At 36.2% G+C, this 57,473-nt stretch carries 62 protein-coding genes, 20 tRNA genes, 1 rRNA gene and 5 riboswitches (1 of these 88 running past the window's edge); of the genes, 21 read left to right on the top strand and 62 right to left on the bottom strand.

What is annotated here, in order from left to right; translation table 11 throughout:
- The 9 genes from DN410_RS28820 to DN410_RS20565 all read right to left on the bottom strand — a co-directional run.
- Positions 1-135: the start of a sulfurtransferase gene (locus DN410_RS28820; protein ID WP_071711562.1), read on the bottom strand. It extends 210 nt beyond the left edge of the window; 135 of the gene's 345 nt are visible here — the first part of the coding sequence; the start codon lies at positions 133-135; its stop codon lies off the left edge, out of view.
- Between the two features lie 66 nt (positions 136-201).
- Complete coding sequence (locus DN410_RS20600; protein ID WP_071711561.1) at positions 202-429, bottom strand: sulfurtransferase TusA family protein; 228 nt, start codon at positions 427-429, stop codon at positions 202-204.
- A 24-nt stretch (positions 430-453) separates the two neighbouring features.
- Positions 454-681: a sulfurtransferase TusA family protein gene (locus DN410_RS20595; protein ID WP_071711560.1), complete on the bottom strand. Its 228-nt coding sequence runs from the start codon at positions 679-681 to the stop codon at positions 454-456.
- Between the two features lie 38 nt (positions 682-719).
- Positions 720-1,850 (bottom strand): MBL fold metallo-hydrolase, encoded by a 1,131-nt coding sequence (locus DN410_RS20590; protein WP_149177844.1) that lies wholly within the window; start codon positions 1,848-1,850, stop codon positions 720-722.
- A gap of 38 nt (positions 1,851-1,888) precedes the next feature.
- Entirely contained in the window at positions 1,889-2,449 is a 561-nt protein-coding gene (locus tag DN410_RS20585; protein ID WP_149177843.1) for a sulfurtransferase TusA family protein, read from the bottom strand.
- A gap of 94 nt (positions 2,450-2,543) precedes the next feature.
- Positions 2,544-2,807, bottom strand: coding sequence for a metal-sensitive transcriptional regulator (locus DN410_RS20580; RefSeq protein ID WP_000456206.1), 264 nt, complete (start codon positions 2,805-2,807; stop codon positions 2,544-2,546).
- A gap of 185 nt (positions 2,808-2,992) precedes the next feature.
- On the bottom strand, positions 2,993-4,657 hold the full coding sequence (gene cdr / locus DN410_RS20575) for a CoA-disulfide reductase (RefSeq protein WP_149177842.1): 1,665 nt from the start codon (positions 4,655-4,657) through the stop codon (positions 2,993-2,995).
- Positions 4,658-4,857: 200 nt separating this feature from the next.
- Complete coding sequence (locus tag DN410_RS20570; protein WP_149177841.1) at positions 4,858-5,442, bottom strand: DUF3238 domain-containing protein; 585 nt, start codon at positions 5,440-5,442, stop codon at positions 4,858-4,860.
- Between the two features lie 134 nt (positions 5,443-5,576).
- Positions 5,577-6,161 carry a DUF3238 domain-containing protein gene (locus DN410_RS20565; protein WP_149177840.1) on the bottom strand — a complete coding sequence of 195 codons (585 nt, stop codon included), beginning with the start codon at positions 6,159-6,161 and terminating at the stop codon, positions 5,577-5,579.
- A gap of 146 nt (positions 6,162-6,307) precedes the next feature.
- On the opposite strand from DN410_RS20565, the gene DN410_RS20560 reads away from it, so the two are divergent.
- Positions 6,308-6,778: a MarR family winged helix-turn-helix transcriptional regulator gene (locus tag DN410_RS20560; RefSeq protein WP_149177839.1), complete on the top strand. Its 471-nt coding sequence runs from the start codon at positions 6,308-6,310 to the stop codon at positions 6,776-6,778.
- 109 nt (positions 6,779-6,887) lie between these two features.
- Here DN410_RS20560 and DN410_RS20555 read toward each other — a convergent pair whose 3' ends face one another.
- Positions 6,888-8,150 (bottom strand): neutral/alkaline non-lysosomal ceramidase N-terminal domain-containing protein, encoded by a 1,263-nt coding sequence (locus tag DN410_RS20555; RefSeq protein WP_149177838.1) that lies wholly within the window; start codon positions 8,148-8,150, stop codon positions 6,888-6,890.
- Positions 8,151-8,472: 322 nt separating this feature from the next.
- Between DN410_RS20555 and DN410_RS20550 the strand changes: the two genes are divergently transcribed.
- Positions 8,473-9,189: a DUF4652 domain-containing protein gene (locus DN410_RS20550; RefSeq protein ID WP_149177837.1), complete on the top strand. Its 717-nt coding sequence runs from the start codon at positions 8,473-8,475 to the stop codon at positions 9,187-9,189.
- Positions 9,190-9,330: 141 nt separating this feature from the next.
- On the opposite strand, the gene spoVR is transcribed toward DN410_RS20550, so the two are convergent.
- Together spoVR and DN410_RS20540 are read right to left on the bottom strand one after the other, a co-directional pair.
- The gene (gene spoVR / locus DN410_RS20545; RefSeq protein WP_149177836.1) at positions 9,331-10,749 is read right to left on the bottom strand and encodes a stage V sporulation protein SpoVR; all 1,419 of its coding nucleotides are present in this window, start codon (positions 10,747-10,749) and stop codon (positions 9,331-9,333) included.
- 114 nt (positions 10,750-10,863) lie between these two features.
- On the bottom strand, positions 10,864-11,424 hold the full coding sequence (locus DN410_RS20540) for a nitroreductase family protein (protein WP_071711553.1): 561 nt from the start codon (positions 11,422-11,424) through the stop codon (positions 10,864-10,866).
- A gap of 234 nt (positions 11,425-11,658) precedes the next feature.
- Between DN410_RS20540 and DN410_RS20535 the strand changes: the two genes are divergently transcribed.
- The 13 genes from DN410_RS20535 (at position 11,659) to DN410_RS20475 (ending at position 23,364) form a co-directional block, all read left to right on the top strand.
- Entirely contained in the window at positions 11,659-12,255 is a 597-nt protein-coding gene (locus DN410_RS20535; RefSeq protein WP_149177835.1) for a hypothetical protein, read from the top strand.
- A 124-nt stretch (positions 12,256-12,379) separates the two neighbouring features.
- Positions 12,380-13,885 carry a spore germination protein gene (locus DN410_RS20530; RefSeq protein ID WP_149177834.1) on the top strand — a complete coding sequence of 502 codons (1,506 nt, stop codon included), beginning with the start codon at positions 12,380-12,382 and terminating at the stop codon, positions 13,883-13,885.
- Positions 13,882-14,964 carry a spore germination protein GerYC gene (gerYC, locus tag DN410_RS20525; RefSeq protein ID WP_149177833.1) on the top strand — a complete coding sequence of 361 codons (1,083 nt, stop codon included), beginning with the start codon at positions 13,882-13,884 and terminating at the stop codon, positions 14,962-14,964. The genes DN410_RS20530 and gerYC overlap by 4 nt, the downstream gene beginning before the upstream one ends.
- Positions 14,965-14,976: 12 nt before the next feature.
- Complete coding sequence (locus DN410_RS20520) at positions 14,977-16,086, top strand: GerAB/ArcD/ProY family transporter (RefSeq protein WP_149177832.1); 1,110 nt, start codon at positions 14,977-14,979, stop codon at positions 16,084-16,086.
- A 45-nt stretch (positions 16,087-16,131) separates the two neighbouring features.
- Positions 16,132-16,641 carry a PCYCGC domain-containing protein gene (locus DN410_RS20515; protein WP_000761019.1) on the top strand — a complete coding sequence of 170 codons (510 nt, stop codon included), beginning with the start codon at positions 16,132-16,134 and terminating at the stop codon, positions 16,639-16,641.
- 123 nt (positions 16,642-16,764) lie between these two features.
- Entirely contained in the window at positions 16,765-17,013 is a 249-nt protein-coding gene (locus DN410_RS20510; protein ID WP_048526289.1) for a YhdB family protein, read from the top strand.
- Between the two features lie 165 nt (positions 17,014-17,178).
- Positions 17,179-17,598 carry a disulfide formation protein C gene (locus tag DN410_RS20505; RefSeq protein WP_000532256.1) on the top strand — a complete coding sequence of 140 codons (420 nt, stop codon included), beginning with the start codon at positions 17,179-17,181 and terminating at the stop codon, positions 17,596-17,598.
- A gap of 12 nt (positions 17,599-17,610) precedes the next feature.
- The gene (locus DN410_RS20500; protein WP_149177831.1) at positions 17,611-18,030 is read left to right on the top strand and encodes a thioredoxin family protein; all 420 of its coding nucleotides are present in this window, start codon (positions 17,611-17,613) and stop codon (positions 18,028-18,030) included.
- Positions 18,031-18,102: 72 nt separating this feature from the next.
- Positions 18,103-18,318 (top strand): DUF1540 domain-containing protein, encoded by a 216-nt coding sequence (locus DN410_RS20495; protein WP_029437527.1) that lies wholly within the window; start codon positions 18,103-18,105, stop codon positions 18,316-18,318.
- A gap of 116 nt (positions 18,319-18,434) precedes the next feature.
- The gene (locus tag DN410_RS20490) at positions 18,435-19,421 is read left to right on the top strand and encodes a LacI family DNA-binding transcriptional regulator (protein WP_149177830.1); all 987 of its coding nucleotides are present in this window, start codon (positions 18,435-18,437) and stop codon (positions 19,419-19,421) included.
- Positions 19,422-19,556: 135 nt separating this feature from the next.
- Positions 19,557-20,933 (top strand): sucrose-specific PTS transporter subunit IIBC, encoded by a 1,377-nt coding sequence (locus tag DN410_RS20485; RefSeq protein WP_149177829.1) that lies wholly within the window; start codon positions 19,557-19,559, stop codon positions 20,931-20,933.
- A gap of 17 nt (positions 20,934-20,950) precedes the next feature.
- The gene (gene scrB / locus DN410_RS20480; RefSeq protein ID WP_149177828.1) at positions 20,951-22,426 is read left to right on the top strand and encodes a beta-fructofuranosidase; all 1,476 of its coding nucleotides are present in this window, start codon (positions 20,951-20,953) and stop codon (positions 22,424-22,426) included.
- On the top strand, positions 22,423-23,364 hold the full coding sequence (locus DN410_RS20475) for a carbohydrate kinase family protein (RefSeq protein WP_149177827.1): 942 nt from the start codon (positions 22,423-22,425) through the stop codon (positions 23,362-23,364). The genes scrB and DN410_RS20475 overlap by 4 nt, the downstream gene beginning before the upstream one ends.
- A 12-nt stretch (positions 23,365-23,376) precedes the next feature.
- On the opposite strand, the gene DN410_RS20470 is transcribed toward DN410_RS20475, so the two are convergent.
- The 3 genes from DN410_RS20470 to DN410_RS20460 all read right to left on the bottom strand — a co-directional run bounded on the left by DN410_RS20470 (position 23,377) and on the right by DN410_RS20460 (position 25,494).
- Complete coding sequence (locus DN410_RS20470; RefSeq protein ID WP_000834197.1) at positions 23,377-23,628, bottom strand: hypothetical protein; 252 nt, start codon at positions 23,626-23,628, stop codon at positions 23,377-23,379.
- 169 nt (positions 23,629-23,797) lie between these two features.
- Positions 23,798-24,559 carry a L,D-transpeptidase gene (locus DN410_RS20465; RefSeq protein ID WP_149177826.1) on the bottom strand — a complete coding sequence of 254 codons (762 nt, stop codon included), beginning with the start codon at positions 24,557-24,559 and terminating at the stop codon, positions 23,798-23,800.
- A gap of 68 nt (positions 24,560-24,627) precedes the next feature.
- Positions 24,628-25,494 (bottom strand): SDR family oxidoreductase, encoded by an 867-nt coding sequence (locus DN410_RS20460; RefSeq protein WP_149177825.1) that lies wholly within the window; start codon positions 25,492-25,494, stop codon positions 24,628-24,630.
- Between the two features lie 220 nt (positions 25,495-25,714).
- Between DN410_RS20460 and DN410_RS20455 the strand changes: the two genes are divergently transcribed.
- From DN410_RS20455 to DN410_RS20440, 4 genes are all read left to right on the top strand, one after another.
- Entirely contained in the window at positions 25,715-27,016 is a 1,302-nt protein-coding gene (locus tag DN410_RS20455; RefSeq protein ID WP_149177824.1) for an NCS2 family permease, read from the top strand.
- Positions 27,017-27,106: 90 nt separating this feature from the next.
- A riboswitch (SAM riboswitch) is annotated at positions 27,107-27,212 on the top strand.
- A gap of 87 nt (positions 27,213-27,299) precedes the next feature.
- Positions 27,300-28,412, top strand: coding sequence for a sugar ABC transporter substrate-binding protein (locus DN410_RS20450; RefSeq protein ID WP_149177823.1), 1,113 nt, complete (start codon positions 27,300-27,302; stop codon positions 28,410-28,412).
- Complete coding sequence (locus DN410_RS20445; RefSeq protein WP_149177822.1) at positions 28,409-29,896, top strand: sugar ABC transporter ATP-binding protein; 1,488 nt, start codon at positions 28,409-28,411, stop codon at positions 29,894-29,896. The genes DN410_RS20450 and DN410_RS20445 overlap by 4 nt, the downstream gene beginning before the upstream one ends.
- Positions 29,880-30,869 carry an ABC transporter permease gene (locus tag DN410_RS20440; RefSeq protein WP_149177821.1) on the top strand — a complete coding sequence of 330 codons (990 nt, stop codon included), beginning with the start codon at positions 29,880-29,882 and terminating at the stop codon, positions 30,867-30,869. The genes DN410_RS20445 and DN410_RS20440 overlap by 17 nt, the downstream gene beginning before the upstream one ends.
- A gap of 106 nt (positions 30,870-30,975) precedes the next feature.
- On the opposite strand, the gene DN410_RS20435 is transcribed toward DN410_RS20440, so the two are convergent.
- From DN410_RS20435 to tenA, 24 genes are all read right to left on the bottom strand, one after another.
- The gene (locus DN410_RS20435) at positions 30,976-31,179 is read right to left on the bottom strand and encodes a hypothetical protein (RefSeq protein WP_149177820.1); all 204 of its coding nucleotides are present in this window, start codon (positions 31,177-31,179) and stop codon (positions 30,976-30,978) included.
- A 46-nt stretch (positions 31,180-31,225) separates the two neighbouring features.
- Positions 31,226-31,876, bottom strand: coding sequence for an ABC transporter ATP-binding protein (locus tag DN410_RS20430; protein WP_149177819.1), 651 nt, complete (start codon positions 31,874-31,876; stop codon positions 31,226-31,228).
- Positions 31,877-33,109, bottom strand: coding sequence for an ABC transporter permease (locus DN410_RS20425; protein ID WP_149177818.1), 1,233 nt, complete (start codon positions 33,107-33,109; stop codon positions 31,877-31,879).
- Positions 33,110-33,118: 9 nt separating this feature from the next.
- On the bottom strand, positions 33,119-34,192 hold the full coding sequence (locus DN410_RS20420; protein ID WP_149177817.1) for an ABC transporter permease: 1,074 nt from the start codon (positions 34,190-34,192) through the stop codon (positions 33,119-33,121).
- An 87-nt stretch (positions 34,193-34,279) separates the two neighbouring features.
- Positions 34,280-34,675, bottom strand: a complete 396-nt coding sequence (locus DN410_RS20415) for a hypothetical protein (RefSeq protein ID WP_149177816.1) — start codon at positions 34,673-34,675, stop codon at positions 34,280-34,282.
- A gap of 198 nt (positions 34,676-34,873) precedes the next feature.
- The gene (locus DN410_RS20410) at positions 34,874-35,728 is read right to left on the bottom strand and encodes a patatin-like phospholipase family protein (protein WP_000892681.1); all 855 of its coding nucleotides are present in this window, start codon (positions 35,726-35,728) and stop codon (positions 34,874-34,876) included.
- A gap of 202 nt (positions 35,729-35,930) precedes the next feature.
- Complete coding sequence (gene kdpDN / locus DN410_RS20405; protein WP_149177815.1) at positions 35,931-37,085, bottom strand: KdpD-like non-kinase potassium sensor; 1,155 nt, start codon at positions 37,083-37,085, stop codon at positions 35,931-35,933.
- 56 nt (positions 37,086-37,141) lie between these two features.
- The gene (gene kdpC, locus DN410_RS20400; protein ID WP_149177814.1) at positions 37,142-37,723 is read right to left on the bottom strand and encodes a K(+)-transporting ATPase subunit C; all 582 of its coding nucleotides are present in this window, start codon (positions 37,721-37,723) and stop codon (positions 37,142-37,144) included.
- Positions 37,724-37,739: 16 nt separating this feature from the next.
- On the bottom strand, positions 37,740-39,830 hold the full coding sequence (gene kdpB, locus DN410_RS20395; RefSeq protein WP_149177813.1) for a potassium-transporting ATPase subunit KdpB: 2,091 nt from the start codon (positions 39,828-39,830) through the stop codon (positions 37,740-37,742).
- A 13-nt stretch (positions 39,831-39,843) separates the two neighbouring features.
- Positions 39,844-41,511: a potassium-transporting ATPase subunit KdpA gene (kdpA, locus tag DN410_RS20390; RefSeq protein WP_149177812.1), complete on the bottom strand. Its 1,668-nt coding sequence runs from the start codon at positions 41,509-41,511 to the stop codon at positions 39,844-39,846.
- Positions 41,512-41,530: 19 nt separating this feature from the next.
- Entirely contained in the window at positions 41,531-41,611 is an 81-nt protein-coding gene (gene kdpF / locus DN410_RS20385; RefSeq protein WP_000972376.1) for a K(+)-transporting ATPase subunit F, read from the bottom strand.
- On the bottom strand, positions 41,608-41,712 hold the full coding sequence (locus DN410_RS20380; RefSeq protein ID WP_000887889.1) for a SipW-dependent-type signal peptide-containing protein: 105 nt from the start codon (positions 41,710-41,712) through the stop codon (positions 41,608-41,610). The genes kdpF and DN410_RS20380 overlap by 4 nt, the downstream gene beginning before the upstream one ends.
- A gap of 98 nt (positions 41,713-41,810) precedes the next feature.
- A riboswitch (cyclic di-AMP (ydaO/yuaA leader) is annotated at positions 41,811-41,956 on the bottom strand.
- A 261-nt stretch (positions 41,957-42,217) separates the two neighbouring features.
- The gene (locus DN410_RS20375) at positions 42,218-42,448 is read right to left on the bottom strand and encodes a hypothetical protein (protein ID WP_048526269.1); all 231 of its coding nucleotides are present in this window, start codon (positions 42,446-42,448) and stop codon (positions 42,218-42,220) included.
- Between the two features lie 16 nt (positions 42,449-42,464).
- Positions 42,465-42,851: a hypothetical protein gene (locus DN410_RS20370; protein WP_149177811.1), complete on the bottom strand. Its 387-nt coding sequence runs from the start codon at positions 42,849-42,851 to the stop codon at positions 42,465-42,467.
- A gap of 93 nt (positions 42,852-42,944) precedes the next feature.
- Positions 42,945-43,092, bottom strand: a riboswitch (cyclic di-AMP (ydaO/yuaA leader).
- Positions 43,093-43,177: 85 nt separating this feature from the next.
- Positions 43,178-43,999 carry a bifunctional hydroxymethylpyrimidine kinase/phosphomethylpyrimidine kinase gene (gene thiD / locus DN410_RS20365; protein ID WP_149177810.1) on the bottom strand — a complete coding sequence of 274 codons (822 nt, stop codon included), beginning with the start codon at positions 43,997-43,999 and terminating at the stop codon, positions 43,178-43,180.
- Positions 44,000-44,005: 6 nt separating this feature from the next.
- A complete protein-coding gene (thiF, locus tag DN410_RS20360) occupies positions 44,006-45,025 on the bottom strand; it encodes a thiazole biosynthesis adenylyltransferase ThiF (protein WP_149177809.1) in 1,020 nt (339 codons plus the stop codon).
- Positions 45,018-45,788 (bottom strand): thiazole synthase, encoded by a 771-nt coding sequence (gene thiG, locus DN410_RS20355; RefSeq protein ID WP_000931995.1) that lies wholly within the window; start codon positions 45,786-45,788, stop codon positions 45,018-45,020. Before thiG ends, thiF begins: the two co-directional genes overlap by 8 nt.
- A 2-nt stretch (positions 45,789-45,790) precedes the next feature.
- Positions 45,791-45,994 carry a sulfur carrier protein ThiS gene (gene thiS / locus DN410_RS20350; protein WP_088232358.1) on the bottom strand — a complete coding sequence of 68 codons (204 nt, stop codon included), beginning with the start codon at positions 45,992-45,994 and terminating at the stop codon, positions 45,791-45,793.
- Between the two features lie 15 nt (positions 45,995-46,009).
- A complete protein-coding gene (gene thiO, locus DN410_RS20345; protein ID WP_149177808.1) occupies positions 46,010-47,119 on the bottom strand; it encodes a glycine oxidase ThiO in 1,110 nt (369 codons plus the stop codon).
- A complete protein-coding gene (tenI, locus tag DN410_RS20340; RefSeq protein WP_149177807.1) occupies positions 47,112-47,732 on the bottom strand; it encodes a thiazole tautomerase TenI in 621 nt (206 codons plus the stop codon). The genes thiO and tenI overlap by 8 nt, the downstream gene beginning before the upstream one ends.
- 10 nt (positions 47,733-47,742) lie before the next feature.
- On the bottom strand, positions 47,743-48,744 hold the full coding sequence (locus tag DN410_RS20335; RefSeq protein WP_149177806.1) for an ABC transporter substrate-binding protein: 1,002 nt from the start codon (positions 48,742-48,744) through the stop codon (positions 47,743-47,745).
- Positions 48,741-49,493, bottom strand: a complete 753-nt coding sequence (locus DN410_RS20330; RefSeq protein WP_149177919.1) for an ABC transporter permease — start codon at positions 49,491-49,493, stop codon at positions 48,741-48,743. The genes DN410_RS20335 and DN410_RS20330 overlap by 4 nt, the downstream gene beginning before the upstream one ends.
- Positions 49,493-50,242 carry an ABC transporter ATP-binding protein gene (locus DN410_RS20325; protein ID WP_149177805.1) on the bottom strand — a complete coding sequence of 250 codons (750 nt, stop codon included), beginning with the start codon at positions 50,240-50,242 and terminating at the stop codon, positions 49,493-49,495. Before DN410_RS20325 ends, DN410_RS20330 begins: the two co-directional genes overlap by 1 nt.
- Positions 50,211-50,906, bottom strand: a complete 696-nt coding sequence (tenA, locus tag DN410_RS20320; protein ID WP_149177804.1) for a thiaminase II — start codon at positions 50,904-50,906, stop codon at positions 50,211-50,213. The genes DN410_RS20325 and tenA overlap by 32 nt, the downstream gene beginning before the upstream one ends.
- 85 nt (positions 50,907-50,991) lie before the next feature.
- A riboswitch (TPP riboswitch) is annotated at positions 50,992-51,094 on the bottom strand.
- Between the two features lie 59 nt (positions 51,095-51,153).
- Positions 51,154-51,265: riboswitch (TPP riboswitch) on the bottom strand.
- Between the two features lie 269 nt (positions 51,266-51,534).
- Between tenA and DN410_RS20315 the strand changes: the two genes are divergently transcribed.
- Positions 51,535-52,695 carry an SH3 domain-containing protein gene (locus tag DN410_RS20315; protein WP_149177803.1) on the top strand — a complete coding sequence of 387 codons (1,161 nt, stop codon included), beginning with the start codon at positions 51,535-51,537 and terminating at the stop codon, positions 52,693-52,695.
- Positions 52,696-52,700: 5 nt separating this feature from the next.
- A complete protein-coding gene (locus DN410_RS20310; protein WP_149177802.1) occupies positions 52,701-53,033 on the top strand; it encodes a hypothetical protein in 333 nt (110 codons plus the stop codon).
- A 240-nt stretch (positions 53,034-53,273) separates the two neighbouring features.
- Here the strand turns inward: DN410_RS20310 and DN410_RS20305 are convergent, their stop codons facing one another.
- From DN410_RS20305 to rrf, 23 genes are all read right to left on the bottom strand, one after another.
- A complete protein-coding gene (locus DN410_RS20305; protein ID WP_149177801.1) occupies positions 53,274-54,425 on the bottom strand; it encodes a DUF3965 domain-containing protein in 1,152 nt (383 codons plus the stop codon).
- 469 nt (positions 54,426-54,894) lie between these two features.
- Complete coding sequence (locus tag DN410_RS20300) at positions 54,895-55,314, bottom strand: CBS domain-containing protein (protein WP_149177800.1); 420 nt, start codon at positions 55,312-55,314, stop codon at positions 54,895-54,897.
- Between the two features lie 131 nt (positions 55,315-55,445).
- Positions 55,446-55,517 (bottom strand) — tRNA-Glu (locus DN410_RS20295).
- A gap of 1 nt (position 55,518) precedes the next feature.
- A tRNA-Asn gene (locus DN410_RS20290) sits at positions 55,519-55,593 on the bottom strand.
- Positions 55,594-55,601: 8 nt separating this feature from the next.
- Positions 55,602-55,678, bottom strand: a tRNA-Ile gene (locus DN410_RS20285).
- Between the two features lie 10 nt (positions 55,679-55,688).
- Positions 55,689-55,759, bottom strand: a tRNA-Trp gene (locus DN410_RS20280).
- A 6-nt stretch (positions 55,760-55,765) separates the two neighbouring features.
- Positions 55,766-55,838, bottom strand: a tRNA-Thr gene (locus tag DN410_RS20275).
- Between the two features lie 9 nt (positions 55,839-55,847).
- A tRNA-Phe gene (locus DN410_RS20270) sits at positions 55,848-55,923 on the bottom strand.
- A gap of 8 nt (positions 55,924-55,931) precedes the next feature.
- Positions 55,932-56,007 (bottom strand) — tRNA-Asp (locus DN410_RS20265).
- A 3-nt stretch (positions 56,008-56,010) separates the two neighbouring features.
- Positions 56,011-56,087 (bottom strand) — tRNA-Met (locus DN410_RS20260).
- 21 nt (positions 56,088-56,108) lie between these two features.
- Positions 56,109-56,201, bottom strand: a tRNA-Ser gene (locus tag DN410_RS20255).
- Between the two features lie 58 nt (positions 56,202-56,259).
- Positions 56,260-56,352: transfer RNA gene (locus DN410_RS20250), tRNA-Ser, on the bottom strand.
- A gap of 20 nt (positions 56,353-56,372) precedes the next feature.
- Positions 56,373-56,445, bottom strand: a tRNA-Ala gene (locus DN410_RS20245).
- A 15-nt stretch (positions 56,446-56,460) separates the two neighbouring features.
- Positions 56,461-56,534, bottom strand: a tRNA-Pro gene (locus DN410_RS20240).
- Positions 56,535-56,544: 10 nt separating this feature from the next.
- Positions 56,545-56,618 (bottom strand) — tRNA-Arg (locus DN410_RS20235).
- 3 nt (positions 56,619-56,621) lie between these two features.
- Positions 56,622-56,710, bottom strand: a tRNA-Leu gene (locus DN410_RS20230).
- 16 nt (positions 56,711-56,726) lie between these two features.
- A tRNA-Gly gene (locus tag DN410_RS20225) sits at positions 56,727-56,801 on the bottom strand.
- A gap of 29 nt (positions 56,802-56,830) precedes the next feature.
- Positions 56,831-56,911, bottom strand: a tRNA-Leu gene (locus DN410_RS20220).
- A gap of 14 nt (positions 56,912-56,925) precedes the next feature.
- Positions 56,926-57,001, bottom strand: a tRNA-Lys gene (locus tag DN410_RS20215).
- A gap of 4 nt (positions 57,002-57,005) precedes the next feature.
- Positions 57,006-57,080: transfer RNA gene (locus DN410_RS20210), tRNA-Gln, on the bottom strand.
- 11 nt (positions 57,081-57,091) lie between these two features.
- Positions 57,092-57,175: transfer RNA gene (locus DN410_RS20205), tRNA-Tyr, on the bottom strand.
- Between the two features lie 8 nt (positions 57,176-57,183).
- A tRNA-Val gene (locus DN410_RS20200) sits at positions 57,184-57,259 on the bottom strand.
- Between the two features lie 4 nt (positions 57,260-57,263).
- Positions 57,264-57,379: ribosomal RNA gene (gene rrf / locus DN410_RS20195) — 5S ribosomal RNA — on the bottom strand.
- Positions 57,380-57,473: the final 94 nt, after the last annotated feature.

Genomic DNA, 57,473 nt, shown 5'->3' with positions numbered 1-57,473 from the left:
TCGTACATCTACAATAACACTTTCAATTTTCCTTACTTGTTCTAACGAAATATATGCAACATTTAACACTGGAATGTAACGTTTTACTAAACTTCCCAGTACCAATACTATTAGGGGTATAATTATATAAAACATATATGATTATCCTCTTTACTTTCAATAATAAGCAGATGATGTAATCCTCCGCTTATTATTGAAATGCTATGCTTTCTTGATCCAGAACTTTAATTCACCATCTTCTTCCGTGTGTTTTAACACTTCATGACCGCCTGTTTGTGACCATGCTGGAATATCTTTAACCGCACCTTTATCTGTTATGTGTACTTCTAACACTTCTCCTGATTGTAATACTTCCATTGCCTTCTTTGTTTTTACAATTGGCATTGGACACGCTAATCCTTTTACATCTAATACTTGCTTTACATTCATCTCATATACCTCCTGTTTTTATAATTAAGCCTTCTTAATCCAGAACTTTAATTCGCCTTTTTCTTCTGTATGCTTTAACACTTCATGACCACCTGTTTGTGACCATGCTGGAATATCTTTAATCGCACCTTTATCTGTTGCGTGTACTTCTAACACTTCTCCTGATTGTAATGCTTCCATCGCCTTCTTTGTTTTTACAATTGGCATTGGACACGCTAATCCTTTTACATCTAATACTTGCTTGGCATTCATTTCATATACCTCCTGTTTTTATTTCATTTGAAACCGAATTAATTATGAACAGCACAACGGTTTGGACCAATCTCCATTTCACGCTCTTCGTCTTGATTTGGGTTTAATTGCCCCATATTTGTTTGACGAATTTCTTGATATGCATTCGGTTGAGGTGGTAAATTCTCTGTTACAACTTTACGGAACTCTCCCTCATCCTCAATATTTAATCCTGCATTATGCTCAAATAAATCTTTTAATTTTGCACTAACAATACCACTTTCGTTCATTTCACTTATTTTTGAATAATGAGCCGGTAATACAATTAAACTTTGAGATAGTTCTTTATATCGGCTATACAAAGTATTACGTAAATCACTTACCCAATCTTCAGCCTTCCCAGCAAGGTCCGGACGCCCGATTGAATCTACAAATAAAATATCGCCTGATAATAAATAGGAATCATCTACAATAAATGATGTACTTCCAATCGTATGACCTGGTGAGTATAATGCGTCGATTTCAATTTTAGTACCCCCCACCGTAATAACGACTCCTTCTACAAGTGGCTCATACGAGAAAACAACTTCCTCCGCATCTTTTGGCGGTAACCAATACGTACCACCTACTTTTTCAGCTAACTTACGTCCTCCAGAAATATGGTCTGCATGTAAATGTGTATCCATTACATTCGTAATGGTAACGCCATGCTCTTTCGCAAACTCCTCATATGCTTCAATCGTTCTTACCGCATCAATAACTGCAGCTTCACCGTTTGAAACGACCATATAAGATAAACAACCTTTTCCAAGGCGGTTAAACTGATACATACTTCCGCCATTTTTTAAATCTCCAACTTTTATAGGCTTTACATATTCACTCCAAGCCCTCATACCACCAGCTAAATAATAAATATTTTCTAATCCAGCTTCTGTTAACTGCTCTGCTACAAATATAGAAGACCCTTCTTTTGCACATACTACTAAAACATCTTTATCTTTAGGTAATTCACTTACAATATGCTCTACACCCTCTAATAAATCAAAGTACGGCACATTCATTGAAGCAATTTCTTTTCCTTCAATCTTCCAATCTTCATAATCCTTCTCATTACGTACATCTAAAATAAACAACTCTCCGAATAAAACTTTCTCTGCAACATCTTTCGCTTGTAACGGTTTAACACCCATTTCATTACCCCCATAGGTATATTTTAATTTAAAAAATTTTATTTTTTCACATTCCCTTGCCACTCTAACATACCTGAAATGACATTTTTCACATTTGTATAACCTTTCTCTTTCAACATGTGGCAAGCTACATCACTACGGTTACCAGTTCGGCAAACAACATAAATTTGCTTCGTCTGATCTAAAGCTGCACTGTCTAACTCTCCTAACGGCACCGAAATGGCCGATGGAATATGACCAAAAGCGAATTCCGCTGCTTCTCGAACATCTAATACAATACACTCTTCACCACTTAATAATATCTCTTCCAACTCCGTATTCGTAATTGTATGAGGATACTTTGCTACTTCATTCACTTCATGCTCATGTGCTTTTCTAACGTAATGCATCAAAATATCGCCCTCTTGTTTCGTCCCGATATATTGATGCCCTACTTTATTTGCCCAGCTTTGTATATCTACTGTAGACCCTTTATCTGTTGCCTCAATTTCAATCACTTGTCCTGACGACAATCCTTCTATCGCCTTCTTCGTTTTCACAATCGGCATCGGACAAGCCAACTCTTTACAATCTAAACTCATATCCACTTTTATACTCATAGTCGATTCCTCCATAATTCATATACATATACATATACCTATAGGGGTATATTAAAATTTTTTTGAAAATCTGTCAACACTTATGTTTGACAGATTATCGGCTTTTAACAAGTAGTTGAACAGCTTCTTTAATTAACTCTTCATTTGAACCATTACCACTTTCAAACTGTTCACGCAAACATTGCTCTAAATTTGTTCCAACAACAAGTCCAATTGTACGATCAAGTGCAGAACGAGATGCCGTTAACTGTGTAATAACCTCTCGGCAATCTTTTCCTTCTTCCATCATACGAAGCACACCACGAACTTGCCCTTCAATACGTTTTAATCTATTTTTCATGTCTTGATTATATTCCATTCTATAATCACCTCATTACCATTATGTCACCATTTATAACTTATGACAATATATTATACCCTATAGGGTATTTTGTAAACCCCTATTTTTAATTTTCACCTTATATATTCGCAGAACATAAAGTGAAACCTTAATCTATAGGCTTTCATCTTCCACCAAATTTTGAAGTGGAAGATGAAAAAATATCAATATAAAATACGGTCTGGTAATACTGTACCGTACAATTTAAAACCACCATCTACATTCTTTACCTTATATCCTTTTTCCATTAACATGCGTGCTGCAACGTATCCTCTCATACCGAGTTGACAAGTAATATATATTTCTTTATCCACTGGCACTTCATCCAAACGATCACGTAATTCATCTAAAGGAATATTAATAGAACCTTTGATCATTCCCTGTTTTAGTTCATTAGGCTCTCGAACATCAATCAGATATCCACCATTTTCAACAATATGATCTATTTCATGCCATTGTACCGTTTCCACAAAACCATCTACTATATTACTTGCGGCATACCCCACCATGTTTACTGGATCTTTCGCGGAAGAATATGGCGGTGCGTATGATAATTCTAAATCTGGCAAATCAATTACAGTTAAATTTGCTTTTATTGCCGTTGCAATAACATCGATACGCTTATCAACACCGTCACGTCCTAACGCCTGTGCCCCGTAAATTTTTCCGCTTTCTTTATTAAAAATTAATTTTATTAGCACTGGCGTAGCATTCGGATAGTATCCAGCATGCGAATTTGCCTGTACATGTACTACCTCATAGGGTATATTTAATCGTTTTAATATTTTCTCATTTACTCCCGTCGAAGCAACTGTTAAATCAAAAACTTTAGCTACAGAAGTTCCCATCGTACCTTTATATAAAGAATCAGTATGACCATGAATAATATCTGCTAACATGCGACCTTGACGATTAGCTGGCCACGCTAAAGGAATCATCGTTTCTGTTTCTGTAACAAAATCTTTCACTTCAATCGCATCACCAATTGCATATATATGTGGATCCGATGTTTGAAATTTTTCATTTACTTTTATCGTTCCTCTAACTCCTAAAGCTAACCCTGCATCTTTCGCTAAACTACTCTCTGGTTGTACACCAATTGCTAAAATAATCATATCTGTCTCTATAATTGAACCCCTTTTTAAACGTACAACAGTCCCGCTCTCTTCTAATGCATCTACACCATCTTCAAAAACAAGCTCAACATTGTGATTTTTCATATGCTCATGCACATATGCTGCCATTTCATAATCGATTGGTGGCATCACTTGATTTGCCATCTCTACAAGAGTAACACCTATTCCACGTTCTCTTAAGTTTTCAACCATTTCCACTCCAATAAATCCGCCACCAATAACCGTCGCATGACGTGGTTTCTTCTCATCAATATACGCTTTAATACGATCTGTATCAGGTACATTTCGTAACGTAAACAACGCCTTTGCTTCTTCAATACCTGGAATAGGTGGAACAATTGGTTTCGCCCCTGGTGAAAGAATTAAAATATCATATTCCTCGTTATATGTTTCATTTGTCGTTACATTCTTTATAGTAATTGTTTTCTCTTCTTTATTAATCTTTACTACCTCACTCAATACACGTATATCTAAATTAAAACGCTTCGACATTCTTTCAACAGTTTGTACTAATAATTTTTGTCTTTCTGTAATGACACCGCCAATATAATATGGTAATCCACAATTTGCAAATGAAATATATTCACCGCGCTCAACCATAATAATTTCATCTTCTTCACTTAAACGACGAAGCCTTGCAGCTACTGATGCGCCGCCGGCAACTCCACCTACTACAACTATTTTTCTAGACATATTTTAAACCTCCGTGTTATTTATTTTCTCAATGTATCAAAAACGAAAACTTATACCCGTATGGGTATATAATAAAATATACAAAAATCATTTTCAATATATATGTCTTTCTTTCACAAATTTGAAACAAATAAAAAAGAACTTAGACATCTCCAAGTTCTTTACGAATGAAACAACCCATCGTTCCATTGTCATACTTCCTATAATCTCTTTGTAAAACTATAATCCATGTTCCCGCCTAGCGCTGCCGCTGTATCACCAGTTTCTCTAAAATCATGTGTATATATTTTTTCAAATGAACCGAAATCTACTTGCTTATAAAATTCAAAACAAGGGAATCCATCATGCTCTCCTTGAACATCGATACTACCATCCTTTTTCACACAGACATTTAATACATAATCCACAGGAGGTGCATATACATTTAATGGATTGCTTGCACTCGCACTCATTTTGAATTGTACACCATCGGAATTCCATGCGATATCAGTACACACAATATTTTCTGCACTCGCTTTTCCTGTTCTTTTATTCACAGAACCACCTGAACTTGTAACCTTCTCTGTCGTAATACCCGTGTTCGCATATGAAAACACTTCTTCTTTATAAAAATCAACTACTACCTCTTGCTCTACTCTAGAGCGCATCGTATTTACCGCATGTGGTGTAAATTCACGTGAATCACCTTCAAATTGAATTACTTGTCCTGTTTCCATATCCTTCTTAGCTTCAGTCCAAGACATTGGAATAAATACACTGGCTCTAATTTTTACGATATTAGTCATAAGAAACACCTCTATAATTTTATTTTAGATACTGAATACTATTGAATAAAACAGACCATAATTTCAATCCTAAAACCAATAGATTTCTCTTTTACTTTTCTACTTCCTTCTAAAAAATATTGCTATATTTATGTTTAGACTGTCGTTTTAAAGCTGTATTCCATCTCTCCAGCTAGTGCTGCTGGAGTATCATTTGTTTCTCTAAAATCATGTGTGTATATTAATTCAAATGAACCAAAATCTACTTGTTTATAAAATTCATAGCAAGGGAAACCATCATGTACACCTTCAACATGCACAGTACCACTTTTATTAACTCGCATAGCCAACAAATAATCAGCTGCAGGCGCTGCCGCATTTAACGGATTACTGGCACTTGCTCTCATTTCAAATGAAACTTCATCCTCGCCCCATACGATATTAGTACATACAATGTTTTCTGTACTTGTTTCTCCTTTTTGATACTCAGTTGAGCCATCTGGATTTGTAATCTTCACTGTGACAATACAAGCATCTGTATATGTGAAAATTTCTCTTTTATAAAAATCAATATTCACTTCTTGTTCTAATCTTGAACGCTTTGCGTTCACGGCGTATGGTGTAAACTCGCGTGCATCTCCAGCATATTCAAACGATCTTCCTGTTGCAGGATCCTTAATGGGTTCCAGCGATGCATATGGTGCAAAGACACTCCCTCTAACTTTTACGATATTGACCATATGAAACCTCCATTGATTCTATATTATATAAATCATTATTTGTTCTACCAACACAATATAGTCAATTTGATTGACCATATTGTGTATAGTACAATAGGTATTACACATAGTCAACTTAATTGACTAAAAGCGCGGAGGTTATATACATGGATCAAACATTTAACGAGTTAGATCTTACTTCACTTTTATCATTATCCTTTAGTACATTAATTACTGAGCTACATGACAGATTAAGTGAATTGGGATTTGAAGATATTAGACCGGCACATGGTTTTATGTTCAAACGCATCCTTCCTAATGGAGCAACTGGTATAGAACTAGCTGAGTATTTAGGGGTTTCCAAACAAGCTGTAAGTAAAATGGTGGATTCTCTTGAGAATAATGGCTACGTTACACGTAAAACACACCCTACTGATAAAAGAGGTAAAATCATTATTTTAACCGAACGTGGTTTAGCAGTAATGAAAGCAAAAGAAGAAATAGTAGCTGAAATAGAGCAGCGATGGATTGAAAACATAGGTACAAAACGAATGAAAATGCTTAAAGAAGATTTAACAACATTCGTTACTAAAGAAAATACAGAGAAATTATCATCAAATATACGACCTGTCTGGTAAACAAAAAACGAATCCACTTTGATTAATCTTTTTCAAAATGGATTCGTTTTCTACAGATATATTAAAAATCATAAATTTCTTTAAATTTTTATTCTACTGAATATATTTTTTACGCGTTATATAATTCCATAGATCTCTTCACAACCAACTCCGCTGTATTCTCTTCCGGTGGCATCAATAAATTCGTAACCGGTCCATACACAACAGGGCTTAATTCCACTTCATAACCACCATATGCAAATTCTTCCTTTGTCGGTAAGTAACCAATATATCCGTTCATATATCCACCAAAGAAAGCCAATTCATTTTGAGGATTCTCTTTCACATCTAATGCCGTTTCCGAAAAAGGTTCCATCGGTATACCAGAGAACATACCATCATTAATTTGAACCAATTGAACTTCTAAATCGATACGTAACCGCCGCATATTTTGCTTATATTTCTCTAAAACGATAGTAAGCCATTCATCCGTACTCACGCCCCACTGCTTCTCAGCTAATTGAGCCATGCTTCGTATCTCATCAACTTCAGGAATATCCTTCAACTGCATTTGCAACGTACTCGAAATTGTTCTTAACTTTACGATTCGGCTATATGTAACTGTTGGTAACATCGTTAATACATGTCCGCTAAGTATGTAAGCCATTTTCTTTAATGCTTCCCTTGAACCGCGATATTTCGCATTCACATTTCCAGCAGCACCTTGCACGATAATAACTGGACAGTTTACTATGTTCTCAAGAATCTCTCTCGTCATCCCGGGATAGTCCGCTGACAATACATCACTATCACCTTTTAAAACATTCGGATGAGCCGTGCAAAATACTACAATCCCACATAGCTCTTTCATTTCAGCATCTCTTATTGCTAACATACCAATTCGTTTATCTACAACACCCTCTTTATTTGTTCCCATCCTCGCTTTTCCATCGGACGTTCTCTCTCTTCGGTTTACTCCAATTTCGCCTGTCGTAACAGCCCATCCAACTTCACATAACCTTAAGTTGTTATTGGCAGTAATAGCACCGTGCACTACATTATTTACTAAAAGCGTTTTATACGACTGTACTAGCGGATCATCACCGACCGTTTCTGGACCGGAATGCGTATGCGTATACACAACCGTTATCCGCTCAAATGGCACATGAAGCTCACTCGCTACTCGCTCACGAATCATATTCGTATCTTCTACTAACATCCCAATATTATCAATACTTATAAACACAGTTTTCATTTCATCTTTTTCAAATACAAAAACTGTCCCGTAAATACGTTCTTCAATATTATTTATTCCTGTCTCTCGATGATATCCGATAAAATCAATACCTAACGGCGGCGTAATATCAACCTTACATACCCCTACTTTGCTCATTTGAATCGCTCCATTTCTCTATATAACTCCCTTTATTCAAGAATAGCATATTTAAAACTTTGTTCCAGATGAGAAAGACCGGACACAGTATTCTATGTCCGGTCTTCCCCAAAGCCTATCATGTTAATAGGAAGGTACCGTTAATCAGCTATATATTCAATTCTGCCAAATATATAACAAACCGGTTAAATATACACTGTAAAAAACTTATAGTATGTCTTACGATTGCACTACATGTATTACTTTACAAAGTAGCCTTTTATTTTACTAAACATCAAAATATTACAATTTTAGATAGAGAAAGCATTTTCATTCTGATATTATGAAAAGTCGCTATTTAAATACTTTATTATTGAGGATTATTGCTGTACTCATCGCAATATTTGTTTTAGGCTATTTTAATATCATTCCTTTACCCCAAAAGAAGTCTGTTGTTACAAAACAAATTGATACAACAAAAGAAACGAATCAACAAAATTCCAACAAGGAAAAGCAAGAATACAAAAAGAACAATGAGTTGGATATAGATGAAACAGAGATTTCTTTACTAGCTAAGAAGAATTCAAAAGGAGAAGCTACACCACTTTGGAAATCTGGTTCAGGCACAGCACTCGACTACGAAATTTCGCCTAGCGGAGATAAGATCATTTTGAATAGCCAAGTATTAGCTGATGAGCCAGGTGAGTTATCCTTATATGATCTTAAGACAGACAAACAGACAGTAGTGAAAATAGATTCCAAATTAAATAACTCACAGACTTGTAAGAGTGTTACATGGATTGATGATAATCACTTATTGCTTGTAATAGGTGGGGCTGCAGGAAATTCTAACCACGGTGGGGATTTATACACTTACAACGTACAAACAGAAGAATTCAAGCTCTTTAAGGAACGTCCTAACAAGATTAGTTATACAAAAGTAGTTAGGGATATGGATTCTTTCTATTTTATCGGTATTCAATACACAGATGACAATTATAATAAACACACTGGTTATGTAGAAACCGTTTCTAAAAACGAAGTCTCAAATTCTTTATAGTAAATGCGTGCAACAACTTGAATGTGAGCAAGGATGTTTATGTTTATAGATTTACTAGCATTCTAGTTATTCGTATATAAAACACACACATAATGAAAAACAGATCAAAAAAAGCCACTATATACATAGTGGCTTTCCTTATCACACATACTTCCGATGCACCATCTTCCCATCATACGAAAACACCACACCTTTGCTCTCCACGATCGACTCCATATGCACCGTTCTTCCCCATAACTGATGAATGTATGGCAATACTTTTTCTAAGTATTTTAAATCTAGCTCGATTCCTTCATAGCTATGTTTAATATACAATTCTCCGTTCTTTAAGTAGTCTCCATCTTCTACTACTAAATACGGGAATCCACCATTTGTCCGCATATTTACGAGTTGATCACGCACATGTTCCCACTCTTTATCTATTACTTTATATTCTTTTCCTTGACGCTGGAATAAGTACATATCTTCTCTCATTACGAGATCTTTATTTAAGTAGTTTCTTAAGAACGATACGTCCCATTCGATTTCGCGTACTTCAAAGATTTTGTCTCGACCAGATCCTGGTTTGACGCCTCGGCGTTTCATTTCTTCTGTCGGGTTGTTGTAGCGTTCTTCAATATCTTCAAACATTTTAATACCGAGGTAGTATGGATTAATGCTTGTTTTTGACGGCTGTACGACACCCGCATTAAGCTTTGCAAATTCGATCGCTTCATCAGATGTTAAGTCCATTTCACGAAGTATACGTTGATGCCAATACGAAGCCCAGCCTTCGTTCATGATCTTCGTTTCAAGCTGCGGCCAGAAATATAACATTTCTTCGCGCATCATCGTTAATATGTCTCGCTGCCAATCTTCAAGCTCACGGCTATATTCTTCAATAAACAGAAGTAAATCTTTCTCTGGCTGTGGTGGAATCTTCTTCTTTTTGCGTATATTGGATCGTTCCCTCTTTTTATTTCGATCATCTAAATTCCATAAATCATCGTATTGGGATACTTTTTTCTTTTCTACTTCTTCCTCTTCTAAATCATCGATGCTCCATGCGAGTTTTGGTCGCATAAGTGACGGATCAATATGCTCTTGAATAGCAAGTACGGCATCTAAAAACGTTTCTACCTCTGCCTTTCCGTACTTATGCTCATATGCTTTCACACGGTCCGCTGTTGCCGCCATACTCTCTACCATGTCTCGCTTCGTATTTGAAAAACGAATATTATTTTTGAAGAAGTCACAGTGCGCTAAAACGTGCGCTACGATAAGTTTATTTTGAATTAAAGAGTTCGTATCTAATAAAAAGGCGTAACATGGATCAGAGTTAATAACGAGTTCGTATATTTTACTAAGTCCTAAATCGTATTGTAATTTCATTCTGAAAAATTGCTTTCCAAAACTCCAATGTGAAAACCTCGTCGGCATCCCATATGCACCAAATGTATAAATGATTTCCGCTGGACATATTTCGTAACGCATCGGATAAAAATCAAGCCCAAATCCAGTCGCAATTTCCGTAATTTCCGCAATCGCATATTGCAGTGCTTTATCATCACTTGCTCTCATTATTTTCCCTCCTTACACTTTCCCTTAAGAAAGTGTATGATGGGAAACAAGCTTTCATGAGGATTGATTGCATAATAAAAAGACATCCCCGCAAAAACGAGAATGTCCCATCTATTAACCTTCAATAATCTCCATCTTCTCCGTAATCGGTGTACGAGCTTTTCCTTCTGGCGCTTTATCGAAATAGCCTAGGTGAAGAATTCCAATGATACGTTGGCCTCTTGTTAAACCGATTCCTTCTATAAATAATGGATTGTAGTTTAATCCGCCTGATTTCCAAACACAACCTAAGCCGCGTTCCCAAGCAAGTAGTTGGAAGTTTTGCATAAATGCACATGTTGCAGCGTAATCTTCGTCACGTTGAATTTGGCGCGGATCTTCATTAATGTAAACAACGATTTGTGCAGGCGTGCTTAAGAAACGATCAGATAAAATTTTACCACGTTTCGCTCTCTCTTCTTCTGTGAAAGAGTTTAATACTGCATCTACTAATTGTTTGCGGCCTTCTCCAATGTATAGTTTACAATTCCATGGTTCACGGTGCTTATGATTTGGTGCCCACGTTGCGTCATTTAATAATTCAATTAATAATTCTTTGTCTACTGCTTTATCTGTGAATGTACGAACAGAACGTCTTTCTTTAATCACATTTGCGATGGAAGTATATGTAGTCATATTTTTCTCTCCCTTATTTTTATCTATATGTATAACGCTTGTTATTGATATTGATTTTCAATTTCGATTATAACCTAGTTTTTTACTATTAATCAATGTTTTATGTTGGAAAACTTCCAAAAAAAATCATTTCATGCTGTGAATAAAAAAACTTAACTTGTTCACAAGTATTTCACATTTTATGGAAATGATATGTGTACAGTTTTCCACATTACCCATCTAGGAGGAGTTTATATGTACAAAAAAATCGCAGTAAGTATGACCATGGCAACATTATTATGCGGAGCAACTGTCTTCCCTGCTTCCGCTGCTACGCCAAAAGAAGTAACAATGCACCATCATAAGCCTATTTCAGAAGATGAAATGCAGTCCCTCGAAAAACTCGGTTATAACAAACATGAAATTTGGAAAGCTGCTCATATTGCAAGAATGAGTAAAAAAGAAATAAAAGACGTTTTAGCTTACTACAAGCAAAATAAATCTTGGGAGAAAACAGCGGAACATTTCGGTGTAGATCCAAGTAAGCTGAAAAAGCATCATATGAATAAAGAAACAAAGCAAGCACTGCTACAACAGTTAGCAACTATGCAAAAATCCACACCGGATCAGCTAAAACAAAAAATGAAGGAATATAACATCGGTTTGCGCCATCTTACTGTGCTAACGATCATTTCTCAAAAAAGTAATACCCCTCTTGATGATGTACTAAAAATGAAAAAAGATGGAATGGACATTAAACAAATTGCAGAAAAATTAAATGTAAAAAAAGAAGATATAAGAGCGGAAATGATGAAATTAGTGAAGTCTATTAAAGAAAAGAAAACAAATTAACATGCAAAAAGGAAGAGACATTCACTACTCTTCCTTTTCTTTATGAACTTTCAACTTTGAAGTATAAATTCCCGTCTTTCCCAAAAACTAACACAAGTAAATGATGTATGTCAGAGGTGAGAAAATGTTTCGTTTATCATCTAAAAAGAAGAAACAAACTGTCTGTTCTATTCCAGAATTTATCCACACTATGAAAGAATCAAGTGACTTTTCTTCTTATAACGTCATAGAAGATGGGACGTTATGTTTGTTTTATTATCAATCTACAGTAGAATCACTCATTATTAAACGATTCATTTTAGCTCCTATAAAAATTAAATTAGAAGAAATTCAAAATATTGAGGAGATCGCAAATATCGTAGCAATTGAAGATATTATCATCTCTCCTTCCGTTAATGATATTCGCGAAAAGTTATTAGGCGGATACGTGCTAGTACAGCTAAAAAAAGGTTCAGAGCAAGAAGCGTATGCACTCCTCCGCGCTGAAAGTTCAGTTTTAGGAACGAGATTATATAACGATACGGAGAATGAATATAGTGTAATTGGTCCAAAAATCGGATTCGTTGAGAATATCGATACAAATATGCATTTACTTCGGAGAAATATCGTAACAGAGCAATTAATTTTCAAGGAGCTTTCCGTTGGTTCTATATCGAAAACAAAAATCATAGTCGCTTATATGGCGGATATTACAAATGAACAACATGTGAATACTGCAGTGCAACGCCTGCGAGATATTGACTTTGATTTTCCATTCGATGCAACTATGATCGAACAGTTTATTAGCGATAATAGTAACTCACCCTTCCCTGTTTTACTACCTACAGAGCGGTTAGACCGCTCTGTGTACGCATTACTGAATGGAGGCGTTGTTATTTTAACAGACGGTTCACCTTACGCATTAGCTGGACCAGCGACGTTACTTGATTTCTTCGTCTCGCCAGAAGATTATTATTTACCATGGATAGCAGGCTCATTTCTTCGAATGGTTCGCTTTTTCGGAGCAGCATTCTCGCTATTTTCATCAGCTATTTATACAGCTGTATTAACGTATCACTATCAAATGATTCCTGTGGATTTACTAGGTCCGATTATTTTTTCAAGAGCTAATGTACCCTTTCCGCCCATTTTAGAAGCACTTTTTTTAGAAATCACAATCGAATTGCTCCGTGAAGCTGGAGCACGATTACCTACAAAAGTTGGACAAACAATCGGCATCGTTGGCGGGATTGTAATTGGCCAAGCATCTGTTCAAGCTGCTTTAACGAGTAACATTTTATTAATTGCAGTTGCTTTATCAGCACTCGCTTCTTTTACAACACCAACTGTAAAAATGTCTTCTACTATCCGGATACTACGATTTCCACTTATTCTTTTAGCTGGTGCATTTGGGGGCTTAGGTCTGATTGTAGGATTCGTACTCATATTAGCTCATTTAATTCGCTTAAAATCACTTGGATCACCTTATTTATTACCTCTATATCCATTCCGCGGTTTAGGGACAGCAGAAGGACTCCTTCGCCTTCCATTTAGTCAAACTGCAGAACGCGCTTCTTTTCTAAGACCAAAAAAGAAATGGCGCTATGACCCGAACAAAGCGAAAGAAAAACGCGACGGTGAGGAAAAATGAAAAATATTTTTTTATGCTTTTTCATTATCATTTTAATTGTTCAATCTGGTTGTACAGAAGCATATATAGTTGATACACAGCGAATGATTCACGTAGGTGGATTCGATATAATAAAAGATAAAAAATTTCGCGGAACCATTTTATATCCCGATTACACAAAGGGCGTACAATCTAAACCAGAAACTCAATCAACGCATGCAGGTACAATTGAAACAATCTCTTCCCTTCTAAACGCCAAATCTCCACATACGATCGCTGTAGGTCAAATGCGTGTTGTCCTATTTGGAAAAGCATTTGGTGAACATGGACTTGGAGATGTTATTAACAACTTACAACGTGATCCTAACATTGGCCGTGATGTGCAGCTAGCACTTGTAGATGGTTCAGCAGAGGAATTACTGAAACATGTCAGAATAAATGGATCACTTTATTTATCTGATTTATTGGAGCAAAATATAAAAAACGAGACAATCCCGCGGACAGCTTTAAATATTTTTTTATATAACTTCTATTCATCTGGATGCGATCCATTTCTTCCTTACATTCAAGTATCAGAAGACAAATCTGCTTCCATTAAAGGGCTAGCTTTTTTAAAAAAGGATAAAGTGGTTATGTATACAGATAAGAAAAGGTCTTTTTTATTTAAATTACTCATTAATCCAACGAAAAATGGGCGTTACGAAGTCCCAATACGTCAAGGTAAACATAAAGGATTAATTGCTACTCAAAACTTATCCGGAAAAAGTGTATGTTCCCTTTCTCAAAACGGTGATATTCCAAGAGTTAACATACACTTAAAATTAAATGGACTCGTAAAAAATGCTCCCAGCTGGCTTGATTTATCGAAGAGCAAAAATGTAACTTACGTAAAAAGACATGTAGAAAAAGCGCTTGAGAAGGATTTAAACAAATTAATAAAACAATTCCAAGAAAATGAAATCGATCCAATTGGTATACGTGAAGAAATTCGTAGTCACTCAAGAAAATGGAGCATGAAACAAATTCAGAACATGTATCCTAACGTAGACGTTGCTGTCAATGTAAAGATTAATGTCGTACAATCTGGTATCGGAGAATAGTGAGGTGCTATCATGGCTGAACAAGATAAAACACATACTGTTTCCCCTTATTTCACATTTCTTCTATTACACTCTCTTCAAATTGGAGTAGGTGTGTTAGGATACCAAAGGATTATTGCGCAATATGCTGGGTATGATTCTTGGATTTCCCTTATCGTTGCGGGCATTGCAACTCATATCGTACTATTTTGCATGCTTAAAATGTTAGAAAAAGATAATGATTTAATGAATATTCATACGACATGTTTCGGAAAGTGGATTGGAAAATTTTTTTCCGTATGCTTTGCCGCATATCTTTTATTATTTTGCCTTACTGTTCTTCGTTCATATATTGAAGTGATTCAAGTTTGGGTCTTTCCTACAATTAAACCGTGGAAATTAACCTTACTATTTTTACTTGTAGCTTATTACATAATTAGAGGTGGCTTGCGGTCTGTAACAGGAATATGTTTTTGGGGCGTTATCATACCGATTTTCGTCCTATTTTTCTTAGTTTTCCCAATGAAATATGCACATGTCCGTAACATTTTCCCAATACTCGCTCATTCACCTTTAGAAATTCTAAATGCAACGAAAGCATCTGCATTAGAATTTCTTGGATTTGAAGCGATTCTTATTTTTTATCCGTTTATTAAAAAAGGAAAATCGATAAATAAATGGGCACATGGTGGTATTGCTTTTTCAACTGTTTTATACGTAGTACTGGCAATTGTTTCCCTTATGTACTATAGTCAAGGGCAGCTACACCATACCATTTGGCCAACATTAACGATGCTAAAAATCATTAAAGTTCCTTTTATCCAAAGGTTTGAGTACATTATTATTTTTCTATGGTATCTTATTATTTTACCTAATCTTTGTTTAACCATTTGGTCTTCTTGTTGCATTAGTAAAAAATCGTTTCACATACCATTTAAAATCACACTACCATTATTTATCGCAGTCATATTTATTTCATCCTTATTTTTCACAAACCGCGAAAGTATCAATGCATTAAATACGGTACTATCTCAAGCTGGTTTATATATTGTATACGCCTATATCCCAATTTTATTTCTATTCCATTCACTACGATGGCATTTCAAAAATCGGTCAAAAAAATCTTCACCCGACACACCATAATCTCTGATACAATTTGATTAATACATTTGTAAAGGGGACAAGCGTATGAAGAAATATGTATTTTCTTTACTTGCAGTACTGAGTTTAATTCTTGCTGGATGCGGAGCTACTAGTACAAATGAAAAAAAATCATCTGAATCAAAAGAAGAGCATGACCACGCATCGCATACTCAGCAAGCTGACATCCAAGAAAAAACAAAAGGAGTCGACACACTTCCTACCTTCCTAGACAAGCTTGATCCACAAATGAAAGATATCTACACTGTCGCTGGACAAAATGCAGAACTATTAGATTGGATTCCATGTTACTGCGGTTGCGGTGAAAGTGTAGGACATAAAAATAATAAAAACTGCTTTATTCGTGAAATTAAAAAGAATGGTGAAGTTGTTTGGGATTCCCATGCAACGACTTGTGTCAATTGCTTAGAAATCGCGGTTGAATCTGCTTCGATGAAACAAAAAGGAAAATCAACGCTGGAAATTCGCAACTATATCGATAATAAATATAAAGAGGGGTACGGCAAACCGACGCCTACACCAATGCCAAAAGCTTAACAAAAACGAGGACATGCCTCTTTTTTTCTTTTCATTCACATTTTTTCTTAACAAATTCTTTCAAGTGTATTTCTCCTTGCTTTTCACACACTATATATAACTCCTCAGTAAGGAGGGTACACAGTGCAAACATATAACGACTATGATAAAGCTCTCTATTACACGTATTGCTGTAATTGGGATAAATTACTCGTTCTTATGGTTCAAACGAACGATCAATTATTTTCTAAGCGTATTGAACATTTCTTACACGCTTATCAATACAGTAAAGAACTACCAGAAGTTGATAAACAATTGCAGCTCCTATTTCAATATATTGACCACGCATCCCAAAAGTCACATATAGATGAAGTAGAGCAAATTCAAATGTAAAATATAGCGCTATTCTCTTGCAGAGAATGGCGCTTTTTTAAAATGTTTATATCAATAAAAGTTTCCCCTTATAAAACTTTTATTGATAAACATATTTTTTCTTTCTTTTCTGTGCCACTTCATACTATAATTTAGTATGTAACTATTATAAGTGAGGTATAAAATATGGGACGAGAAAAAAAGCAAGAATATGCTTTATTTACCGCGTGGGGAGCTTCTTTTATCGCTACACTAGGAAGTTTATACTTTTCCGAAATCATGAAATTTGAACCTTGTGTCCTTTGTTGGTATCAACGTATTTTCATGTATCCATTCGTTTTATGGCTCGGTATCGCTGTAGTAAAAAAAGACTATCGCATCGCAAGTTATTCTTTACCAATCGCAAGTATTGGTGCTTGTATTTCTTTATATCACTATGCAATTCAAAAAATCGCAGCATTTTCAGCTGCAGGGGCAGCTTGCGGCCGAGTACCATGTACGGGAGAATACATAAACTGGTTCGGCTTTGTGACAATCCCGTTTTTAGCACTTATCGGCTTTATTACAATCGCTGTTTGTAGCTTTATTGTAATTAAAAATAAATAAGGAGATGAAAGAATGAAAAAAATGCTTATATTTGGCGGTATTATTATCGTCTTATTTGCAGCAATCTTTGCTGTAACACAAATGGAAAAGAAAAACGCATCGACAAATGAAAAAGATTACTACTCAAATAAAATTTCTCTTGAAGATCTCAATAAAAATATAGAAGATAAAAAAGAACAAACGATTTACTTTTATCAAACCTCTTGTGTTCATTGTCAAAAGGTCTCTCCTACTGTTGTACCTTTAGCGAAAGATTTAAATGTTGATATGAAAGTAATCGATATTGAAAATTTAAACGAGCCTTGGGATAAATACAATATCCAAGGAACACCGACAATTATTCATTTTAAAGATGGTAAAGAAGTAAGCCGTATTAGCGGCGAACAATCAAAAGAAAAGTTCAAAGAATGGTTTGAACAAACGAAAAAATAACGAGAAAAGGAAACTCCTTCTACACATGAAATGGACGTAAAATTCCAAACTAATGTATAAGGAGGGGGTTTTATGCCAGAAGTGAAATGTTCTGTTTCCAATTGCTCATTTTGGGGACAAGGTAACTTTTGTCAAGCAAGTGCGATCATCGTTCAGCCTGATGCAGATGAAACTGGTCAAGTTGAAAATGATTCATATACAGCTGCTGTTTTAACAAACGAGACGCTAGAAAGCTCTGTAACAACGAGTGTAGAGACATGTTGTCATACATTTAAGCCAAAATATTAACAATTATTCCACCTCATATACGTGAGGTGGTTTTTTCTTTCCCCTTCTTGTTTACGTCTTCTCTAATTCTCCCTATAATAAAGTTAACATTTTTATGAATACGAAGGTGAAATACTATGGCTAAAACAATTGCAGATATCGCCAAGTTGGCTGGAGTTGCAAAAAGCACAGTCTCTCGCTACTTAAACGGCGGATATGTAAGTGATAAAACAAAACTTAAAATCGAAGGTATTATTCAGGAAACAAATTTCTCTCCCAATACATTTGCTCAAAGTTTAAAAGCAAAAACAACAAATTTAATTGGTGTTATCATCCCCCGATTAGACTCCTTCGCTACAATGAAAACACTTATCGGGATCGATAAGACATTACAGGAAAATAACTATCAAATGCTTGTAGCAAATGCAAATCAAACAATCGAAACTGAAATACAAGCGATGGAAAACTTTATAAAACAAAAGGTAGCTGGCATTATTTTATTAACAAAAACTTTAACGAATGAACATCAACAAATTATGGCTAATTCAAACATCCCTATTTTATTCGTCGGGCAAGAATATAAAGATCAATATTGCCTTGTTCACGATGATTATGATGCAGCTTATGAGTTAGGGACATACGTGTTATCACAAGGCCATCGACATATTGCCTATTTAGGGATAGAGAAAGATGATATTTCTGTTGGAATAAATCGAAAAAATGGTTTTCAAAAAGCAATTGAAAATTTAGAACCGACTTGCAACGTTTCATATTACGAAACAACTTTCCGCATAGAAGATGCCATGAAACAAGTACAACATATTTTAGATAATAATCGCCCAACTCTTATCGTATGTGCTACAGATAACATCGCTCTTGGTGCAATGAAAGTCATTCACTCCCACTCCCTTTCTGTACCAGGTGATATTTCTGTAACAGGATTCGGTGGATATGATATTTCAGAAATGGTACACCCTAGCTTAACGACAATTGCGTTTGACTATGAGTATGCTGGAAAGCTTGCTGCCACTTCTCTTTCACAGCTTGTTGAAAACAAAACTATACCAAAAATATTACACTCTCGTTATACATTAAAAATCCAAGAAAGCGTTGACAAAATATAAAGGCGCTCTATAATAAAATTAAAACCGGTTCCACATTTTAAAAACAGGATTTTCAACATCATTTCCCTGTTTTTTATTTTAACTTTTTGCGGAACCGGTTCCATAAAAGAAAATTTATAGTAAGGGGGAATTTTTATGGATATGAAACAAATTGCAACTCAAGTATTACAGAACATTGGTGGAAAGGAAAACATTGTTCGTGCCACACATTGCGCGACTCGCCTTCGTCTTATATTAAAGGATGATACGAAAATAAACGCTGCAGAAATCGAAAACATCGATGGAGTAAAAGGTGCTTTCACAACAACCGAGCAATATCAAATTATTTTTGGAACTGGCATTGTAAACAAAGTATATGATGAATTCTCAAAACTAATTGGAATAGCCGAACTAGATTCTACAACATCAAACGATATACCTAAGAAAAAAATGAATCCTATCGCCCGCCTAGCAAAGACACTATCTAATATTTTTGTTCCAATTATTCCAGCTATCGTCGCAAGCGGTTTACTTATGGGTCTACTCGGAATGTTGAAAGCGTTTAAATTAGTCCCTGGAGATCACTCACTTATCCAATTACTTGATATATTCTCAAGTGCAGCTTTCATTATTTTACCTATTTTAATTGGAGTTAGTGCCGCTAAAGAATTTGGTGGAAACATTTTCTTAGGTGCAGTTGTTGGTGGTATATTAACTCACCCAAGCTTAACAAATCCTTGGACTCTTTCAAATGCAAAACCAACTGTTTTACATTTCCTTGGTATGGATATTGATATGATTGGCTATCAAGGTACTGTTTTACCTATTTTATTATGCGTATATGTTATGAGTACAATTGAAAAAGAACTTCGAAAACGTGTTCCGAACTCTTTAGATTTATTAGTTACACCATTCTTAACAATTATTATAACTGGCTTTTTATCACTTATTATTATCGGACCAATTGGATATAAAATCGGTGACGGCATTACGTACCTTTTAAATACAATCTATCAATTTGCAGGACCAGTAGCTGGACTTATATTCGGCGGATTGTATTCAACAATCGTTCTTACTGGCTTACATCATAGCTTCCACGCTATTGAAGCGGGCTTACTCGCAAATAAAGATATCGGTGTCAATTTCTTACTCCCTATTTGGTCAATGGCGAACGTTGCACAGGGCGGTGCTACTTTAGCTGTCTATTTCAAAACAAAAAACAAAAAAACGAAAGAAATTGCAATTCCAGCAGCAGCTTCAGCATTTTTAGGAATTACAGAACCAGCTATTTTTGGTGTCAATTTAAAACTTGGTAAACCATTTATTGCAGCAGCTATTGGCGGCGCAATTGGAGGCGCTTACGTTGTTTGGATGCAAGTGGCGGCTAATGCATACGGTTTAACAGGTATTCCGATGCTTACAATTGTTGCACCTCTTGGCATGATGAACATGATTCACTATATAATTGGCTTCGCTATTGCAGTTATCACTGCTTTTGTTGCCACATTCATTTTATATAAAGAAAGTAAATAATAACGGGGTGAAAACCTATGTCAAAATATAAAACAATACTGCAATCTAATAAAGACGAATTACATTCTTTATATGAAATTGCAAACCAAGATTCATGGAAACCAATTTATCATATCCACCCACCATTTGGATTAATGAATGATCCTAACGGTGTATCATACTACAATGATGAATATCACGTTTTTTATCAGTGGTATCCGTTTGGTCCCATTCACGGAATGAAGCATTGGGGGCATGTGAAGTCAAAAGACCTTATTAACTGGGAGCGTATGCCTGTAGCCATCATCCCTACTGAAAGCTATGAATCACACGGTGCATATTCTGGTAGTGCTATCGTAAAAGATGGCCTTCTTCATTTACTTTATACAGGGAATATAAAAAAGCCTGATGATTCCCGTGATGCAAAACAATGTATGGCAACAATGGATTCACAATATACGATGACGAAATATAGTAATAATCCTGTTATTGATATAATTCCTGACGGATATACAAAACATGTACGTGATCCAAAAGTCTGGAAACATAATGATATGTACTATATGTTACTCGGTGCCCAACGTGAAAATAAAACAGGAACTCTATTACTGTACAAATCACAAGACCTATACAATTGGCATTTCCAAGGCGAAATTACAACAAATTTAAAAGAATTCGGATTTATGTGGGAATGCCCCGATTACTTCCAATTATCAGGGAAAGATGTACTTCTCTTTTCACCGCAAGGAATTGAAAAAGACGGAGAAAACTTTCACAATGTATACAATGTCGTTTATGCTATAGGCCATTTCGATATTAAAAATTTATATTTCCGTGTTGATTCCTATTACGAAGTTGATAAAGGATTCGATTTTTATGCCCCTCAAACTTTAGAAGACTCTACTAGTCGTCGCCTATTGTTTGCTTGGGCAGGATCAAGTGAAATCACATATCCTTCTGATGATTATATGTGGGCTCATTGCCTAACACTTCCACGTGAATTAACATTAGAAGATAACATCTTAAAACAAAAACCAGTTTCAGAATTAACAAAACTACGAGCAACAAAAAAAGAAATTTCAGGAGATATAACAGCTGGATTAAATGTATTATCAACGCTTGATGATGAAGGATCCTATGAATTAATTGTTACCCTTAAAACAGAAGATGCAAAGCGTTTTGGGCTTTCTCTCTTCCACAATGAGGAGGAATGTTTCCCCATTACATTTAATCGGGAACAAGGTACTATTTCTATAGACAGGGGCAACTTCTACCATCAATTTGGCGGAGAATATGGATTTGAACGCTGTAAAAAAATCGATATTCAAGATACGATAGAACTACAAATATTTGTAGATAAAAGCATCGTGGAAATTTTCTTATACGATGGTTCAACAGTCTTTACGTCCCGAGTTTTCCCTCGAAAAGACATGAAACATCATATCGCAATCTTTTCAGATGCAAAACTAAACTTTACCATCACACAATATAAACTGAAAAGAGGGATTGTATGAGAAATGTCTTTTGTATAGGTGAACTATTAATTGATTTTGTGTGCCGAAATACTAACGTTTCTTTAATAAACGGTTCAGATTTCGAAAAAAAAGCTGGTGGAGCACCCGCTAACGTTGCTGCTGCGATTACAAAATTAGGTGGACACGCTACATTTATGGGGCAAGTAGGAAACGACCCATTTGGTGAGTTTCTTGAACAAACTTTACAGCGTGCGCAAGTCGACACATCCATGCTCATAAAAGATAAACAAACAACACTTGCATTCGTATCCATCGATCAAGATGGCGAACGTGATTTTACTTTTATGCGTGGTGCAGATGGTGAATATCAATTCAAAAGCATTGATTTATCAAAAATACAAACAAATGATTTAATACATTTCGGTTCAGCGACAGCTTTACTATCAAGCCCATTAAAAGAAACGTATTTCCAGTTGTTACAATATGCAAAAGATAACGGCCATTTTATTTCTTTTGATCCAAATTATCGAAGTGCACTCATTACAAATACAGAACAATTCTCTCAAGATTGTCTAACCTTTATAAAACATGCACACTTCGTAAAAGTAAGTCAAGAGGAGGCTACTATGCTCTCTAAAGAGAGTGATTTACAACAAGCTGCACTCAAATTATTAAATTATGGCGCAAAAGTAGTAGCTATTACACTTGGAAAAGACGGTACCCTACTTGCGACAAATGAAGGTCAAACCATTGTCTCTTCAATTTCCATTCAACAAGTCGATACAACTGGTGCTGGTGATGCTTTCGTTGGAGCAATGTTATATCAGATTGCCAAAAGTGAACATACACTTTCGTATCATTTCAAAGACTTAACAGCGTTTATCTCCTTTGCAAATAAAGTAGGCGCTATTACATGTACAAATTACGGTGCAATTGCCTCTCTTCCATCATTAACAGATATAAAAGCATACGATTAATCGTATGCTTTTTTACATTCCTCTCCAAAAATCATGCATCATAAAAAAATACAAAATAACGAGAACGACTGTCCCGCATAGAGTAATGCGCCGGTATATACTTTTCTCCCCTTCTCTTGCTTTCACAAACGCCCAAATAAATCCGAAGAACAATATTAAATCAACATATGGAACATAAAAAGAAAAGACGAGAAATGCATACAAATACACGATAAATAAACAGGTCGTTACTAAGAAAACTTTAAACGCAAATTCACTTTTCATAATATAACCGCCCCCAATCTGTACTGTATTATATTCAGCAAAATACAATAGTTGCTGTTTCTTTTTCCATCCTGTTATTTACGAGCATCGCGATTCGTCTAAACTAATAATTCATGCAAAATTTGCTTCACTAAAATACAAATAAGCTACCGTCTATACACGGTAGCTCTTACAGTACATTATATTTCCGTTTATATATATTACTTAAAATCGAAACAGGAATTTGCTCATAACGAACTTTTTCTCCCGTTTCATCTATAATATACAAATTGTTTCCTATATAATATGTTCCATTTTTCCTTTTGGCATATACTGCATACCTTTCGTTTGGTAATACTGTTTTTACTTTTGTTAATTGCCCATTTGGCTCTTGCCAATATATATTGACACGGTCTACTAACGTAAGTATTCCAATTTGTTCTTCTTCCACTTTACGACCATTCCAGCTCACAACGCGATACCCCAGCTTATTCGCTTCAAATTCGGGACTCGTATGAAAACGAGAAATGATTACTTTTGTCTGCAATTGTACTCGGTCATATAGCCATTGTATATCTCTATTATGCATGCGAATACAACCATTCGATTCCCTACTTCCAATCGTCCATTCTCTATTCGTCCCGTGAATTGCATACTCCTTTTTATCTAATCCGAGCCACCTTGTACCAAGAGGATTATTCGGTGCACCACCAGGTATCTTTTTACGATGGTATTCTTTATTTTTATATTTAGTTATAATACAAAAATTCCCTTCTGGTGTTGGGGTGCGATCCCTTCCAGTCGTTATTGGAAACGTCCTCGTATAGTTTCCATCTTCAAAAAAAGATAGCTGATTTGTCGTAAGATTCACTAGTATTAAATGATCTGTATTAGCAAAAGCGCTAGCTGGTAGGCAGAAAAATAGGATTACGATACACCATATTTTTTTCATCTAAATCCTCCCTAGCACTAATATCATAATAAATACAATTAGCTTTACTTTGCTCTTATAAATGAAAACTATCCATTTACAATAACACCCCCGTTTACATGTAGCATTTGTCCTGTAACATAGGAAGAATCTCCAGAAGCTAAATATACATATGCAGGCGCTAATTCATATGGTTGACCAGGTCTTTGCATCGGAACATTGCTTCCAAACTGTGATACTTTCTTTTCATCAAAGCTTGACGGGATAAGTGGTGTCCAAATTGGTCCTGGTGCGACACCATTTACACGAATCCCTTTTTGTACTAATGACTGAGAAAGCGATCTTGTAAAAGCTACAATAGCCCCTTTCGTCGCAGAATAATCAATTAATGTTTCATTTCCTTCGTACGCAACGATAGATGCCGTATTTATAATGACATCCCCTTGTTTCAAATGAGAAAGTGCTGCTTTCGTAACATGGAAATAAGAAAAAATGTTAATCCGAAACGTTTTTTCTAACTGTTCCGCTGTAATATACTCTAATCCTTGCTGGGGATATTGCTGTGCAACGTTATTCACAACAATATTTAAACTGCCTAACTGCCGGACGGTCTCTTCCACAACATTTTTACACTGTTGTTCATTACTTAAATCACCCGGCAACAATACGCACTTCACGCCTTCTTTTTCAACACGCTGTTTCGTCTCGTTTGCGTCTTCTTCCTCATCTAAATAAGCAATCGCGATGTTCGCTCCCTCTTTTGCAAAAGCGATAGACACAGCTCGTCCAATCCCGCTATCTCCCCCTGTAATTAATACATTCTTTCCTTTTAGCTTTTCACTACCTTTATAATTTGGATCTTCAAACTCCGGAAGTGGATTCATTAATGATTCAATACCAGGCTGTTTATCCTGATGTTGCGCAGGCATTGTTAAAAAGTTTTTTTGCTGAGGCATACTTCAATCAGCTCCTTTTCCTTATCATGTGCACAATAATAAAAACTACTTATACATAAAAAGCGTAATTTACACGTAGTTCTACGGTTAATATTCGAATTTAAGACACAAAATATGAATTATTGTAAACTTTTTATGCAAAACTATTGCAAAATGCACAAAAAACGAATATTATATATAACTGTTGTGAAAATTATTCGTAAACAGAAAGGATGTTTATATGTTTAACCTTTCAAAACATAAAACTTCTATTAAAACTGAAATTATGGCGGGTATTATTACCTTCTTAACAATGGCATATATTATTGTCGTAAACCCTGTCATCCTTGGTGATGCAGGTGTTCCATTCGAACAAGCATTTACAGCAACAATTATCGCTGCTGTTGTCGGAACATTATTTATGGCGATCTTTACAAACTTACCAATCGCAATTGCACCAGGTATGGGATTAAATGCTTACTTCTCTTACTCTGTTGTAAAAGCTCATGAAGGCATGACTTTCGCAATTGCATTCTCTGCTGTATTCGTAGCAGGTATGATTTTAATTTTGTTATCATTCACATCTTTCCGTACAAAATTAATGGAAGTAATTCCTGAAAACTTAAAACATGCACTTACTGCAGGTATTGGTCTATTTATCGCTTTTATCGGTTTACGCTTAACTGGAATTGTTACAAAACATGATTCTAACTTAGTTGGACTTGGTGATCTTCATTCTCCACCTGTTTTACTAGCATTAGCTGGCCTTGGAATTACAATTGTCCTTATGTCTTTAAATATAAACGGGGCACTATTTATCGGAATGTTATTAACTGGTATTATCGCTTATTTCACAGGACAATTAACGTTCTCAAATGGCGTTACATCAATGCCTGGATTACCAGAAGGAATTATCGTTGCAAACCCAATTACTGCTGTATCTGATGTAATTAACTACGGATTATACGGCGTTGTATTCTCCTTCTTCCTTGTTACATTATTTGATACAACAGGTACACTACTTGGCGTTGCACAACAAGGCGGATTTATGAAAGATGGAAAACTACCTAAATCAGGACGAGCACTTCTAGCCGATTCATTCTCAGCAACAATTGGATCTATGTTCGGAACAACACCATCAACAGCTTACATTGAATCATCTGCTGGTGTTGCAGCTGGTGGTCGTACTGGTTTAACGACAGTTACAGTAGCTGTCCTATTCGCATTAGCAGCTTTCTTCGGACCATTAGTAAGTGCCGTTTCTGGTGTGTCAGCTATTACTGCCCCATCACTAATTATCGTTGGTAGTCTTATGATGGGTTCAGTTCGATATATTGATTGGGATACGTTCGATGAAGCATTCCCAGCATTTTTAGTAATCTTAAGTATGCCACTTACATCAAGTATTTCAACAGGGATTGCACTTGGATTTATTTCATACCCACTTATGAAAGTGGCAAAAGGACAATTCCGCGCTGTTCATCCACTTATATATGTATTTGGAATTTTGTTTGCTTATCAATTGGTATTCTTACCACATTAAAATCCCTCTTTGTGAGGGATTTTTTTTACAAAAAATTATTTGACAACACCATAAACTTATGGAATAATTCGAAATAGTTAAATATTCGATGTCTTATCAAGAGCAGGTGGAGGGATGAGCCCTACGAAGCCCGGCAACCGACCCATTTATGGGCACGGTGCTAATTCTTACAACACATTGTGTTGAAAGATAAGAGTAATATGATAAGACGTCTTTTCTATATGAAAAGGCGTTTTTTATTTTCACTCCCTCCTCTCTCTTCTTAGCTTAGGAGGGATTTTTTATGAAAAAACTATGTTCCATCGTACTTATTCTTCTCTTATTTACATTAACAGCTTGTACAAATGAACAAGATGTTGTCTCTTCACAAAAGCAACAAACTGTGACGAAAGAAACTACACCAGCAAAAAAACATTCACAAACAGAAGTTCCAAACGAAGTAAAAAAACCATTAAAGATTGCTTTAATTATGCAAATGTCTATCGGAACTTTCTCCTCTCAATATATTGAAGGGGTAAAAAAACAAATCGAACAATTCGGTGGCAGCGTGCAAGTCTACAATTCTGATAACGATTTAGCAAAAATGGCTGCAAATTTAGATACTGCTATTAATTCAAAAGTGGATGGCATTTTAATTGATCATGGCCGATCTGAAGCACTAAAACCTGGAGTAGAAAAAGCATTACAAGCTAATATTCCCGTAGTAGCGTTTGATAACGACCTACGCTTACCAGGTGTAACGATTATTGATCAAGATGACTATAGTCTTGCGTGGAAATCTTTAAAAACGTTAGCGGAAGATTTGAATGGACAAGGAAATATCGCAGTCGTATGGGTTGGCGGATTTGCTCCAATGGAACGTCGCAATGTTATCATTGATGCTTTTTATAAACGTTATCCAAATATAAAAGAAGTGGCACGCTTTGGTACCGCTAGTAATAACACACCACTTGATACACAAACACAAGTAGAAGCTTTACTAAAAAAATATCCGAAAAAAGGAGATTTACAAGCTATTTTTGCTTCTTGGGATGAGTTTGCTAAAGGGGCTGTTAAAGCACTCGAACAAGCGAATCGTACAGATATAAAAGTATACAGCATTGACTTAAGTAATGAAGATTTACAACTTATGCAAAAAGAAAACTCACCTTGGACAGCTACTGCTGCAACTGATCCAGCTGAAGTAGGTAAAGTACAAGTACGATTTTTATACAAAAAAATTGCTGGTGAACAAACGCCAGATATTTATTCACTAGAACCTTATTTAGTAAAGAAAAATAGTTTACCAAAAGAAAATATAACGATGGATCAGTTATCAAAATATATAAACGGTTGGGGAGACTCAAAAGATGCATATTCCCCTTGGATGAAAAAATTAGAGAAGGAGAAAAAATGATGACATTCTCTCTTCAAAACATTACACATTCTTATCATGTCACTACACCGGTTCTAGAAGATGTTTCTATTCATATCAAAAAAGGAAAAGTGCATGCTTTACTAGGAATGAACGGTGCAGGAAAAAGTACTTTACTAAAAATAGCAACTGGTGAAATTCAACCAGTTGCTGGCGATTTAAAAATTGATAATCAGCCTGTTTCCTTTACTTCACCACGCGATGCAAAAAAGCACGGTATTTCTTTCGTAACACAAGAAGTAGATCACGGACTTATTCCCGGATTGTCCGTATTAGAAAATGTACTAATCGATTATTTAGCAATGCAAAACAAAGTACTATTTTCAAAGTCTAAATTAGTCGCACTCGCTAAACAACATTTACAAACTGTACAGGTAAATTTAAATGTTTCGGAAGATGTTTCAAACTGCTCATTATATGAAAAGCAATTACTTCTTATCGCAAGAGCTTTATCTAACAATACAAATTATCTTTTATTAGATGAACCTACTTCTTCTCTTGGACCAAAAGAGGTTGAAACCTTTGGGAAACTATTAAAAGATTTAACAGCAAAAGGTATTGGCATTATCTTAATTTCTCATCGTTTATCCGAGATTCGAAATTTCGCAGATGATGTAACTGTATTACACAATGGGAAGGTTTCCCTTTCTGAAGCTATTACAAAGATTACAGATCAACAAATTGTGGAAGCAATGACTGGAAAACAACTTACACTGCCTATTAATACAGCACCAAAACGCGGGAGCGAAGAATTATTTAAAGTACAAGAGCTTCAATTACGCGAAGATCATTCTCCCCTTTCTCTTACAATACGAAAAGGAGAAACTGTTGTGATATATGGATTAATTGGAAGCGGCAAAACAGCACTTGCTGAGACTTTATTTGGTGCTCGTCATACTTATCGTGCAGAAATAGATGGCCAAAATATAACAATTAAAACACCAAGAGACGCGATTAAAGCGAAAATCGCACTTGTACCAGAAGAAAGAAGAAAACAAGGTGTATTCCTTTCGGAAGATATTATAAGTCACACAAATTTACACCAATCAGGTTGGCGAAGAAAACAAACCGAATTAAATCATGCCACCACAGCAATTTCTTCTTTCAGCATTTCGCCAAATGACCCAAAAGCCTTTATTCATTCACTTAGTGGTGGAAACCAACAAAAAGTCTCAATTGCAAAGTGGGATGGATTCAAGCCTAAACTATTTCTTTTGGACGAACCAACTAAAGGGGTAGACATCGCTGCAAAACAAGACATTTTCCAATTCATTCGCAACATTACAGAAGACGGTAGTTCCGTCATTTATTTTACAGGAGAACAAGATGAAGCACTGCATATCGCCGATCGTATTCTTATACTGGCAAACGGAGAGTTTGTAGGTGAATACTTGCCAAACGATCTATCTCCTGAACAGCTTTTACATTTATCTGAAGGGAGCTATTCCATTGAATCTCGTTCATAAAACTAAGAAACTATATTTACCTACTCATCTTTTTTATCAATTTAGTACAATTGCTATCATTATAGGTGTTACAATTTTTTTCTCTATCGTCAATGATTCTTTTTTAACCTACAACAATATTAGTGATATTTTACGTTCTATTTCTATCGTAACGTTACTTGCGATCGGTGTTACCTTTACATTGATTGTAGATGGATTTGATTTATCAGTCGGCTCCACCGCTAGTTTAGCAACAATTGCCGCTGCTTCCTGTCTCGTTTTATATCGACAAGAACTATTAGTTACACTCCTTGTTCCTATTCTTTGCGGGCTATTAGTTGGATTATTAAATGCACTACTCGTTATCCGAATTAAACTACCCGACTTACTAGCTACGTTAAGTATCATGTATATCGTTAATGGACTACACTTAACATTTTCAAAAGGATCTTCAATTTATGAAGGAATGTCTGGCGCCAAAGGACATTTTATTCCCTCCTTTTTATTTATCGGTCAGGGTTCTATTTTAGGAATTCCAGTCCCTGTCATTATCATGCTTATCGTCGTTTTAATTGCACATCTATTTTTAGAAAAAACAACGTACGGTCGTTTCTTTTATATGACGGGTGGGAATCGAGAAGCTGCTAGACTAGCCGGTATCCCTACTGACCGTTACCGTGTGTATGCTTATATGATTAGTGGTTTACTTGCCTCTATTGGCGGCATTATTCTATGTAGCCGCGTTGGAACAGGTCAAGTTTCGGCTGGTGCCCCATTGTTAATGGATGCAGTTGCAGCTGCCTATATCGGTTACGCAATGTTCGGCGCCAAGAAACCAAATGTCATCGGAACATTCCTCGGTTCTATATTAATTGGAATCATATTAAATGGACTTACAATGATGAACGTTCCTTATTATGCACAAGATATCATTAAAGGCAGTATTTTAATTACAGCTTTAGCCTTTTCATTTGTTAAAAAGAAGCGTAAATAAAAAAGTAGAGCATCGAATTCCGATGCTCTACTTTCCTTTTGCAACAATCACACGAAAGCCTCCACGATTACTAAACTATGAAAAAGATAACAGCAGTTAAAAATTATTAATATTTCTCATTCATCTGTAATTCTTTACTATACTTTTGAATGAAAACTGACGAAATAACCATTACCATCCCTACACTACACCCAATAAGCTGATCCAGTAGCATTTCATCATGAATGAACCAGCGCAGTAAAAATACCCCACCAAAAATAAGCATCATAATAAATCCAGTATGTCTAAGCCCTTTATATACATTTTCCATATGTATCACCTCTTCACATACTTTTATCCATATTATACCATAGCGTCTATTGAATATTGCCATCAAGTAGTCGTATTGTCCTCTGGCAGTATGCAGCTACCTTTTGATCATGTGTTACAACTAGTACCGTTTTTCCTTGTTTATTAATCTCTTGTAAAATACTCATAATTTTTTCCCCATTTTCTTGATCAAGAGCACCAGTCGGTTCATCAGCAAGTATAATTTTTGTATCTTGTGCTAAAGCCCTTGCTATTGCTGTTCTTTGCTGTTCTCCTCCTGATAACTCGTAAGGATATTTGTTAATATGCCTCTCAAGCCCTACCATTTTCAGCATTTCTTTTGATATTTGCATACGTTTCTTATGAGAAATTCTTCTATATACAAGCGGAAGCATTACATTTTCAACAACTGTATAATCATCGAGTAGCGAAAAATTCTGAAACACAAATCCAACTTCCGTGTTTCTATACTTATGATAGTTTGACTTTAATGTACTCGTATCCATTCCATCTAAAAAATACTTTCCAGCAGAGGGGCTATCGATTAAACCAATAATGTTAAGGAGAGTAGATTTCCCCGAACCAGAGGGCCCCATAATAGCTATCATTTCGCCTTTTTCTATTGTAAGATTAATATCCTTTAACGCACTAAAATTATTCTTTCCAAAGCCCTTAGCCACATTCGCGAGCTGAATCATCTATAACACCTCTTTCATATATGTATTTTTTATTTTTAATACATTGAAATAAATGATTGTATATATAATGAAGATCATTACACTTGATAACATACTTATAACAATCAATGATTCTTTAGAGACTTGTAACGTTCCAAAAAAAGATACGGTACTATTTTCTAGCTCTTTTTGAATTTCAATCGCTTCGCTATTCTCCCATTGAAAATACGTAATTCCTATACATATCGATAAAATGAATAACAACACATACTCAATAATAAATGGAAGACATATTTGAAAAGTACTTGCACCTAACGCTGATTTAATAGAAATATTTTTACGCTCCATATAAAGTGCTGCCATTGATGTTAATACAATAGATAGAAATGAAAAAAATAAGACTGTACCGCTTAATAATAATGGGTATGACATATTATCAATACCTTGCTTTTCGTTTTCTAACAATTTATTCGGATTTGTAACATAATACGAATACCCCTTACCTTCTGTTACCTTTAATACTTTCTTTTGAAATTCATTTATATTTATCTTCTCATTTGTTTCTATAATTAACCCATTGTATAAAAGTTCTACACTATAGAACTCTATTTCTTCTGTTCCAATTGGTAAAATCGCCATGTCATCTAATAATGTAATACGATTATCCGATATTTCACCGCTCCGAGGATATGTAAATGGTGAATTTTTTTCTAAAAACCCAATTACTTTTAGCTTCATTTTTCCAGATTGTATAACATCACCAATAGATACCTTTTCTATATAATTAGCCCCTAATATAACAGGTCTAATATCAAATACTGATTTATGAAATTCCGATTCCTCAAAATATCTTCCTTGTGAAATTCGTATATGAAAGTATTTATTAATATCTTTATCAACAATAAGAGCCTTTATCGTTCCATTTTCTTTTTTTAAACTAAGTGAATAGTTACGGAACAAATAATTTGTTTTATTTGTTATTGGTATCGTATTAGATAACCCTTGAATGAATTGTTGATAATCACTTTTCGCTTTTTCTTCACTAAACAATGTTATATCTTGCGTCGCATAAAGTTCATAGAAATTTTTATGAGTCGATAAATTATTTGCTACTGTCATCATTTTTCGATATCCCGACAGATTACTAATAAATTCTATAGCTGAAGAAAATGCAATAATTAAAGAAATTACTATAATCAAACTTGGTAACAACCGTTTTTTCACAGACCGTATAGAATCAAATATAAAAAACATGACGACCACCTACGTTCTTAAATGTTTTCCGGGATATATATTTATAATGTGCTTGATTGGAATTACAGTAACAAACATTGTAAGAAAAATTATAAAAACAATATTACATACCAATACATATGGTGTTAACGGTTTTAATAAGTATGTCTGAAAATACGTATGAATTGTTCCAGAAAACATTTCTAACGCCAGAAAAACCAACAACATCGCCACTAGAGAAATAAACAAAATTTGAACATATAGTTCACAATAAATAGATATATTAGAAGCACCTACTGCTTTTTTTAATGAAATCTCTCTTTCTTTTTTATAAATCCAAAACAACACCGCGGAAAGCCCAGAAACTACTGCAACAAGAATGAATTTATAATAATACTTATTTGCTGGATCTATATGTGCTACCTGTAGTTCCTGAAGATCTCGTTCATTCAGTATTTGAATATCTCCCGAGAGCACTTCTTTGCTCTTATTCATAAATGTTTTTATCTCGTTATGAATAGATGATGTAGGGTTAACAACTGTTAATTGTAATTGTTTACTCGCAATAATACTTTTTTTAGATAGAGTAGGTAAGTTTTGAAGTGGAATGTATATGTCTGATACACCGACGTCACTGTCTTTTCTCCATATAGTCCCTATTTTTTGATATGTATCATCAAATTCATATAACTCCTTTACATTCGTTTGATCACCAACAACCATATCATTTACATTTTCACGATGAAAATATTTCCCTTCAGAAATATATGGCGTCCAATAATAATCATCTTTTAAGTTCACAGCTACGATTTTTATTGTACCTGAACTATTTAATGCTTTTAAATGCTCTACGTAAATATCACTTTTCACAAAAATATCTTGTATGACAGGAATTATCGCTTCCAATTCAGTTGTATTCGCTATCGGAACAGTTAACGTTTGATTCTTCTCTGGAAAGCCGATTTGAAAAGCAGATATGAAATTTCGTTTAGATTCTGTTAAAAGCGCGGCTACTGATATAGAAAGAAAAGAAATAAAAAATGACATAAGAAGAATTACGAAAAACAGTTTATTGCTTTTTATATTTTTAAAAGCTAGGTACATGTCTGCACTCCTTTTAAATAAGAAGGAGATGATGCACATCCCCTTCTCCTTATCCAAATATTTATAAAGACAACTATTTAATATTTTTTACCACTGTAATCGTAAGTTACCGTTACTATCAAAAGTACCTTTGTGTGTATCTTCTTGATAGTCATTATTCTTATTAGCATAATGCTCAGAATATAGCCCCTTTGCACCAAAGGCATTATATGCGCCATTACTAACCGTGGCATTTAATGCCCTTCCAGATTCATGTGATCCTAATTTATCCGAAGCACTTTCAATATATGAATAACTTCCTTTTGAATTAATAAAAGAAATCGCTACTGAACAGCGAGATGCGTTTTGATTCGTAGTCGTTTGAGCTCTGTAAGATAGTAGGTTACCGTTTTTGTGGCCACTTAAAGTTGGATAAAATGCACTTGTTGAGATTGATGTTGCTAATAACATTAAAGTCGCAATCGAAAAAACCTTTCCCTTCATTAACAATCACCTCGTAAATTAAATAGTTTTGTAGCGCTACATCGTCATAATACCTCTCAAGTAAATTCTCCTTAATAAGACACCCCAATGTTTTACAAACTCTTTAAACACTTAAACATTCATACATTTTTAAAAAGTAACGGATAAGCAAGCAATACAAAAAAGACTGCAGAGAAATTCTTCTCCGCAGCCTAATATTTATTTTTGTAAAAACGCCTGCAAATCTGCAAACTGTCTCTTTGCATCTTCATAGCCTTGCTCGTATAAATTTTGTAGTTTTGCTGTATCTTTTTCCATACGATCTACTTGAAGCGGTACTTCTGGACGAATAACAAATAAATTACCCGCTTGTTCTTCTTTTTCAATGTAGTGAAGTGTTTCATTATACACTTCATAACGATTTAGCATCGTGTTAACAAGATTCGGATATTTTTTATAAGCTTTCGCAGCAACCCACCCAAATCTTGATTTTTTCTTTGCGTAACCGTGATTTCTTGTTAAAATTACGACTGATTTTTTAAAGCCATCTTCCTGTGCTTTACGAACTGGAATTGGATCTGAAATCCCGCCATCTAATAATTGCTTACCACGGTAATTTACTACTGGTGCAATGAAAGGTAATGAACTAGAAGCTTGTAATAAATTTAGTGCATCATCATTCGTTCCTTCTTTTTCGAAATAAACAGACTGTCCTGTTTCACAATCCGTCGTTCCTACAAGAAAACGTTCCGGGCTATTAAAGTATGTTTCAAAATCAAACGGCACATGCTTTTCTGGAATTTCATGAAAAATAAAATCCATATCAAATAACTGACGTTTTCTCCATAAGTTTTTATACGATAAATATTTCGGATGTGATGCATAATCAATATTTACTGTTTTATTTCTATTTCTTTGTCTGGAAAGATACGACGCTGCATGACAAGCACCAGCTGATACACCGATTACATATGGAAAATATAAATCTTGTTCCATAAAGTATTCTAATATCCCTCCCGTATATACACCACGCATACCGCCGCCTTCTAATACTAACCCTGTATTTTCAAGCATGTTACTCTCTCCTCTATATATATTGACTCTTTAATTATTCACTATGTTAAGTATCTTTTTCTATTATATATGAGTTCTTTCAGAAATTATATTTAAAAGACTTGAGAAAACGGAATTTTTTCTTCCAATTATATTTCCAAATGATCGGAGACATCCTTTATAAACCTTTGAATAAAATAGAGACCTACAGATGGTCTCTATTCTAAGCTCTTTGATCCGCAACGATATGAATATCAATATGCCTCGTCTGTCTCATAATTTCATTTACAATCGAACCTTTTCGAATTTCTTCCCACCGCGTTCTCGCTGATTGCCCAAGTAAAATTTGCGTTACTTGTAGTTTTTTCGCGACTTCAATAATAACATCCGCTGGCTTTCTCCCTTTCGCTTCTTCTAATACAAAACTTGCATCAAATTGATTCGTGAGCGCCTTCCACTCTTCAATTGTTTGTTTTTTACCTGATGAAAGAGAGTCTATATTTTCTCTTTCAACATTTAATACATACAATTCAGCGTTTAACCGATCAGCCATGCGCCATCCCCGTCTTATTAATTTCTCCGCTGTTGAACTATATTGTACACAAACGAGAATTTTTTCTTTCACTCCGATTGGTTCTATCACTGTTTGACTAATCTTTTCGTCCATATCATCGGCAACTTCCCGAAGTGATAATTCTCTTAGCGCCCCTAAATTATTAAGCGTAAAGAAATTTTGTAAGCTTTGCTCTATTTTTTCTTCTTTATATATTTTCCCGTCTAATAATCGCTTCCTTAATACCTCCGGCGTTGCATCAACGAGCTGAATTTCATTTGCTTTTTGTAAAATAAAATCTGGAATACGTTCCCGTACTCTTACATTCGTAATTTGAGCGACAATGTCATGAACACTTTCTAAATGCTGAATATTAAACGCTGACAATACGGATATGCCAGCATCTAACAATTCCTGTACATCCATATAACGTTTCTTATTTTTAGACCCGGGAATATTACTATGCGCAAGTTCATCCACAACAACTACTTGCGGTGCACGTGTTATAATTCCTTCCACATCGAGTTCATAAAATATTTTCCCTTTATACTGTATTTCTTTTAACGGAACTTTTTCTAAATCAGCAATTGCTTCCTCTGTCTCTTTTCTTCCATGTGTTTCAATTAAACCAATTACAATATCGATACCTTCTTTTTTCACCTCTCTTGCATCAAAGAGCATTTTATAACTTTTCCCTACTCCCGGAGCAGCCCCCACGTACAGTTTTAACTTCCCGCGGTTTTGCTGACGAATATATTCTAAATACTCTTCTGGTGTTCGCCTTTGAAAAGTTGGTTTATAGTCATCCGCATACAAAACATTCACAACCTTTCTTTCGAAACAACGCTACCTCAATCCGTTAGATTGAGGTAGCACCGTTACTATTTCATTAGTTTCTGTAATTCTAAATTTAACTTTAAAACGTTCACGCGGTTTTCTCCAAATAAACCAAGTGCCGCGCCTTCCGTTTGATCTTTAATCAATTGATCCAGCGTTTCTTTCGGAATATTCGTTAATTTCGAGATGCGCTCTACCTGTACAGAAGCTGCCTTCGGACTAATGTCAGGATCAAGCCCTGAACCTGAATTCGTCACTAAATCGATTGGCACTTCTGTAACTGGTACGGCCCGGTTTTGTTTCTTCCACTCTTCAATACTTTTCTCTACTCGTTTCTCTAAATCTGGATTAGACGGTGCATAGTTATTTGAACCAGATGCTTCTGCTTTATATTCAATACTAGAAACGCGCCCATGAAAATAACGTGGATCTGTGAAATTTTGACCGATTAATTTAGAACCAATCACTTCATTTTTATCATTATATATTAGACTTCCATCCGCATTATCCTTCATTACTGCTTGTGCAATACCAGTAACAATAAGTGGATATACAAGTCCGCACAACACTAAAAATGTAAAAGTAATACGGATGATTGGTGATAGTATACTTTGTTTCTTCGCCATCTCTTTCCCCTCTTCCTTATATAAACAAACCGACAATCATATCAATTACTTTAATTCCAATGAACGGTACAATCACTCCGCCAAGTCCATAAATAAGTAGGTTTCGGCCAAGTAGTGCATTCGAACTCATCGGTTTATATGCGATACCTTTCATCGCCAATGGAATGAGTAATGGAATAATAACTGCATTAAATATTAATGCTGATAAAATCGCTGACAGTGGTGATGTTAGCTTCATAATGTTTAATGCTTCCATTTGCGGAATCGCAAGTGTAAACATTGCTGGAATGATTGCAAAATATTTTGCGATATCATTTGCAATACTAAACGTCGTTAACGCACCACGTGTCATTAACAATTGCTTACCGATTCCTACTACCTCAATAATCTTCGTTGGATTCGAATCTAAATCAATCATATTCGCTGCTTCTTTCGCAGCTGTTGTACCACTATTCATCGCTAATCCAACGTCAGCCTGCGCTAGTGCCGGCGCATCATTTGTACCATCACCTGTCATCGCTACAAGTTTTCCTTTATCTTGCTCTGCTTTAATAACCGCAATTTTATCTTCTGGTTTACACTCAGCAACAAACTCATCTACTCCTGCTTCTTTTGCAATGGTTGCTGCTGTTAATGGGTTATCCCCTGTACACATAACCGTTTTAATCCCCATTTGACGCAACTGTTCAAAACGTTCACGCATACCAGGTTTTACTGTATCTTTTAAATAGATTAAACCGTAAATACGATTATTCACTGCAACTACAAGTGGTGTTCCGCCCTCTTTTGAAATGAAATCTGCTTTTTGATTTACATCTTTCGGAATTGTTCCACCTTGTGATCTAACCCATTCAATCACGCTACCTACAGCACCTTTTCTCACTTTCGTTCCGTCCTGTAAATCAACACCACTCATTCTCGTTTCTGCTTTAAATGGAACAAACTCACCTTGTTCTGCAAGTTCTCTATTATATGATATAGATTTCGCTTGCACATACTCGATAACAGATCGACCTTCTGGTGTTTCATCTAAAACCGAACTAATCGCAGCCCACTTTCCAACTTGTTCAATCGTTTCATTTCCTACAGGTAATAATGTATGAGCCATTCGGTTCCCGAAAGTAATCGTACCTGTTTTATCTAAAATTATTGTATTAATGTCACCCGCAGCTTCTACTGCTTTACCCGACATTGCTAACACATTAAACTTTGTCACGCGGTCCATCCCGGCAATACCAATCGCTGATAATAATCCACCAATTGTCGTTGGAATTAAACAAACTAACAGCGCTACAAGTACAGCTGTATCAATTTGAAATCCTAAATAATTTGTAAAAATCGGCAGCGTCACAACAACAATTAAGAAAATAAGCGTTAAACTCGTTAATACTGTATTTAAAGCAATCTCATTCGGCGTTTTTTGACGAGCAGCCCCTTCTACTAACGAAATCATTTTATCAATAAATGATTCACCAGGATTACTCGTAATGACAATCGTAATCTCATCACTTACAACCATCGTACCGCCTGTTACGGAACAAAAATCACCGCCCGCTTCTTTTATTACAGGAGCTGATTCCCCTGTAATCGCAGATTCATCAACAGACGCTAATCCTTTTATTACTTCCCCATCACTTGGAATCATTTCTCCTTGTTTTATAATAACAACGTCACCTTTTCTCAGATCCGTTGCCGAAACTTGAACAATGTCTCCATTTTCTTTTACAACATTTGCAAACACATCTTTCTTCGACTGTTTTAAAGAATCAGCTTGCGCCTTCCCCCGTCCTTCCGCTAATGCTTCTGCAAAATTAGCAAATAAAACTGTAAATAATAGAATGAGAGAAACAGTTATATTAAACCATCCTGGTACACTACTAGAACGACTTGGAAGAAACGATAAAATGAACGTAATGATAAATCCAATCTCCACAACGAACATAATCGGATTTTTTATCATTACTTTCGGGTTCAATTTCGCAAAGGATTGCTTCATCGCATGTTTCACGATATCACGATCCATCGTTTTCGCTTGTCTAACTTCATCTTCTACCGCATGTATTTGTGACTCATTTATTCTTTTTTCTTTTACCACTACCGGTCTCATCATTTACCCTCCATTACTTCAATGTAAGAAATTCTGCAATTGGACCGAGTACTAACATCGGGAAGAATGTTAATGCACCGACAATTACAATTGTTCCGATGAAAATGCCGCCAAATAAACTATTATCCGTACGGAACGTTCCGACTGTTTCTGGTACAACCGTCTTTTCTTTCAATGAAGCTGCAACAGCTAGCATCGTAATTAAACTAAAATAGCGGCCTAAAAACATAACTAAACCAGTTGTAATATTCCAAAACGTTGTATTATCCGCTAATCCTTCAAATCCAGATCCGTTATTCGCAGCTGACGATGTATATTCATATACCACTTGTGTCAAACCGTGGAAACCGGAATGAGAAATAGCATCCGTTCCTAAACTTGTTGAAAGAGCTAATGCTGAAAATCCTAAAATAAGCAGTGGATGAAATAGTATCGTTACCGTAATTAATTTCATTTCCTTACCTTCAATTTTCTTACCTAAAAACTCTGGTGTCCGTCCAACCATCAATCCAGATATAAAGACTGCGATAATCGCATACATAATAATGTTCACAAAGCCTGCTCCAACGCCGCCGTATACTGTATTTAACATCATATTTACGAGTGGTACTAACCCGCCAATTGGTGTTAACGTATCATGCATCGTATTCACCGCTCCGGTTTCAGCAGCTGTCGTTACTGTTGCGTATAGTGAAGAAAATACTGTTCCGAACCTTACTTCTTTTCCTTCTGTACTTCCTTGTACATGTTCAATACCCATTCCATTTAATGCCGGATTCCCGTTTAGTTCAGATGTCGTAATCGTTATAAACCCTAGTAGAAACACCATGAATAGTGAAACGAAAAGGATACGACCTTGCTTTTTATTTTCTACCATTCGTCCGTACGTAAATGGAAGTGCTGTTGGCAACAACATCATAAGCATCATTTGCAAAATATTGCTCATTTGTCCTGGATTTTCAAAAGGATGTGTAGAGTTTGCCCCGAAAAATCCACCGCCGTTATTCCCAAGTTCCTTAATTGAAACGAATGATGCAACAGGCCCGCGTAATATGCTTTGCTTTGCCCCATCAATCGTTTGTGCTGTAATGGCACCGTCTAACGTTTGTGGTACGCCAAGTGCGACAAAGACTAGTGCCGCAATAAATGCGATGGGAAGAAACACTCTCGTTAACGCTCTCGTAAAATCAACGAAAAAGTTACCGAGTTCTTTTCCAGCAAGCCCTCTTATAAATGCCATAACGAGCGCTAACGTCGTTGCCGGTGCTGCAAACATTAAAAATGTAATTCCAATTAATTGTGATAAATAAGATAAACCATTTTCACCGCTATAATGCTGTAAATTTGTATCAGCCATAAAACTAATTGCTGTATTAAAAGCGAGCGTAGGCTCCATTCCTTCAATGTGCGCTGGATTTAATGGTAATACTCCTTGTAGCCTAAAAATGAAATACACGACAACAATCATAAATCCATTTAATAAAACTAATGATAGTGCGTACTGTTTCCACGTTTGATTGTATTCTTTTACACCCGTAATTTTAAAAATAAGTTTTTCAAAAGGCCCGAATACTTTATCTAGCTTTTTACTACCTTGAAAGGCTTTCTCTAAATAAATTCCCGTTGGCTTTGCCACAAGAATAAACAATAGCATTGTAATAACGACTGCAACCCAGATCATAATGAATGACTCCCCCTAATTAAAACTTTTCCGGATTTAATAATGCATACACTAAGTACACCGTAATTGCTGCAACAATAATCGATAAGGCAATCATCATGATTGCTTCCCTTCTTTCACAACTTTATCTGACCAACTTGCAAGACTTGCCATCGATGCGACTAACACAACAAAAATTCCGATCATTACAACATCTAACATAGCTACCCCTCGCTTTTCTGTAAAAATTTACCATTAAAATATAAAAAAAGAACACTGAGCTCTACTCAGTGTTCAAAAAATTGAACAACAAAAAGTAAACCTCCTCTCTAAACGCTTACGAGGTTAGCTGTCGGATTCGGGCCTAAAGAGTAGCCCTACTTTCAAAACTGAAAGATTCACCCCAAGTGACGATGCACAAAATTGGTTCCCCCGCTCCATTTCTGGAACTCAGCGATTTTAGGTTTTTTTGGAAATTTTATGAATGATTTATGAGAGTAAATATACTCCTCTATTTTTCACTTGTAAAGAGGCAAATTACTGAAAATAAGAAAATAACCATCTATTTAAACGCTTACATTGAGTGTTATTAATATTCTTTCATCTGTTTTCTCGTTTTTTCTTTCTGTTTCACAGAAATGATCTTTTAAATACGAAATAAAAAGAGCGAATGACATGAAGTGCATAACTTGTTGCACTTCGCATTCGCTCTTTTTTCATACACTATTTATTCTCCTCGTAAAAAAGCACGTAAATTTCTCCCGCGAATATAAACTTGTGACAATTCTGCATGTAGCTGCTCATATTCGATAACATCTGTTTTTAAATATAAAGCGTCTTTCGATGGCAATATGATATAGGGCCTTGGAAAAATGGGATCAAGCACCACCAATTCTTGAACTCGATCTACTGATACCGCCCAACGATTTGCTATATCTCCTAGTAACAACACCTTCATCTTCTTTTCCTCCACCCTATTCAAAAAATAAAAAAGAAATATTATCACAATTCGTAAACACAACAAATGTAGCTCCAATTGTTTCATAGAGCCTTGCTGGATATCGTTTATTCCTTGTAACAACAGTAATAGGTGCTTGAAAAGAAAAGCGAATGTGTTCTGTAAAGAAGCTAACGATTGGAAGCTCATCCCCTAGTAAAATCACCTTCTTAATACACTCACAAATACTAGTAAAATCCTGCTCCTTACTACAACTATACGTCCAATCAAACCCACAATTCCTAACTTCAGCCGCTATCTCTTCATTTGCTGTAAAAATAATTAACTCATGTTGAAATGCTACTAAATCTATTAAACTATTTACCTTGCTTTCTTCTCCAACACAAATAAGTGTTAGTTCCATGTACCTCATCCTCCTTAGCATAAAAGAACTCAAACATAGATTGATATTTCCCTATACTAATCAGATCGATGAAGTGATGTATCCATCATGGCACCGTCCTCTCTCAAGACGCTTACGAAGTTAGCTGTCGGATTCGGGCTTTGAGAGTAGCCCTACTTTCAAAATTGAAAGATTCACCCCAAGTGACACTGCACGAATTGGTTCCTCCGCTCCATATAATTGGACTCAGCGTATTACAAAAAATATATTCTGGCTGATATATTACTCCTGTATTTGGAAAAAGTAAACAGAAAAAAAGCCAGTTATAAAACTGACTTTTCACTTACCTACACACTCGTTTTATTCACTTTATATGCAAAATGATTCGTCGGTCCATGACCACTTCCAATATTCAACGGCTCTTCAATTGCTATACTAATAAATCGTTTTGCCTCTTGGACTGCTTCTTCCATCGAGTACCCTTTCGCCAGTCCTGCTGTAACTGCTGAAGCAAATGTACACCCGCTTCCGTGCGTTTGTTTCGAAGGAATTCGTTCACTTCTAAATTCAATAAATTCTTCTCCATCAAAGAGTAAATCGATTACTTCATTACCTTGATATTCTGCATGTCCGCCCTTCATAAGCACGTATTTCGCACCTAATTCATGCAGTACTTTCGCCGCTTCCTTACTATCTTCAATATTATGAATCTCCATACCAGTTAACACTTCTGCCTCAGGAACATTCGGTGTTACAACCGTTGCTACTGGTAATAAATATTCTTTTAATGCTTGCACTGCTTCTTGTTGTAATAATGATGCACCACCCTTAGCAATCATAACAGGATCTAGTACAATATTATTCCAGCCAAACTTCTTTATATGTTCTGCTACAATTTGAATAATTTCACTGCTAAATAACATTCCTAGTTTCACCGCATCTGGTGTTAAATCCGTACCAATTGAATTCAGCTGTTCCGTAATACCTTCTAACGAAACAGGATATACCCCTTGAACGCCAAGCGTATTTTGAGCAGTAATTGCCGTAATAGCCGTCATCCCATACACACCAAGCTCTTGGAATGTTTTTAAATCTGCTTGAATTCCAGCACCGCCGCCACTATCAGACCCTGCAATTGTTAAAGCTTTATTTACTTTCATCCCACTCATCCTTTTCTATCCAAAATAGCGATGATAAATCGTTTTTGCTTCGCTTATATCTTTCGTTCCATGTACGAGTACACGACCATCTTTAAAAGCAACTAATCTCTTTTCTTCCACAGAAAATGATAATAAATATGGATTTACATTTAAATCCTTCACACGATCATTCAGCAGCTCTTTGTATCGTTCAAAATTCATTTCTTCTTTATAAGGCGGTCTAATTTGAACTGTATTTCTCCCGCATAAAACTGCTGTTTTCGATGTGTTTTCTTTATTTAAATACGGATATAATGCATTCTCTCCGCACGAAGGACAATTGTGTTTACGAAGCTTTTGCACATTCATACATGAATATTCATTCTTCCATACATCGAACGACGCAAGTCCATCTCGAAGTGATTCGTAATCTTCCACTAATAGTTTAAGAGCTTCTGTTACTTGATGAGAAACGACGAGAGATACAGCAGGTGATATAATGCCCGCTGTATCACATGTCGCACCGCCAAGCGGAATCGATTGTAATAAACATGATAAACATGGCGTTTTACTAGGAAGAATTGTGTAAGAAAGGCCGTAACTCCCTACACATGCACCGTAAATCCATGGAATAGCATACTTTTGTGCTATATCATTTACAATGAAACGCGTTTCGAAATTATCAGTTGCATCAATAATTACATCAACGTTTGTAACAAGTTCTTCTAACTCCTCAGCCGTTACATCTTGAACGAGAGCTTCTACTCTTACTTCACTATTAATCTCTTCTAGACGTTTCTTTGCCGCTACAGCCTTCGGAAGATTATTTTCTACATCACTCTCTGCGTACAATTGTTGCCTTTGTAAATTACTCCAATCGACATAATCCCGGTCAACAATCGTTACTGTGCCAACACCTGCTCTTACGAACATTTCTGCATTTGCACTACCTAATGCACCCGCACCAATAATGAGTACATGCTTTTCTCTTATTTTTTGTTGTCCTTCTTCTCCAATTGGAGAAAATAATTCTTGGCGAGAATATCGATTATTCAACTACACTCATTCCTTCTAAAGGACTACTTGCAGTTGCACAACGTTTGCGAGCAATACGACCTGCTTCAAATCCTAAACGTCCTGCTTCAATACTTAATTTCATTGCCTGTGCCATTTTAATAGGGTCTTTCGCACCAGACACTGCTGTATTTAATAACACACCATCTGCTCCTAATTCCATTGCAAATGCCGCATCAGCTGGGCTACCGATACCAGCATCAACGATAACTGGTACCGTCGCTTGTTCAATAATGAAACTTAAATTTAACGGATTTACAATACCAAGCCCTGAACCAATTGGTGATGCTCCTGGCATAATCGCATGCACACCTAGTTCTTGTAATTTACGCGCTAATACCACATCATCAGATGTGTATGGAAGTACGATGAATCCTTCTTCTAGTAACATTTCAGATGCCTTTAACGTTTCTACCGGATCAGGTAATAACGTTCTATCATCACCAATAACTTCAACTTTGATCATGTCGCAAAGCCCTGAAGCTTTTGCTAATTTTGCAATACGAACAGCTTCTTCAGCATTTTTTGCTCCAGCTGTATTCGGTAATAAGGTATATTTTTTCACATCAAGTTTCTCTAATAAATTAGGCTGCTTTGCATCAAATATATCCATACGACGTACTGCGAATGTTAAAACCTCAGCCTCAGATACATCAATCGCCTTTTGCTGTACATCAAAATCAGGGAATTTTCCTGTTCCTAATAAAAGTCTAGAATGAAATGAAAATGGTCCAATGTTTAACATAATCAACCGCCTCCTACGAAAGTTACAATCTCAATTTGGTCTCCATCAAAAACAGATGTATCTTTATGATCATCTTTTTGTAAAATATCTTTATTACGCTCTACTACAACAATTCTGTTATCTAACTCTAAATGTGTAAGTAGCTCAGCTACTGTTTTCACACTCGCTGGCACTTCCATTTGGTTACCATTAATTTTTAAATTCAAACTTCCATCCCCTTTCTAAACCGTTTTAGAAAGCAATGAATCTAGCAAGTGATTCTCCTGCTTTCCTTCTATTAAATCAGCCATATACTGACCAGAAACAGGGCTTAATAAAATACCGTTTCGATAATGCCCAGTACAAGCATATAAACCTTTTATTTCTCCATGCTCTCCCATATAAGGAGCTTCATGATTCGATTGTGGCCTTAATCCGGCCCATGTGCTTTCCCACTCTGCCTCTTTTAAAGCCGGCAATATTGTGTAAGCACGCTCTAATATAGAAGTAATACTTTCTGGCTGCACAGTTTTATTGAACGTATGAGGATGCATCGTTGCCCCTATTACATAACGACCACCACGTTTCGGTGCGATATAAAATCTTTCTTGGAAAATAGGGGCTTTCAATAGTGGCTTCCTGCTTCTTACCGCAACCACTTCTCCTTTAACTGGATATGTACCCCAATCGCGGTGAAAATGACCTAGTAGCTTCGTGCTCCATGAACCTCCTGCAATAACGACTTTCTCACACGCAATAATACCTTCGCTTGTAACAATTCCAGCCACTTTATTATTTTCAATACGAATATCAAATACCTCTGTCTGTTCATATATATCAGCACCGGAAATGGATGCAGACTGTGCGAATGCTTTCGTAAGCTCTGGTGCAATAACGTGACCATCTTTCGGATAATATACCGCTCCGATAATTGATTCGGATAGAAACGGCTCTTTTTCTCGTAAATGGTCTCCCGTTAGAAAATAGGAATCTTCACCTGTTTTCTGCTGCCAATCCATAATGTGAAGAATTCTTTCCCTTTCACCTTCATTTTGGGCAATGCGATATATTCCTTTTTCCTCATATCCAATATCAATACCCGTCTTTTCACGTAAAACTGTTGCAAGTTGTGGGAATATAGCACGGCTTTCTCTAGCAAGTTCAAATAGCGGATCATACGCATCCCATTCTGCCTGAACACCGAGCAAGCCAGCAGCAGCTTTCGAAGCTTCCGATGCAATCCTTTGCTTCTCTATAACTGCTACTTTATGTCCTCTTTCTGCTAGAAAATGTGCAACTGAACTACCAATTACACCACCACCAATAATTGCTACATCATACTTCTTACACATGTTTCCCCGCCCACTTTCTTATTGATTCCTTATAAGATTTCGCTCTGCTATACGGGTTACTATTACTTACAATTCTAGACATAACAGCAATTCCACTTACTTCACTTGCAAGAACATCCCTTGTATTTTCAGGCGTAATTCCTCCAATAGCTATAATCGGAATCGATAAGCTCTTTGCAATGCAAGAAATTTCCTCTAACCCTCTCGCTGGCACACCTTTTTTACAATCTGTCGGAAATACATGACCATAGACGAGCGAATCAGCACCATTCTTAAAAGCCTCTATCGCTTCTTCTAAAGAATGTACGGAATAGCCAACATGCAAATACGAAAACTTTTCTTTCACCGACCTTACATCCGTGCTTCGATATCCTAGCTGCACACGCGGGATATTTAATAAAATAGCAATATCAATTCGGTCATTTATAACAAGTTTAGATGCCGGAAAGCCTTTTTTTAAAAGACTTTCCACCCCTTCATATAATTCCTTCGTACTTTTCTCACGCTCACGAATATGCAAATAATCAATCTCACTCTCAATTTGCATCGCTACATTCACTAACTCTTCGAACGGCATATGGCCATTTGAGATTACGTGAAGCTCATTTTTCATATTCATTCGCCTACTTTAAAATATTTTCGAATAGCTCATCGGCTGGAACAATTTCTTTCGTCATTCCTTTGTCTTTCAGCCATTTATTTTGTTTTTCCCAAGACACTTTTGAATCTGATAAGAATGGCTCATCTTTCGTTTCCATCTTCTCTAGTAAAATTTTCATACTTTCTTTTTCAACTTCTGGCACAAGCGGGAAGTTTTCTTTTTCTTGGTGATCTAATAAAATATTTAATGCTTCATCTGGATTTTTCTTCATAAACTCATAACCTTTTTTCGTACCACGTAAGAAAGCTTGCAATGCTTCTTTATCTTTTTTCAACGTTTTATCACCTGTTACAAATACAAGCTCATGATAATTCGGTACGCCGTAATCAGCTGGATTAAAGTACGCTGGTTCATGGCCCTCGTGACGCATAACAGGTACTTCATGGTTAATGTATGCTCCTGTTACAGCATCTACTTTTTTCGTAATTAACGCTGGCACTAAATCAAATCCAACATCAACTACTTTTACTGTATCTGGATTACCGCCATCTTCTTTTATCATCGTTTTTAAATATGCTTCACTTAAAGGCGTTCCAGAGTAACCTACTGTTTTACCTTCTAAATCTTTCGGTGATTGAATGCCTGCTGACTTCAGCGATACGACATGATTTAATGGGGAACGTACGACAGCCCCAATTGATTTCACTGGAATTTGTTCATTTGCTCTTGCCATAACAACATCTGGCTGATAATACAAGCCAACTGTCACTTTCCCTGCTGCCGCTAACGTTAATGGATCAGTCGGATTAGAAGGGAATTTAATATTTACTTTTACTCCTTCTTCTTTAAAGTATCCTTTTTCAATTGCTGCATAAATAAAGCTATGCACCGCATTTGGATACCAATCAAGCATGACCGTTATTTCTTTTTCTTTTTTACTTTTATCGGATGCTGAATTACTCGAACATCCTGCAATCATTGCAACTAATAATGTGAACACAAAGATGCGTTTTAATAATTTCATGAATGCTTCCTCCAACTAATGAATTTCTTTTCTAATATGGAAATAAGTATGACGAAGAAAATAGCTAATAATGATAACAATACAATGGGTGCGAATACACCAGCCCCGTCTAACTGCGTCATCATTCTCTTACTGAAATATCCAAGCCCAGCTTGCGCACCAAGCCATTCTCCAATTGCTGCTCCAATGACACTAAGCGGAACTGCAATTTTTAAAGCTGAGAAAAAATAAGGAAGTGCAGACGGCAACTTTAACTTAAGAAAAACATCTTTTTTCGTTGCTCCATATGTAACTAAGAGCTCCTCCCATTCTTTTTTCGTACTGCGCAATCCATCGTACGTATTGACTGCAATTGGGAAAAAAGTAATTAAAACTGTAACAACAACCTTACTCCAGATTGTGTATCCAAACCATAAAACGAAAAGCGGAGCAAGCGCGGTAATCGGAATCGTTTGTGAGGCAACTAATAATGGATAAAATGCTCTTTCCATCCATGTACTCGCGTTCATTAACATTGCTAGCCCCACACCTAGTACGATAGAAATAACAACCCCTATTAAAACGACGTATAACGTTGCCGGTAAATGAACCGTAAATAATATGTCTTTTAGTTTCCATATCTTCATTACAATTGCAGACGGTGACGGTAAAATGTACATCTCATCTACAATTCTTGCTCCTATTTCCCACATAACAAGTAAAATACTAGAAAGAGTAATGGCAGGAACTAATTCTTTCAATCGGCTCATCATACAAGTACCTGCCTTTGTAACATACTAAGAAGCTCCTCTTTCAGCGCTAACACGTCCGGTTTATATAAATCCTTTCGTGTTCGATTATGATCAAGCGGCACAATCCTCTCAGTCAATGTCGTTATCGGCTGCTCCTCCACTACTAAAATTCGATTCGAAAGAAATAGCGCTTCTTCCACATCATGAGTGATGAATAAAATTGTTTTTTTCCACTCTTTCCATTGTTCAAACAACCATTCTTGCAATGATGCCTTTGTTAAGGCATCTAATGCACTAAACGGTTCATCTAGTAACAATATCTCCCCACCTGTTAATAAAGTTCGGATAAAAGATACGCGCTGCCTCATACCGCCAGATAAATCTTTCGGGTATTTTTCCTCATATCCTTGTAAACCAAATTTATGTAACAGTTCCTTTGCCTTCACTTGCGCTTCTTTCTTCGGCACACCTTGGCACTCTAGTGGCAGGGCAGCATTTTCAATAATTGTTCTCCACGGCAATAGCATATCTTTTTGAGGCATATATCCTACAGGGTGACTCTTTGTTTCTGTCAGCTCTATTTGTCCAGTACTTGCTTCTTCTAAGCCTGTAATAAGGCGAAATAAAGTGCTTTTCCCACAACCACTTGGTCCGATAATACTTACAAATTCTTTCTCTTGTATAGAAGCATTTAATTCATTGATGATCGGTTTCTCATCATAATGAAAAGAAACATTATGAAACTGTAGTATGTTCTTGCTCCTCAAATCCCCACATCTCCTTGCGATAGGACATATCCCAGAATAAATATTCAAATCGACTGGAATATAAGAAAATCTCCTCTAATCGGTCTAGTTCTTTCTCTGATTTCCCAACTGCCATTTCATTTAATAAATCTATTAACCAAATACAAAGGTTACCGTATTCTTCAGAACTATATCCTTGAATCCACTCACCAAAGAATTCATGATCTCTCGCTCCAGGAATATCATTCAAACGCTTTCCAATCTCCCAATAACTCCACATACACGGAAGAAGTGCTGCTATTAATTCTGCAAGTGTGCCATTTTGAGATACTGACATCATATAGTTTGTATAAGCTAAATTTTTAGCTGATGGTTTTGCAGATTCCATTTCTTCTACAGAAATACCTAATCTTTTTGCGTATTGTTTATGAATCGTCATTTCTCCATTTAATATTCCATCAATTTGTTCAGCAAACTTTCCCATGATTTGTGGATTTGTTGCTTTTACAACACCAATCGCATATAGCTTTGCATAATCTAGCAAATATAAATAGTCTTGAATAATATAATATTGGAATTTATCTTTTTCTAACGTACCATTCCCCATACCTACTACAAACGGATGATTATGACTTTTCTCCCAAACAGGTTGCACAGTTTCTAATAATCTATCGCAAAATTTCATTGCTATTTCCCCTTTCAATATGTGTATTTAAATAAAAAACCACTTCTCTATATAAGAAGTGGTTACAGCAAATAAAATTATACATTTATTCGATGTTCCACTTCCCTTCGCTAGTATTACCTAGATCAGGTCTGTAAGGGTTAAGGATTATTCCTCTCTCAGCACATCAAGCACCCCTAGTGGTTCAATATGAAATTTTCAAATAAAAAAGCCCCGTTTCTATACGCAAAGAAACGGGGACTCATAGTTATTGTCCGAATTGCTTCCCTACGCTAGCATAATCTAGATCAGGTAATAAAAAGGATCAAAGGCTTACGGCCCACTCTCAGCTGGCAACACCAGCTCTCCTAGCAAACTATAAAATTATCACTGTCAGTATAACATCGTCATAAGACATCATCAACTGTTTTAATTTTCTTAATTGTCAACAAAATATTAAAGCTATACAACACTTATATTCTATTTTTAAAATAAACATCCTAATTAATTGGATAAAAAGGAATCATTATCCTCAAAAAATTTATTTTTATATTGATTTCATATTACATTTATGTGAATAAACCCACTATATTATATCTTTATACTATAATAAAATTACAACTATACAACTAGAGGAGGTCTCTATTATATGAATATGAAAGCTACTGCTCTAACAGCAACCACTGTCGCAATTGCTTCTTTACTGCCTTCTATGGGAGAAACAAATGTACAAAAAGCAAATGCTGAACAATTATCTAATGTTAAAACTGGGTATGTCAAAGTGGATCAAGCAACTTTACATAAAGAAGACAATATAAATAGCATATCTATTGATAAAATCCGCTTTAATACGAAAGTGAATATACTTGAAACAACGAATGATTGGTATAAAGTATCTGTTAATAATACAGTAGGTTACGTGCAAAAAGATGCTATTCTACTAAAAAACAAACTTCAATCTAATAATCAATACATCGTCAATGCTAATGCATTAAACGTTCGCTCTGAACCTAATTTAGAATCTTCAATTTTAGATGTATTACCAAATGGTAAGTTCGTTACCATTCAAGAAGAACAAGGCGAATGGTATAAGATTTTACATAATGGTCAAACAGGTTATGTACAAAAAGCATTCATATCTAATGGCTCACAACCTTTAGTAAAAGGAATTACCGTTCAAAATAATACGAAGTACACAGTTGCAACACCAAAACTTAATGTACGTAGTAATGCTAGTACAAGCAGTTCTCTACTTGGTTCATTACAAAATGGTACACAAGTGCAAGTAGTAGAAACTGTAGGAACTTGGTATAAAATTCGTTTTGGTACAGGATACGGATATGTGGCAAAACACTATGTAGTGCAAAATCAACCGCAATCACAAGCTAAAACAGCTCAATCTTCATCCATTCCAGTAGCTTTCAAATTCCCTGCTCAAGGAAGAGTTAGCTCAACCTTTGATATGCGCTGGGAACAAATGCATTATGGTATAGATATTGCAGCTCAAGGGAACGTATCCATTCAAGCTGCCGCTGCAGGTAAAGTTGTGAAGTCTTATTATTCAGCTAGTTACGGTAATGTCGTGTTCATCGCCCATCAAATTAATGGGAAATTATATACAACAGTTTATGCTCATATGAAAGATCGCACTGTACAAGCCGGTGATCAAGTACAAACTGGACAAATATTAGGTCATATGGGAAATACGGGGCATTCATACGGACAACATCTCCACTTTGAGTTACACAATGGAGAATGGAATTTTGAAAAAACAAATGCAGTCAATCCACTGCCATATTTAGTTAGGTAAATTGTATGCCACGCAATATACCTCTCTTAATTGAATACTTGGCCTTTTTAGGCTTAATCTGTTGTTTAATCATTTATAATACAAACACTGTATTTTTATCTATTATCATTGCTTTTGTTACTTTAGAAATTATGATGGAATCATTCCAAGTGCAACTAAAACAAAAAATTGCACACATCTATAACGCTCTTTTTCTATTAAGTGCCCTTATAACAAATGTAATTAGTAATGGTTTTTATTTATCTACCGTATTTCCTGTATTCTTTATGGCTATTTTATTATTCATAGCTAGATATGTGAATGTCCCTAATAATAAAAAACATGAACAAGAAGCTTAGAAAGAGGAAACACTGTGTACCAATCTTTCAAAGATACTCCAATGAAATATATATTGAATTTATATAAAAAAATGAATACTTTTTTCGGTATACAAGGAAGTTATACTGCACAACTTCTCCTTTATGGAATGTTATTTCTCATCTTAATTACTTTCTCCTTGTTTTACTAACAAAAAAGGATCTCACATAAACGTGAGATCCTTTTTAATTTATATTAATTTTTCATATATACAGTACTGTTTATCCACAAGCATATTTTTCATAAATAAAACTCAGATTATATTTTTTCTCTAAGCTCATTCTTTGTTCATCGTCGCACCAATAGAATAAAATATCATGAATAGTTGCATAACGCTTATTTTTAAGAAATAGTTTAAAGAATGATGGTAAACAATCATGTAATTGTATAAATATATAATTGCGTAATATTTCTTCCTTATATTCAATGCCCTTACAAATATACAGTAATTCTTCACAATAATATGCATGCTGTGGTACTTGAATCATTTCAAAAAATGGTACATATGATAGTAATTTTCCGATAAAATGACCATATCGGTCCATTACCCCTATCGTCATATGCTCCATCATTTCTTTCATCACATATAAATAATCATCTACATGCGTTGTCTTTAATGGGTCTAATCGATCAGAAATTTGAGCAAGTACAGCTCTTTGACAGGCTAACACCGCTTGACTCGGTCCATAATATGATAAGAAGTCTGTACACTTACGATATTTTCGTAATAAGTCATGTGTATATAAATCATACACAAAAGTATTACAATACATCGCTAGACTCATCATATCACTATTTAATTGCTCTTTTGACAGTAACTTCGCTCTTTTACACATATAAAAGAATGTAAATTCCAATACTTCTTTATGAGATAATAACTGTTTACAATCTTTTATACATTTCTCATTAAATTTAACTCTATCCCAAATTTCTACATCCCTATCTGTTAATTCACCAATACGGTATTTAATAATTAAATAGTTTAAAGCAACCGCTTGCGTCAAAAGATCCCATGTTTCATATTCCAATGAGGTTTGGACAAATTCATCTAGCCCTTGTGTTATCATAAAAGTATTTGCCTCTTCATACCAACCAATCTCTTGGCATAAACGAAGAATACGTACTAAAGTTGGAATTTCATCTTTATGAAACTGCGGTAAATTTTTCACTTTATTCATTCCATATACGATAAATGCCGCTAAATTTTCTTCTTTATAAAATTCTTTTTCTTTCCACGCTAATATAGTCCGCTCGTTCCCTTCACCTTTTGGGTGACAAGGTACAAGCAAAGAAAATAATTCAGCAAAATTATTTGGTTCTATATATGTATCTGTAACCAAATTCCAATTTGGATCGCCCTGTACAGCCTTCATATAATTCCCCTTCCCTTTTTATCCTGCTATTTGCGACCAAGTAAGACTCCCACCTCAAAATTCAGCGAATGCTAGAAATTTAGTTGGGAGATAAATGCCCGTAAAAGCCCGATTGGTTCAACTCATAATCATTTTGGGATAGCCTCCCGCAATAATTAAAATTTCACTTTATCTACATAGCAAATATTAATTCATTATTACATCACTACCAATTAATATTGTTATATTCAAAATTTATCATAATACTTATCCCTATCAGTATATCACTTTTTCTCTTATTAAAAATTAGGAATGAAAAATTTTAAAAAAATGTCGAAAATATTAACTGTATACCTATTATATAATGCCCTAGATACGTCACTCTAGCATATTAATTTAATCTATATATACTAGAATGATGTATCCGTTCCTCATACATAATTTATCTTGCTATTTGTGGGCAGTAAGACCTATTCGTTAAGGTTTCACTTTATTCTATATGCTCCGAGATTTCACCTAAAGCAAATCCAGCTTGATCATCTGTCGATTCTCTTATAGCTAAGTCACCTAGTGCTAACATCCCAACTAATTGACCACCCTCAACTACTGGTAATCGTCTAATTTGATATTGTGCCATTAATTCTGTAGCTTTTTCAATAGCATCATCTGGAGAAACTGAAACAATATTTGTTGTCATTACATTTGTAATTTTATTAGATCCAGGATGCTTCTCTGCAATCCCTCGAACAACCAAATCTCGATCAGTAACAAGCCCAACAACTTGTTCATTTTCAACAACAGGAATCAATCCAACCGATTCTTCTTTCATCTTTACAGCAGCCTCATATACATTATCTAACGGTGTACAATGTACTATATGAGTACTCATAAGTTCTCGAACTCGTGTCATTTTTTATCTCCTCCTTTTAATACATACCATAGCTTTTCCTAAATCCCTTTATTTATTTCAGGAAAATAAAATGATAAAAGAGGATTACACATAATAAAAAAGAGTCAGCATATTGCTGACTCTTTTTTGTATGACCCGTACGGGATTCGAACCCGTGTTACCGCCGTGAAAGGGCGGTGTCTTAACCACTTGACCAACGGGCCATGGCTCCGCAGGTAGGACTCGAACCTACGACCGATCGGTTAACAGCCGATAGCTCTACCACTGAGCTACTGCGGAATAATATATGGTGGGCCTAAATGGACTCGAACCATCGACCTCACGCTTATCAGGCGTGCGCTCTAACCAGCTGAGCTATAGGCCCATATACTTTACAGGGGCAGTAGGAATCGAACCCACACTGGAGGTTTTGGAGACCTCAGTTCTACCTTTAAACTATGCCCCTAAAGGATGCCGACTAGAGGACTTGAACCCCCAACCTACTGATTACAAGTCAGTTGCTCTACCAATTGAGCTAAGTCGGCATAAAAAAATGGTGGCTCGGGACGGAATCGAACCGCCGACACGAGGATTTTCAGTCCTCTGCTCTACCGACTGAGCTACCGAGCCAACATAAATGGCGGTCCCGACCGGGGTCGAACCGGCGATCTCCTGCGTGACAGGCAGGCATGTTAACCACTACACCACGGGACCATTTGGTTGCGGGGACAGGATTTGAACCTGCGACCTTCGGGTTATGAGCCCGACGAGCTACCGTGCTGCTCCACCCCGCGACAATATAAAATTTTAAAAAATGGAGGAGGTAGAGGGATTCGAACCCCCGCGCGACTCTCGCCGCCTGTCGGTTTTCAAGACCGATCCCTTCAGCCGAACTTGGGTATACCTCCATGAAGGAAAAAATAAATATTTTATTATTACATGTATCTAATCCATTTAAAAAGAAAATGGAGGAGGTAGAGGGATTCGAACCCCCGCGCGATTCTCACCGCCTGTCGGTTTTCAAGACCGATCCCTTCAGCCGAACTTGGGTATACCTCCGAGACATATAATAAATAAAGTGGAGCCTAGCGGGATCGAACCGCTGACCTCCTGCGTGCAAGGCAGGCGCTCTCCCAGCTGAGCTAAGGCCCCATGTTATTGGGAATATCGGGAAGACAGGATTTGAACCTGCGACCCCCTGGTCCCAAACCAGGTGCTCTACCAAGCTGAGCCACTTCCCGTTAATAAAAGCGCGCCCGAGAGGAGTCGAACCCCTAACCTCTTGATCCGTAGTCAAACGCTCTATCCAATTGAGCTACGGGCGCATATGGTGCCGAGGGCGGGGGTCGAACCCGCACGGTGGTCACCCACCGCAGGATTTTAAGTCCTGTGCGTCTGCCTGTTCCGCCACCCCGGCATGTCATATTGAAAATTGGAGCGGAAGACGGGATTCGAACCCGCGACCCCAACCTTGGCAAGGTTGTATTCTACCACTGAACTACTTCCGCAAGACATGTTTGAGTTATTTTATTAAAAGTGCGGGTGAAGGGAGTCGAACCCCCACGCCAAAGGCGCTAGATCCTAAGTCTAGTGCGTCTGCCAATTCCGCCACACCCGCATATTTTGTTAAAATGGTGAGCCATGAAGGACTCGAACCTTCGACCCTCTGATTAAAAGTCAGATGCTCTACCAACTGAGCTAATGGCTCTTAATGGCTGGGCTAGCTGGATTCGAACCAGCGCATGACGGAGTCAAAGTCCGTTGCCTTACCGCTTGGCTATAGCCCATTAATTAAGAATGGTGGAGGGGGGCAGATTCGAACTGCCGAACCCGAAGGAGCGGATTTACAGTCCGCCGCGTTTAGCCACTTCGCTACCCCTCCGACATATATGGTGGAGGATGACGGGATCGAACCGCCGACCCCCTGCTTGTAAGGCAGGTGCTCTCCCAGCTGAGCTAATCCTCCATTTGCCTGGCAACGTCCTACTCTCACAGGGACAAGGTCCCAACTACCATCGGCGCTAGAGAGCTTAACTTCCGTGTTCGGTATGGGAACGGGTGTGACCTCTCTGCCATCATCACCAAACTATGAAGGCATATTCCTTCAAAACTAGATAACATTTGCTACATATTATATGGTTAAGTCCTCGATCTATTAGTATTCGTCACTACATGTCACC

It is taken from the genome of Bacillus sp. SH5-2 (genome assembly GCF_008368905.1).
GTDB classification, from domain to species: domain Bacteria; phylum Bacillota; class Bacilli; order Bacillales; family Bacillaceae_G; genus Bacillus_A; species Bacillus_A luti.
This window is presented reverse-complemented; position numbering and strand designations above follow the sequence as displayed.

Coding starts and splice junctions, on each gene's coding strand:
- DN410_RS20560 (WP_149177839.1), top strand. CDS start 6,308: ATGGATCAAACATTTAACGAGTTAGATCTTACTTCACTTTTATCATTA.
- DN410_RS20430 (WP_149177819.1), bottom strand. CDS start 31,876: ATGATTCAGCTCGCGAATGTGGCTAAGGGCTTTGGAAAGAATAATTTT.
- DN410_RS20520 (WP_149177832.1), top strand. CDS start 14,977: ATGGCTGAACAAGATAAAACACATACTGTTTCCCCTTATTTCACATTT.
- cdr (WP_149177842.1), bottom strand. CDS start 4,657: ATGTCTAGAAAAATAGTTGTAGTAGGTGGAGTTGCCGGCGGCGCATCA.
- DN410_RS20580 (WP_000456206.1), bottom strand. CDS start 2,807: ATGGAATATAATCAAGACATGAAAAATAGATTAAAACGTATTGAAGGG.
- DN410_RS20485 (WP_149177829.1), top strand. CDS start 19,557: ATGGATATGAAACAAATTGCAACTCAAGTATTACAGAACATTGGTGGA.
- DN410_RS20330 (WP_149177919.1), bottom strand. CDS start 49,493: ATGAGCCGATTGAAAGAATTAGTTCCTGCCATTACTCTTTCTAGTATT.
- DN410_RS20565 (WP_149177840.1), bottom strand. CDS start 6,161: ATGGTCAATATCGTAAAAGTTAGAGGGAGTGTCTTTGCACCATATGCA.
- DN410_RS20475 (WP_149177827.1), top strand. CDS start 22,423: ATGAGAAATGTCTTTTGTATAGGTGAACTATTAATTGATTTTGTGTGC.
- DN410_RS20300 (WP_149177800.1), bottom strand. CDS start 55,314: ATGACACGAGTTCGAGAACTTATGAGTACTCATATAGTACATTGTACA.
- DN410_RS20410 (WP_000892681.1), bottom strand. CDS start 35,728: ATGCTTGAAAATACAGGGTTAGTATTAGAAGGCGGCGGTATGCGTGGT.
- DN410_RS20515 (WP_000761019.1), top strand. CDS start 16,132: ATGAAGAAATATGTATTTTCTTTACTTGCAGTACTGAGTTTAATTCTT.
- spoVR (WP_149177836.1), bottom strand. CDS start 10,749: ATGAGAGCAAGTGATGATAAAGCACTGCAATATGCGATTGCGGAAATT.
- DN410_RS20380 (WP_000887889.1), bottom strand. CDS start 41,712: ATGTTAGATGTTGTAATGATCGGAATTTTTGTTGTGTTAGTCGCATCG.
- DN410_RS20370 (WP_149177811.1), bottom strand. CDS start 42,851: ATGGAACTAACACTTATTTGTGTTGGAGAAGAAAGCAAGGTAAATAGT.
- scrB (WP_149177828.1), top strand. CDS start 20,951: ATGTCAAAATATAAAACAATACTGCAATCTAATAAAGACGAATTACAT.
- DN410_RS20595 (WP_071711560.1), bottom strand. CDS start 681: ATGAATGCCAAGCAAGTATTAGATGTAAAAGGATTAGCGTGTCCAATG.
- DN410_RS20305 (WP_149177801.1), bottom strand. CDS start 54,425: ATGAAGGCTGTACAGGGCGATCCAAATTGGAATTTGGTTACAGATACA.
- DN410_RS20535 (WP_149177835.1), top strand. CDS start 11,659: ATGTACAAAAAAATCGCAGTAAGTATGACCATGGCAACATTATTATGC.
- thiD (WP_149177810.1), bottom strand. CDS start 43,999: ATGAGTGGGATGAAAGTAAATAAAGCTTTAACAATTGCAGGGTCTGAT.
- DN410_RS20450 (WP_149177823.1), top strand. CDS start 27,300: ATGAAAAAACTATGTTCCATCGTACTTATTCTTCTCTTATTTACATTA.
- gerYC (WP_149177833.1), top strand. CDS start 13,882: ATGAAAAATATTTTTTTATGCTTTTTCATTATCATTTTAATTGTTCAA.
- DN410_RS20375 (WP_048526269.1), bottom strand. CDS start 42,448: ATGAAGGTGTTGTTACTAGGAGATATAGCAAATCGTTGGGCGGTATCA.
- DN410_RS20425 (WP_149177818.1), bottom strand. CDS start 33,109: ATGTTTTTTATATTTGATTCTATACGGTCTGTGAAAAAACGGTTGTTA.
- kdpA (WP_149177812.1), bottom strand. CDS start 41,511: ATGATCTGGGTTGCAGTCGTTATTACAATGCTATTGTTTATTCTTGTG.
- kdpB (WP_149177813.1), bottom strand. CDS start 39,830: ATGAGACCGGTAGTGGTAAAAGAAAAAAGAATAAATGAGTCACAAATA.
- DN410_RS20495 (WP_029437527.1), top strand. CDS start 18,103: ATGCCAGAAGTGAAATGTTCTGTTTCCAATTGCTCATTTTGGGGACAA.
- DN410_RS20550 (WP_149177837.1), top strand. CDS start 8,473: ATGAAAAGTCGCTATTTAAATACTTTATTATTGAGGATTATTGCTGTA.
- DN410_RS20500 (WP_149177831.1), top strand. CDS start 17,611: ATGAAAAAAATGCTTATATTTGGCGGTATTATTATCGTCTTATTTGCA.
- DN410_RS20600 (WP_071711561.1), bottom strand. CDS start 429: ATGAATGTAAAGCAAGTATTAGATGTAAAAGGATTAGCGTGTCCAATG.
- DN410_RS20335 (WP_149177806.1), bottom strand. CDS start 48,744: ATGAAATTATTAAAACGCATCTTTGTGTTCACATTATTAGTTGCAATG.
- DN410_RS20460 (WP_149177825.1), bottom strand. CDS start 25,494: ATGCCTCAGCAAAAAAACTTTTTAACAATGCCTGCGCAACATCAGGAT.
- DN410_RS20505 (WP_000532256.1), top strand. CDS start 17,179: ATGGGACGAGAAAAAAAGCAAGAATATGCTTTATTTACCGCGTGGGGA.
- tenI (WP_149177807.1), bottom strand. CDS start 47,732: ATGAAAAATGAGCTTCACGTAATCTCAAATGGCCATATGCCGTTCGAA.
- DN410_RS20415 (WP_149177816.1), bottom strand. CDS start 34,675: ATGAAGGGAAAGGTTTTTTCGATTGCGACTTTAATGTTATTAGCAACA.
- DN410_RS20590 (WP_149177844.1), bottom strand. CDS start 1,850: ATGGGTGTTAAACCGTTACAAGCGAAAGATGTTGCAGAGAAAGTTTTA.
- DN410_RS20465 (WP_149177826.1), bottom strand. CDS start 24,559: ATGAAAAAAATATGGTGTATCGTAATCCTATTTTTCTGCCTACCAGCT.
- DN410_RS20435 (WP_149177820.1), bottom strand. CDS start 31,179: ATGGAAAATGTATATAAAGGGCTTAGACATACTGGATTTATTATGATG.
- DN410_RS20310 (WP_149177802.1), top strand. CDS start 52,701: ATGCCACGCAATATACCTCTCTTAATTGAATACTTGGCCTTTTTAGGC.
- DN410_RS20315 (WP_149177803.1), top strand. CDS start 51,535: ATGAATATGAAAGCTACTGCTCTAACAGCAACCACTGTCGCAATTGCT.
- DN410_RS20530 (WP_149177834.1), top strand. CDS start 12,380: ATGTTTCGTTTATCATCTAAAAAGAAGAAACAAACTGTCTGTTCTATT.
- thiG (WP_000931995.1), bottom strand. CDS start 45,788: ATGTTAAACATTGGACCATTTTCATTTCATTCTAGACTTTTATTAGGA.
- tenA (WP_149177804.1), bottom strand. CDS start 50,906: ATGAAATTTTGCGATAGATTATTAGAAACTGTGCAACCTGTTTGGGAG.
- DN410_RS20455 (WP_149177824.1), top strand. CDS start 25,715: ATGTTTAACCTTTCAAAACATAAAACTTCTATTAAAACTGAAATTATG.
- kdpC (WP_149177814.1), bottom strand. CDS start 37,723: ATGGCGAAGAAACAAAGTATACTATCACCAATCATCCGTATTACTTTT.
- DN410_RS20540 (WP_071711553.1), bottom strand. CDS start 11,424: ATGACTACATATACTTCCATCGCAAATGTGATTAAAGAAAGACGTTCT.
- DN410_RS20490 (WP_149177830.1), top strand. CDS start 18,435: ATGGCTAAAACAATTGCAGATATCGCCAAGTTGGCTGGAGTTGCAAAA.
- kdpF (WP_000972376.1), bottom strand. CDS start 41,611: ATGATGATTGCCTTATCGATTATTGTTGCAGCAATTACGGTGTACTTA.
- DN410_RS20420 (WP_149177817.1), bottom strand. CDS start 34,192: ATGTACCTAGCTTTTAAAAATATAAAAAGCAATAAACTGTTTTTCGTA.
- DN410_RS20555 (WP_149177838.1), bottom strand. CDS start 8,150: ATGAGCAAAGTAGGGGTATGTAAGGTTGATATTACGCCGCCGTTAGGT.
- DN410_RS20570 (WP_149177841.1), bottom strand. CDS start 5,442: ATGACTAATATCGTAAAAATTAGAGCCAGTGTATTTATTCCAATGTCT.
- DN410_RS20470 (WP_000834197.1), bottom strand. CDS start 23,628: ATGAAAAGTGAATTTGCGTTTAAAGTTTTCTTAGTAACGACCTGTTTA.
- DN410_RS20445 (WP_149177822.1), top strand. CDS start 28,409: ATGATGACATTCTCTCTTCAAAACATTACACATTCTTATCATGTCACT.
- thiO (WP_149177808.1), bottom strand. CDS start 47,119: ATGTGTAAGAAGTATGATGTAGCAATTATTGGTGGTGGTGTAATTGGT.
- DN410_RS20585 (WP_149177843.1), bottom strand. CDS start 2,449: ATGAGTATAAAAGTGGATATGAGTTTAGATTGTAAAGAGTTGGCTTGT.